We start from the raw sequence: 56018 nt of genomic DNA, 5'->3' as shown, positions 1-56018 counted from the left end.
GGTAGTGGCCGTTGCACTCCGAAGCGAGCCGTTCGGCCTCCGGGTACATGTCCGGCGCGCGGTCGACGTAGTGGCATTCGCCGCCGTAGAACTCGATGAGCGCGATCTTCTCTGGCGAGGTGCTGCGCGGCACCACGGTGATGAACCGCAGCCCGAGCATCCGCGCGAAGTACGCCTCCGAAACCGCCGTCGAGCCGCTGGACGCCTCGACGAGCACGGTGTTCGGTCCGATCTGGCCGTTCACCAGGCCGTACAGGAACAGCGAACGCGCGAGCCGGTGCTTGAGCGAGCCGGTCGGGTGGACGGACTCGTCCTTCAGGTACAGGTCCACGCCCCATTCCGGGGGCAGTGGGAAGACGTGGAGGTGCGTGTCGGCGCTGCGGTTCGCGTCGGCCTCGATGATGCGGACGGCTTCGCGGACCCAGCTGCGGCTCTGCAGGAGGCTCACGCCGCGCCGTCCACTCGGTCGCCGCGCAGCTGCGAGCGCAGTTCGGCGCGGGCGCGAGCGCGATTTTCGTTACGGCGGGCGAGCCCGGCGGTCACGCGCGCGTTCAGCGGGCGGAACAGCAGCAGGCCCAGCGGCAGCCCCACGACCAGGCCGATCAGCAACGCGACCAGCAGCGGGACGTTGACCAGCAGCAAGCCGCCTGCGATGACCCCGACCAGGAGGAACCTCGCCAGCACGTACAGCGTCAGGTCACGGGGCAGGTGATTATCGCTCACACCATGGCAGGCTACCCGCTGCCGTTGCGGCCCTCGTCCAGGCCCGCGTTGTTGGGGCGCCCTTCGAAGCGGGTGGAGAGCACGACGGTGGTGTTCGTGCGGCCGACACCGGGGATCCGCCGCAGCCTGCCGAGGGACCGCTCCAGATCGTCGACGGTCGCCACCCGCACCTTGACGACGAAGGCTTCGTCGCCCGCGACGGCGTAGCAGCTTTCGACCTCGTCCAGAGCCCCGAGCGCCTCAGCGACGTCGTCCTCGGTCGCGGTGTCGGTGGGGTGGATGCCGACCAGCGCCGTCACGCCGAGTCCGACCGTGCTCGGGTCGACCATGGCGTGGTAGCCGGTGATCACGCCGGCGGCCTCGAGTTTGCCGACCCGTTCGTGCACTGACGAAGCCGAGAGCCCGACAGACCGGCCGAGGTCGGCGTAGGTAGCCCGCCCGTTCTCCCGTAATGCCGCGATGATCTTCCGATCCACCTGGTCCACCGCTACACCTTAGGTGCCACGGCCGGATTCGCGTGATCAGGGCGCGTTTTCGTAGTTCCGTGACAAGACCGCGAGGCCGGAGGACGCATGTCGCGGTTGTCGGTTTTGACCTTTAAGGGCTCTTTACTGTTGGACAACCGTTCGAGTACCTGACGGGTGAGATGCAACGATTGCCGTGTTGGCTACCCGGCACGACGGGCACAGGGCCCGCCTCCGGTTTAGCACTGGAACCGTGAAGGAGGCGGAAAATGACCGCGACCATGGGCGGCAGGTTGCTCACCCCCGGCGAAGTGGCGGCTCTGTTCCGGGTCGACCCCAAGACCGTGACCCGCTGGGCGACCGCAGGCCGCATCGGCTCGATCCGCACTCCCGGTGGGCACCGACGGTTCCGCGAGGCCGAGGTGAACGAACTCCTCGCCGAGCTCACCACCGACGCCAGCGAGCCCGCTCGCAAGCTCTGAGCAGGCATTTCCCGCAAAAAGGACTCCAGTGACGAAGGGCTCGTAACCGCCCTTCGTCACATTGGGGTATCCATGAGTCCCCCCGCGCGCGGCAAAGAGGCTAGCCTCGTGGGACTGAGCAACGTCCTCCACGCGGAAAGGGACCGAGCATGATCTATCTGCTCGCGGCCATCGGAGCGCTCACCGTCGCCGTGGTTTTGTGGCGCGCGTTCGGGATCGAGCGCGTCGGGGTGCCCTCGTCGCGACCGACACTGGCCCCGGACGACGACCCCGACTTCCTGCGCAAGCTCGGTGAGCAGCAGCGCAAAGGTAAAGACGAGGACAAAGGCAAGGACTAGCGCGTGTTTCACAAGTCTGTTCGATGGGCTTGATGATCCAGGTGGTTCCTGACGGTGCGGGCGGATTGGCCTCGTACCGGGTCGTACTCGGCCGCGTCCGCCCGTGCCGTCAGGGGCCGCCTGGGCGCGAAGACCGCGAACTTGACTTGTGAAACACGCGCTAGGGCTGGATCTGCTGGTACTGCTGGCCACCGAAGCCGTCGGCGACGGTGGCGGCCAGTTCCAGCAAGGCCAGCCGGGTGTCCGCGTCGAGCCGGTCCAGCTCGATCTCGGCGCCCTCTTCCAGATGCGGGTCGAACGGAATCCGGCACACCGAGCGGACGCGCGCGCCGAAATGCGCGGAAAGCTTGTCCAGATCGACGGAGCCGCCCTTCGGCCGCACCGAGTTGATCACCGCGACGGAACGTTTGACCAGGTCACCGTAGCCGTGCGCTTCCAGCCAGTCGAGCGTGGCCGACGCACTGCGCGCCCCGTCGACGGAGCCTGAAGAGACCACGACCAGCGCGTCCGCGACGTCCAGGACGCCCTTCATCGCCGAGTGCATCAAACCGGTCCCGCAGTCGGTGAGCACGATGTTGTAGAAGTGCTCCAGCAGGTTGACCGTGCGCCGGTAGTCGTCCTCGGAGAACGCCTCCGAAACCGCCGGGTCCTGCTCGCTGGCGAGGATCTCCAGCCTGCTCCCGCCCTGCGAGGTGTACGAACGGACGTCGCTGTACCTGGTGATCTTGTCCGCGTCCCGCAGCAGGTGCCGGACGGTCGCGGTGGTCTCGATCGGGATCTTCTGCGACAGCGTGCCGCGGTCCGGGTTCGCGTCGACGGCGACGACCCGGTCACCGCGCAGCGACGCGAACGTCGAGCCCAGCGTGGTCGTCGTGGTGGTTTTGCCGACGCCGCCCTTGAGGCTCAGCATCGCGATCTTGTAGCACCCGCGCAACGGCTGGTTGATCTGCGCGATCAGTTCGCGCGTACGCGTGTCCTTGGGGCTCTCGCCCGGGTTGACCAGCTTGCCGGTGCCCACGTAAAGGGCCTTGCGCCAGCCTGACTGCGGCTTGCGCTTCTGCGGCTTCACCAGGCTCGCGGTGGCGAGTTCGTCCGGGAGCGCGTGCCTGCCGTGCGGCTGAGGAAGCCCCGGCACCGGCTGCTGCGGCTGCGCGTACTGCTGCTGAGGCGGGTACTGGACGGCCTGCTGCGGCGGGGCCTGCTGGGGCTGCTGAGGGTGCAGCGGCGGCAGGTTCTGGTCGTAGGGCTGCTGGTACTGCCCTTGCGACGGCTGCGGCAGCGGCGGCTGCTGTTGAGGAGCGGGCTGCTGCTGCTGCGGCGGCGGGTACTGGGCCTGCTGCGGCGGGTATTGCGGCTGCACGACCTGGGTCGGCTCGGCCTCGAAACCGGCCGCGGTCGGATGCGGCGCCGAATCCGTCCGGTCCTCGGAGAACAACTCCGAGGGCTGGGCGCTCTCGGTCGGTTCGGGGTGGCCAGGAGCCGATTCTTCGCTGGGTCCGGTCACCGCTGAATTCCTCCTCCGCGCACGTCTACCCCCATTACCTCAGTATTGACGGTAGTCGGGTCGCGCGCAGCGGCGACGGTCAGCCCCCGGCGTAGGAGTGCAGGCCCGACGTGACCAGGTTCACGAAGAACATGTTGAAGATCGTCGCGGAGAACCCGACGATGTTGATGATCGCGGCCCGCTTGCCCCGCCAGCCCGCGGTGGCACGGGAGTGGAGGTACGCCGCGTAGACGACCCACGCCACGAACGCGACGGTCTCCTTGGGGTCCCAGCCCCAGAACCGGCCCCACGCCGCCTCGGCCCACACGGCGCCGCAGAGCACGCCGAAGGTGAAGATCGGGAAGGCGAAGATCGTGGTGCGGTAGGCGATGCGGTCGAGCACGTCCGCGGCGGGCAGCTTCGGGCCGAACTTGGCGAACTTCGCCGGGTTGTCGTCGTGGGCGGCGCGGAAAAGGTAAAGGACACTCGCGACACCCGGCACCAGGAAGACACCCGAGCCGATGATCGCCGCGGAAACGTGGATGATCAGCCAGTACGACTGGAGCGCGGGCTGCACCGGCGCGGCCGTCGTGTACAGCATGGTGCCGTTGACGAACATCAGGATCACGACCGGCAGCAGCAGGAAGCCGGTGAGGTGGCGGACCGGGAACTTCCGCATGATGACGATCCAGGTCACGACCGCGATGAAGGTCGTGGCCATGCCGTATTCGTAGAGGTTGCCCCACGGCGCGCGGTGCACGGCGAGCCCGCGCAGCACGATCGCGGCCAGGTGGAGCAGCGCGGCCAGCACCAGCAGCGCGGCACCCATGCGGCCGATGCGCTCGGGGCGGCCGATCTCGCGCGGGGGCTCGACGGGCGTCCCGTAAGCCGGCGGACCGCCCGCGCCGACCAGTTCGCGGGAGCGCTGCATGCTGCGTTCCGCCGCGAGCCTGCCCTTCGCGCCGAAGCCCTGCTCGATAAGGGCGAACATCAGCGCGAGGACGTAAATCGCCGCCGCGGTGGTGTAGGAGTAGTCGCTGTACTGGGACAGCGTCTCGTTGATCGGCATGACCTCTAGTTGCCTCTCTGCCCCTGGACCAGCTTGTCGCTGATCCGCTGGAACTCTTCGCCGTAGCCCGCCTGATCGGTGCGCGCCAGCCCGGCGACCTCGATCACGGTACCCGGCTCACCTTCGCGCGCCGGGGTCACCCGGACCCATATCCGGCGCCGTTTGACCAGCAACGATCCCGCCAGCCCGATCAGCATCGCGACCGCGCAGACCAGCACCCAGCCCTGCACCGGATCGTGCGAGACCTGGATGGCGACCCATTCCTGGACGCCGTCGAAGCGGACCTTCGTGCCGTCGTCCAGCACGGTCTCCTGGCCCTGGTCCAGGTTCTGCCGCGTGAGCTTCTTGAGCCTGCCGTCCGCGACGAGCGACTGGTCGATCTGGAAGATCGACTGCCCGCGGCCGGCGTCGAGGCCGAGGTCGCCGCGGTAGATGTCGACGGCCACCGCCGGCTTGTTCGCCTCGGGCCGCGACGACGTGAGCACGTTGCCGTGCATGAACGCGGTCGGCGCGAGCAGGCCGGTGATCGCGAGCTGCCGGGTGCGGCGTTCGATCGGGTCCGCGATCCCCGGCTGGTCGAGCTTCGTCGCGCCTTCGGAAAGCTTCGTCGGCTCGTCGGCGGGACGCCACGGAGTGATGTTGGTGCGCACGGTGCCGTCGGGGAAGGTCACGGTGAACTTCGGGGAGTAGCCGAAGTTCAGCAGGTAGACGCGGTCTCCCGCGGTGCGCAGCGGCGAGTTGACCTCGAGCCCGTACGGCTTCCACGCGCCGGTCTTCAGGTCTTCGCCGGACTGGTACTCCATGTTGGAGTGGTAGTAGTTCGCCTGCCCGTTCGCGGTGTAGCGCGCCTCGAAGTCCTTGAGACGGATGCAGAACGCGTTGAGGTCGGTGCCGTCGACGCGCAGCCCGGCGTTGAAGGTGTCGTAACCGAGGATCCCGGAGTTGCACCACGGGCTGCTGTCGGCCTGGACGATGACCTGGCCTTCGTAGCCGAACATCTTGCCCAGCGCGAAGAAGATGATCAGGCCGAGCATGCCGAAGTGGAAGACGAGGTTGCCGGTCTCGCGGAGATACCCGCGTTCGGCGGAGATGCTCCGGCTGCCGTCGGCCTCCTCGCGCTCGACTCGGCGCCAGCCCTTGAGCAGCGTATGCGTGTCCTTCAAGACCGCTTCGGGAGTCCGGTCGGTCGAGTCGGACACGTGGTGCGGCATCCGCGAGAGCTTGCGGGGCGTGAGCACCGGCTTCGCGCGCATCGCCTTCGCGTACTCGAAGCTGCGCGGCGCGAGACAGCCGATGAGCGAGACCATCAGCAGGAGGTAGATCGCCGAGAACCAGACGCTGCCGTAGACCTCGAAGAACTGCAGGCGGTCGAGCAGTTCGCCCCACCAGCCGTGCGCGGCGATGTACTCGTCGGTCTTGGCGACGTTGAGATTCCGCTGCGGCAGCAGCGCGCCGGGCATCGCGGCGAGCGCGAGCAGGAACAGCAGCACCAGCGCGGTGCGCATCGACGTCAGTCCACGCCAGGTGTTGCGCAGGAAACCGAGGACACGCTTCAGCGGTGTCTGGCGATATTCGTTGGTCACAAGGGCAGCCTGATGTCGGTCACGAGGGTGTTCCGGATCCAGCCGGTCAGGTCGCCCCACAGTCCGGTCACCAGCAGGACGCCGACGACCAGCAGCAGGACGCCGCCGAAGACCTGCACCTGACGGCCGTGGCGGCGCAACCAGTCGGTGGCGCGGACGGCCCAGCGGGCGCCGAACGCGATGATGAGGAACGGCAGCCCGAGGCCGAGGCAGTAGACCAGGATCAGCACGTATCCGCGCGCCGCCGCCCCGCCGGTGGCGCTGGCCATCGACATGACCGCGGACAGCGTCGGCCCGATGCACGGTGTCCAGCCGAGCCCGAACACGGCGCCGAGCACCGGCGCGCCCCACAGCCCGCCGCGCGGCACGTGGTGTGACCGGAACTCTCGCTGCAGTCCCGGGATCCAGCCGAGGAAGACCAGCGCCATCGCGATCGTCAGCACGCCGCCGAGGCGCTGGATGAGGTCCATGTTGAGCTGGACGACGTCGGCGATCCACACCAGCGTCCCCAGCGTCACCACGAAGACGACGGTGAACCCGAGCACGAACAACGCCGCCGCGCCGACGACGGCGTAGCGGCCCTTCTTGCGCCCCTCGTCGGGGCTGACCGCCGGGGCGTCCGCGCCGACCAGCGCGGCCAGGTACGCGAGGTACCCGGGCACCAGCGGCACGACGCACGGCGACGCGAAGGAGATCGTCCCGGCCAGCAGCGCTACGCCCGCTGCGAGCAGCAGCGGCCCTGAGAGCGCCAGCTCGGTAACACCGTTCACGCAAAGGAGCGTAGGCAGTGTGGTCGAGGTGAAAGCGCCGGGGCTGGCCCAACGGGACCTACGTCGCACCCGGTCAGGACCTTGGTCCCGTCCCCCTCACCCGCGTTTCGTCCTCTGAATGCGGTAGTTGCACGCGCAAGGAACGCATCCAGAGGACGAAACGCGGGGCTTGGCGACGCCACGTGACCCACGATGTTCGGGCGTCTTCGGTCGCCCGCCAGTACATGCACATGAGGCGTACATGGCGGTCATCGAGGTTGTGAAGGACTCCTTGAGGGACTCTGGGTCCCTCAAGGAGTCCTTCACGGCACAGCAGGTCGGACGTCCCCTTCAGGCGGGTTCGGCGGCCAGGCGTTCGACGACAGGCAGCAGGTCCGAAGCCAGCAGTTCCCGCAGGAACACCGCCGCGACACGGTGCTGTTTGTCCAGCACGATCGTCGACGGGATGATGTTGCGCGGATAGCCCGAAAGCTGCAGCAGCGTCCGGCCCGACGGGTCGTAGATCGACGGGTACGTCAGTTTCCGGTCCCGCATGAAGTCCTGCGGCGGCTTCCGGTCGTTGTCGCGCAGATCGATGCCGATCACCTCGACGCCGGACGCCTTCGTCCGGTCGTAGACCTTCTGCATCTCCGGCGCCTCGACGCGGCACGGCCCGCACCACTGGCCCCACAGGTTCAGCACGATGACCTTGCCGGGGAAGTCCGCGATCGAAAGCTGCTTGCCCTCGTTCATCAGGTCGTCGCCGGACAGCGTCGGCGACGGCTGGCGGTCCGCGACCTCGTAGGCGATGTCGACCTTCCCACCCGGCGAAACGAAGTTGAACGAGCCGCCGGTGACGACGGCGTCCTTGCCGGTGGTGCAGCCGGTGACGACGAGCGCCAGCCCGACGACGGCCGCCACGAGCCGCTTCATGCGCCGGTCACCTTCGGATCGGTCGTGCCGGCGGGCTCGCTGTAGACGATCCGCACGAGTTCCTCGCCCTCGAAGACCAAGCTGGTCAGCGACGCGAGCGAGCACTGCCGGTTGCGCGGGTCGTGCCAGAGCCGCTTCGCCTCCAGGAAACGCCGCACGGTCCAGATCGGCAGCTGGTGCGAGACGCACAGCGCCTCGTGGCCCTCGGCCGCCCGCCGCGCGCGGTGGATCGCGCCGAGCATGCGGTGCGCGATCTCGACGTAGGGCTCGCCCCACGAAGGCCGGAACGGGTTGACCAGCTTCGGCCAGTGCTTCGGCTGGCGAAGGGCGCCATCACCGACGGCGACGCGCTCGCCCTCGAACTGGTTGTCCGCCTCGATGAGCCGGTCGTCGGTGTCGACGTCGAGCCGGTGCGCGGCGGCGATCGGCGCCGCGGTCTCCTGCGCACGCTGAAGCGGCGAAGCGACGACGTGCGTGATGTCGTGCGTCGCGACGGCTTCGGCGACCGTCAACGCCTGGCGCTGTCCGCGGTCCGAGAGCTTGAAGCCGGGCAGGCGGCCGTACAGGACCTTGTCCGGGTTGTGCACCTCGCCGTGGCGGAGCAGGTGCACGATCGTCGTCTCGCTCACGCCTGGACCGCCTCGGCGGCGGCGCGGGCGGCGACACGCAGCGCGGACTCGATGATCTCGAACTCGGCGTCGCCCATGGCCGCGTTGACGAACCACGCCTCGTACGCGCTCGGCGGCGCGTACACGCCGTTGTCCAGCAGCGCGTGGAAGAACGCCGGGAACCGCCAGGTCTCCGATGCCTGCGCGCCCGGGTAGTTCGTCACCGGGTTCTCGCTGAAGAACACGCTGACCAGGTTGCCCGCGTACTGCACGGTGTGCGTGACGCCCGCCTCGGTCAGCGACCGGTCGAACAGGTCGCCGAGCCGCTTCGCGTTGACGTCGAGGGCCGCGTACACGGCGTCGTCGGCCGCGCGCAGCGTCGCGAGCCCGGCGGCGACGGCGACGGGGTTCCCCGACAGCGTCCCCGCTTGGTAGACCGGCCCGCCCGGGGCCAGCTTCGCCATCACGTCGGCGCGTCCGCCGAAGGCCGCCGCGGGCAGGCCACCCGACATCACCTTGCCGAAGGTGTACAGGTCACCGGCGACGCCTTCGAGGCCGAACCAGCCCGCCTTCGAGACGCGGAACCCGGTCATCACCTCGTCCATGATCAGCAGCGCGCCGTGCTCGCGCGCGATCTCCTTGAGCCCGGCGTTGAAGCCGTCGGCCGGGGCGACGGCGCCCATGTTGCCCGCGGCGGCTTCGGTGATGATCGCGGCGATCGCGTCCGGATTGTCCACAAAGGACTTCCGGACCGCGTCGAGGTCGTTGTAGGGCAAGACGATCGTGTCGGCCGCCTGCGCGCCGGTGACCCCGGGTGACGTCGGGAGGCCGAGGGTCGCGACGCCGGAACCCGCTTCGGCGAGCAACGCGTCGACGTGACCGTGGTAGCAGCCCGCGAACTTGATGATCTTCGCGCGGCCGGTGAACCCCCTGGCCAGCCGGATCGCGCTCATCGTCGCTTCGGTGCCGGAGTTGACCAGGCGCACCTGCTCCACCGGCTCGACACGGCCGATGATCTCTTCGGCGAGCTCGACCTCGCCACGCGTCGGGGTGCCGAACGACAGGCCGTCGAGAGCGGCTTCGCGCGCGGCCGAGACGACGTCCGGATGCGCGTGCCCGAGGATCATCGGGCCCCACGAGGAGACCAGATCGACGTAGCGGTTGCCGTCGGCGTCCCAGAGGTACGGACCCTCGCCGCGCACCATGAACCGCGGGGTGCCGCCGACGGAGTTGAAGGCCCGCACCGGGGAGTTCACCCCGCCCGGGACCACGGCCTTCGCTCGTTCGAACCATGCCTTGGACTGATCGACTCCGGTAGTCACGTCCCCAGTCTCGCAAATCACGGATGACACCCGCCGCCGAGTCCTCGCGGTTCCGGGCACGGCGTGACCAGGCCCACTAGGGTGGGAGCAGTCGGCGTCGAAACCCTGGCGGAGGAATCCACGTGTCCACGGTGCCGTCACCACCGACCCACCACCGTCGCCTGCGCTGGCAGGCCTTGGCCGGGTTCATCGCCATGGCGGCGATCGTGGGGATCGTGGCCGGGCTGGCGGTCGCCACCCGCACCGAGACGCACAACGCGCTGGCCCGTCCGTCGTGGGCGCCGCCGGGCTGGCTCTACGGCCCGATGTGGTCGGTCCTGCTGCTCCTGGTCGCCTTCGCGGGCTGGTGCTACTGGCGCACCGACGGCGAAACGCGCGGCTTCGCCTTCTACGGCGTCTGCCTGCTGCTGACCCTGCTGTGGACGCCGCTGTTCTTCGCCGGCGGTGCGCACGTCCTCGCGCTGGCCGACGTCGTCGTGCTGGACTTCGTCGTGCCCGTCACGATGGCGGAATTCGGCCGCCGGTCGAAACTCGCGGCCTGGCTGCTCGTGCCGTACCTGCTGTGGCTGTTGTTCTCGACCGCGGTCAACGCCGCGGTCGTGTGGCTCAACTGAGTTTCGGTTCCTTGGGTTTGCGGCCCTTGGCCCGGACGGCGAGCAGGAACTGGCGGATCGCGTCCACCACCAGGATCGCGGCCAGCACGCCCAGCCCGATGGCGCCGGCGAGCGGGCCTCCGAAGTAGCGCTGCGATTCGAGCGTCGTTTCGCCGTAGGAGATCGCGACCGGGACGACCCCGGCCTTCCAGCACGCGAAGGAACCCCACACCGCGAGCGCGGCGAAGATCAGTTCGACCGCCCCCACCACCGCACGCAGGGGCTTGTGCAGCCGGGCTTCACGCCGGGAGTCCTCCGGTGGCCACAGATCGGCGCCGGTCGGCTGGGGAAGGTCGATCACGGTGAGCAGTTTCTCATGACTCTGTGGTGCGGGCACGCACCAAATCCCCGAGAGCCTCGCGGAGGGCGTCCGGGTCCTTGGCCCAGGCGCGGACGAAGACGCCGTCATCGAGTTTCAACCCGACTTCGCCGTACTTCTTGGGGATCGTCCATCCCCCGCCGAGAACCCGCGAGCCGACCGGGGCCTCGTCTTCGAGCACCTCGGCGATCCGGGCCGCTTCCAGCGTTTCCCGGCCCTGCCGGTAGCCGTCCGCGGTGACTTCGAGCGAGAGGTACCGGCGACGCGCGTACACCCACGGCACGGTGATCGCCACCAGCCCGGCCGCGACCAGGATCCAGGCGAGCCAGTGGACCGGACCGCCCGTCGCCAGCTCCGCGAGCAGCCCGGCGAGGGCGAACAGCGGCGCCCACAGCAAAGCCGTCCAGCCGACGCCGGGTTCGTCGTAGCGGGACGGCTCGGGCGTCATGGCAGCGTGCGCCCGACCTTCGGGAAATGGTCGGAGACGCTGGGCAGGTACATGAGCACCAGCGCGATCGCCACCAGCAGGGTGGACACCAGCAGGAACACGTTGAGCGAACCGCGCAGGATCAGCAGCTCCACCAGGACCAGGAAGACCGCGCCCACGGTGAGGACCGTCCTGGCCGACCGCGTTCCCTCACGGGCCTTGTACGCGAACAGCGCGAACAGGACCGCGAAGGTGAGCGCGCCACCGAACAGCATCCACAGCAGGGTGTTCACGCCGGAAGCGACCTGCGCCGGATCGGCGGGCTGGCCGGGAACCGGGTTCTCCCTGATCTGCTTGAGGATGCCCTCGGTCAGGTCGTCCTTCAGCACCAGCAGGGCGATCTGCCCGGCCACCAGGACGACACCGGCGAGAATCCACAGCCAGAACGAGATCGCGACCGGTTTCGGCACCGTGATCTTCGGCGGCTTCTGGCCGGGCAGGATCGGGTCCGGTGACATCCCCCGCTTGCGGCGCTCGTCGTCCGTTTCTTCGGTTCTGCTGTCGCTCACGCGAGGCAGCCTAGAGGGTGGCTCAGACCGGCGTCGACCGGTCGGGTGAGCTCACACGCGCGCGCTTCGAGAGACAACTGCCTAGTCCAGCCAAGCAGCGGCTTCGGCGGCCCAGTACGTCAGGATCATGTCCGCGCCCGCGCGGCGGATCGACGTCAGCACCTCGAGGATCGTGCGTTCGCGGTCGAGCCAGCCGTTCGCCGCGGCGGCCTCGACCATCGCGTACTCACCGGAGATGTTGTACGCCGCGACGGGAACGGTCGACGTCTCGGCGGCCGCCCTGATGACGTCCAGATAGGACAGCGCGGGCTTGACCATGATCATGTCGGCGCCCTCGGCGATGTCCAGCTCGATCTCGCGCAGCGCCTCACGCACATTGCCCGGATCCTGCTGGTACGTCTTCCGGTCGCCCTTCAGCTGCGAATCAACGGCCTCGCGGAAGGGACCGTAGAACGCGCTGGCGAACTTCGCCGAGTACGCGAGGATGCCGGTGTCGGTCCGCCCTGCGCGGTCGAGCGCGGCGCGGATGACGCCGACCTGGCCGTCCATCATGCCGCTGGGGCCGAGCAGATGCGCCCCCGCTTCCGCCTGCGCCAGACCCATTTCCGCGTACACGCGCAGGGTCGCGTCGTTGTCGACACCGCCGTCGGCGTCGAGGACGCCGCAATGGCCGTGGTCGGTGAACTCGTCGAGACACGTGTCCGCCATCAGGACGGTCGCGTCGCCGAGCTCGGACCTCAGGTCGCGCAGGGCGACGTTGAGGATGCCGTCCGGGTCGATCGCGCCGGAGCCCTCGGCGTCCCGAGTCTTCGGAATGCCGAATAGCATCAGGCCGCCGACCCCGGCGTTGACCGCGTCGACGGCGGCTTTGCGCAGCGTGTCGCGGGTGTGCTGGACGACGCCCGGCATGCTGGAGATCGGGCGGGGCGCGTCGGCGCCCTCGGCCACGAACATCGGGAGGATCAGCTGGCGTGGGCGCAGCGTCGTCTCACCGACCAGCCTGCGCATCGCCGGAGTGGTACGGAGCCTGCGGGGACGATGTTCGGGGAACACCCCTACGACGGTACTCCCGCTCGCTGGAGAGGCGGTGAACGGCCGAACCTTTCCTAAGGAACGGTAAAGAGTCACCTTTGTCCGATTCCTACTCCGTGTGACGTGGGTTACCTTCCCCTGCATGTCGAGCTCAACGGTGACCGACCAACTGGAAGAACCGCCCGTCGGCTGGCGCGCACGGCTGCGCCAGGTCGGGCCAGGGATCATGGCCGCGGCGACCGGCGTCGGCGCGGGCGACCTCGTCGCGACGATGGTGGCCGGATCGCGCTTCGGGTACACGCTGCTGTGGGCGGTACTCGTCGGCACGATCTTCAAACTCGCGCTGGCCGAAGCCGTCGGCCGCTGGCATCTGACCTCGGGCCGGACGATCCTGTCCGGTTGGCGGACGCTGGGGATCTGGGCGCTGATCTACTTCGGGATCTACGCGGTGATCTGGGGCTTCGTCTACGGCGCGACCGCGATGTCCGCGTCGGGCCTGCCGTTGAACGCGCTCTTCCCCGCGCTATCGGTGCGGTACTGGGCGATGATCTGCGGCCTGCTCGGCTTCGCGCTGGTGTGGTTCGGGCGCTACGCGATCATCGAGAAACTGATGACCGTCCTGGTCGGCATCATGTTCGTGACCGTGGTCGGGACCGCGATCCTCGTCGTGCCGAACTTCGCGGAACTGTTCAAGGGCGCCGTCCCGACCCTGCCCGACGGCTCGCTTGTCTACGTCCTCGGCCTGGTCGGCGGCGTCGGCGGCACGATCACCATGGCGGCGTACGGCTACTGGACGCTCGCGAAGGGCTGGCGTTCGTCGAAGTGGCTCCCGATGATGCGCACCGACAACGCCGTCGGGTACGTCATGACCGGCGTCTTCGTGATCGCCATGCTGATCGTCGGCGCGGAACTGCTGATGGGCCAGAAGATCATCTCGGGCGACAAGGGGCTGCTGTTCCTCGGCGACACCCTCGCCGCGGATTACGGGCAATGGGCGCGGATCCCGTTCCTCATCGGCTTCTTCGCCGTCGCGTTCACGTCGGTGATCGGTGTCTGGCACGGCGTGAGCCTGCTCTTCGCCGACTGGTGGCGCATTCTGCGGCTGCCCGCGAACGCCACGGAAAGTGTTGAGACGTATGAGAAGAAGGCCGGTGAGCGCAGTGCCGCGTACCGGGGATACGTGCTGTGGCTGACCTTCCCGCCGATGGCGCTGCTGTTCCTGGACCAGCCGTTCCAGCTCACCGTGATCTACGGCGTGCTGGGCGCGTTGTTCATGCCGTTCCTGGCGGCGACCCTGCTGGTGCTGCTGAACACTTCACGGGTGCCACGGGAAGGGCGTTCGGGGTGGCTGTCGAACGGGCTGCTGGGCGTGTGCCTGGCGATGTTCGCGTACCTGGCGTACACGGAGGTCGTGAAGTTCTTCTCGTGAGCGGTGTCGCCGGCTTGCGGTTCCGTGAAGGCATCCTTGAGGGACTCTAAGTCCCTCAAGGAGGCCTTCACGGACCACTCACGAGGTCATGACAGCGGAATGGACTTGCTGTTGCAGCCCCCGCCCCCGCAGGCGGTGACGGTCAGTCGAGCCGCGCCAGGCGGCAAGGTGAGCACGAGCTGCTTCACCTCGTCGTCGACGATGACCCGCGTACTCACGCCCTGCGGGTACACGGTGAAGTCGGCGGTGAGGGCCGAACCCGGCGAACTGTCGGACACCGTGGCCATCACGCGTCCCTGATCGACGGTGCCCCGGACGCTTTGCGCCGCGCACCCGAGCGGACTGCACACCTCGAAGGAGGTGGCGGCGGCCGCCGTACCCGGGAAACCGAGGGCCAACGCCCCCAGGGCGGCGACGGTGAGAACAACGGATTTCATGATCACTCCCCAGTGATTGTCGGAATCACCGAGACTACGACCCACCGCTGCCCTTGGGGTGAAGTTTCACTTAAAACCGAAATAGCGACCCAAAGTACGTGAAGGCCCCCTTCACTGCGCCTAGCGCAATGAAGGGGGCCTTCACGTACCGATCGTCAGGAGCGGCGGGCCCGCTTCGCCTTGCGAGGCGGCGGGAGCGCGCCTTCGGCACGGAGCCGCGCGGCGTGCTCGGCGAGCGCGTCGACCAGGTGCGGGACGTCGGCCTTCTCGGGCTGGACGTCGACCCGCAACCCGAACTCCACGGCGGTCTCCGCGGTCTTCGGGCCGATGCACGCGACCAGCGTGCGGGTGTGCGGCTTGCCGGCGATGCCGACAAGGTTCCGCACGGTCGAGGACGAGGTGAAGCAGACCGCGTCGAAACCGCCGGTCTTGATCATCTCGCGGGTCTCGGCGGGCGGCGGCGCGGCCCGGACGGTGCGGTACGCGGTCACGTCGTCGATCTCCCAGCCGCGTTCGCGCAGCCCGGCCGAAAGGGTCTCGGTGGCGATGTCCGCCCGCGGCAGCAGCACGCGGTCGACCGGGTCGAGGACGTCATCGTACGGCGGGAACTCGGCGAGGAGGCCCTCCGAGGACTGCTCGCCCTGCGGGATCAGCTCGGGGATGATGCCGAACGAGCGCACCTTCGCGGCGGTCGATTCACCGACGCAGGCGATCTTCACGCCGGAGAAGGCGCGGGCGTCGAGCCCGAACTCCTCGAACTTCTCCCACACCGCGCGGACGGCGTTGGTCGAGGTGAAGACGATCCACTGGTAGCGGCCGTCGACGAGACCCTTGACCGAACGCTCCATCTGCGCGGGGCTGCGCGGCGGCTCGACCGAGATGGTCGGGACCTCGTGCGAGGTGGCGCCGTGGCCGCGAAGCCGCTCCGCCATCTCACCGGCCTGCTCCTTGGTGCGCGGCACCAGGACCTTCCAGCCGTACAGCGCGCGCGACTCCCACCACGACAGCTTCGAGCGCTGGCCGACGGCCTGGCCGATGGTCACGATGAGCGGGCCGACGAGCTCGCCCGCCTCGTTCGCGACGGTGGCCAGCGTGGTGTCCAGGGTGCGCTGGGTGTTTATGGTCCCGTTCGACGTGACGGCGACCGGGGTGGTCGGCGCCAGCCCGTGCTCGGTGAGCGCGGACGCGGCCTCGGCCAGGTGCGCCGACGTCGCGTGCAGCACGATCGGGCCGGGGGTGGCGGCCAGCGCGGCCCAATCGACGTCGCCGCGGACGTCCACCTCGGTGTGCGTGCCACCGAGCGCGACACCGGCGTACGCCGGGACGGCCGCGCCGGGCGAAACACCCGGGATGATGTCGAACACGGCACTGGTCCGGGAAACGGCCTGCACCTCGGCGACGACGGCGGGCTGGGTCAGCGGGTCACCGGCGATCAGCCGGAGCACCAGCCGTCCGGCCTTGGCCTCGTTCACCAGGTCCTTGGCGACCTCGGTGGCCTCGCCGACGGCGGGGCGCACTTCGGCACCTTCGGCGGCGAAGGCCAGGACGCCTGCTGGGACGTCCGGGTCGGTCACCACGACCTCGGCCTTGGCGAGCAGCTCCTGAGCGCGGACGGTCAGGAGACCGGCGTCACCGGGGCCCGAGCCCACGAAGGCGACACGCCCGGTGGTCTTACGCGCGGGGGTCATCTGTGCGTTCTCCTCTTGAGCGGCCGCAGTCGAGCGCGGCCCTACCTTCAACGTTCTGACTCACTGGGCGGGGCCGGACAGCGCGCCGGCCCCCAGGTCGAGCAGTTCGGCGGCCAGTGTCCGGCCGAGTTGTTCGGCTTCGCGGACGTCGGCGAGCGCGGAAGCGCGCACCATGTCGACCGCGTCCCCGTCCTCTTCGACGGCGGCGGTGCCCCGCAGCGAGATCCGCTCGACGACCCGCCCTTCGGCGTCCAGGTCTTCGACGATCTCCGCCAGCGCTCCGACCGGTGCGCTGCACCCGGCTTCCAGCGCCGCGAGCAACGCCCGTTCGGCGGTCGCCACGGCACGGGTGCCTTCATCGTCCACTGTGGACCCGAGCAGGTGCTCGATGTCCACGTCACCGGTCCGGCACTCCACCGCCAGCGCACCCTGTGCGGGCGCGGGCAGCATCTGGATCGGGTCGAGGGTCTCGGTGATCTCCTCCGCCCGGCCGATCCTGGCCAGTCCGGCACGCGCCAGGACGACGGCGTCCAGCTCTCCGTCGGTCACCTTGCGCATGCGGGTGTCGATATTGCCTCGGATCGGCACGATTTCCAAACCGAGACCGAGCGCGCGCAGCTGCGCGGTCCGCCGCGGCGAGCCGGTGCCGACGGTCGAGCCGGGCGGAAGCTCGCCCAGGGTCAGCCCGTCACGGGCGATCAGCGCGTCGCGCGGGTCCTCGCGGGGCGGCACGGCGGCGAGCGTGATGCCCGGCTCCGGCTTCGTCGGCAGGTCCTTGTACGAGTGCACGATGACGTCGACCTCCTCGCGCAGCAAGGCCTCGCGCAGCGCGGAAGTGAAGACGCCGACCCCGATCGTCGGGATCGGCGCGGACGACTTGTCACCGGGCGTCGTCACGGTGACGAGCTCGACCTCGGCCCCGGTGGCGCGCAGGGCGTCGGCGATGGTGCCGGTCTGCGCGAGGGCGAGTTTGCTGCCGCGCGTCCCGATACGGATGACTCTGGTCACTGATGATCACTCGTCCTTTTCGCGGTGCGACGCACTGACCCATTTCCCGAGGGCGGGATCGGGCCGCGCTCACCGTCGGCACCCTTTGGTGCAGTGGGACTCGCCACCGCGGCGGGCGCCTGCGGGTCGAGGCAGAACAGCTCGCGCAGCGCGTTGGCGTAATCGGTGTCGGCCGTCTCGGCGGCCAGCTGCTTGACCCGCACCGTCGGCGCGTGGAGCAGCTTGTCGACCACGCGGCGGACCGTGCGGCCGACCTCCTCGCGAACCCCGGGTTCGAGGTCCGGCAGCCGGTTGTCCAGCCGCAGCAGCTCGGCGTCGACCACCTCGGCCGCCCGGCGCCGCAGCGCCGTCACCGTCGGGGTGACCTCGGCGCTGCGCTGGCCGGCGAGGTACTCGCGCACCTCGTCGAGCACGATGCCGGTGGCCTTCGCGGTCTGCCGTTCGGTGGTCGGCGTGCCCGCTTCCCGCATGCGGCGCTGGATGGTCTCCAGGTCGACCACGGTGACGTCGGCCAGCGCGGCGACGTCATGGTCGACGTCACGCGGGAGGCCGAGGTCGCAGACGACCAGCGGACGTCCGGCGCGGGCCGGGACGTGCGCGGCGGTGAAGACCGCGGCCTGCGCGCCGGTGCAGCAGACGACGACGTCCGCTTCGGCGACCGCGTCCGCGATCCCGCTCATCTGGACGGCCTTGGCGGGCACGCCCTGCTCGACGCTCGCGGCGGCGAGACGGGCGGCCCTCGCCTCGGTGCGGTTGGCGATGGTGATCTCACCGATCCCGGATTTGCGCAGCTGGGACGCGGTCAGCGCGCCCATCGAACCGGCGCCGATGATCAGCGCGTGCTTGCCCGCGATGTCGCCCGCGGCGGCGAGCGCCTCGGACACGACCGACGCGCCGAGCTGGTCCAGCCCGGTTTCGGTGTGGACGCGCTTGCCGACGCGCAGCGTGGTCTGAATCAGCTCGTGCAGCGTGCGGCCGACGGTGCCCGCCTCACGCGCGGTGGCGTAGGACGACCGGATCTGACCGAGGATCTGCGTCTCGCCGACGACCATCGAGTCCAGCCCGGAGGTGACCGAGAACAGGTGCTCGATCGCGGCGCCCGCGTAGTGCACGTACAGCGAGTCGTAGAGGTCCGCGGGCTGCATCCCGGCCTGGCGGGCGAGCACGTCGGAGACGTCGTTCAGGCCGCCGTGGAAGGTCTCGACGACGGCGTAGACCTCGATGCGGTTGCAGGTCGAGACCAGGATCGCCTCGCTGACGTGCTCGGCCTGCTGCAGTTCGTGGAGCACCTTGGTCACGTCGGTCGCGGGGACCGCGACGCGTTCCAGGGTGCTCAGCTCGGCACTGCGGTGCGAGAGCCCGACCGCCAACACGCTCATTTCAGCGCACCACCATTCCGTTGCCGTGGCCGTTCAAGCTGCCATTCTCGGCGCTCCCAGGGCCACCGTCGCCTCCGCCGTTGCCGTTGGCGGCCAGATCCGCGCGGCGAGCGACGTGGAACGACAGGATCTGCAGTTCGACCGCGAGATCGACCTTGCGAACCTCGATATGTGCCGGCACCTGCAGCACCACCGGGGCGAAATTCAGGATGCACTGCACGCCACCTGCGACGAGCCGGTCGCAGACCGACTGCGCGGCGGTGGGCGGAGTGGCGATGACGCCGATGGAGATCTGCCGTTCGGCGCAGACTTTGGGGATCTCGTCGAGATGCGAGACCGGGAGACCGCCGACCGGAACGCCGACCAGGTCGGGGTCGAGGTCGAACAGCGCCTCGACCGGGAACCCGCGGCCGGGGAACCCACCGTAGTTGGCCAGCGCGTGCCCGAGGTTACCGATGCCGACCACGGCGACCTTGTGCTTGCGGGTCAGGCCGAGGATCCGCTCGATCTGGCTGACCAGGACCTGGACGTCGTAGCCGACGCCGCGGGTGCCGTACGAGCCGAGGTAGGACAGGTCCTTGCGCAGTTTCGCGGAGTTGACGCCCGCGGCCTGCGAGAGCTCCTCGCTGGAGATCGTCGTCGCGCCCTGCTCGGCCAGCCCGGAGAGGACACGGAGGTAGACGGCGAGGCGGGCGACCGCGGCCTCGGGGATCGACTTCGCGCGGACCGCTTCCGGCTCGGCGGCGACCTCGACGGCGGGCATCTCCGCGGTGGGCGCGTTGTCGGCGTCCGGTGTCACCCGGGTGCGCCGGCCTCGTTGCGACACCACGCTTGTCCGCTCCCTCTGGTCCCTGCTGACGACATGGATCGCCCGAACCTGGAAATCGGCTCTTGACCCGCGGCGCTGAGTCCGGTTCGATGCCGGGCGCTTTCGGAGGCGACGTATCTACGGTAGCCACTTGTGAACGCAGGCACAAAGTCACTGGTAGGTGCTGTGTCCAAGGTCGCGCAAGACCACCATCGGAACCGGCGGACCGTCCGCTCGGTAGCGCGTCAGCGCGACGAGGGGACTTCACCGGCGCGCGCCTCTCTTGGCCGAAGGCCACGGAAACATTTGGTAGGGCGCCCTCCGCACCTGGGTGACGTGCGGCTCGGCCTCGGCGCCCTGCGAAATGTTTCCGTCAGCGCGCGTTGAAAGACACCGTGTGCCAGCCGGTGGCGCCGTCCGGGACCGTTCCGGCGCGCTCCTGGGTCTGCGTGTAGCCCGACTGGTCCGTCGCCCGGACGGCGATCTCGTGCTGACCAGGGCCGACCCGCACCTCGGTCCACCACATCCGCCAGGTGTCCTTCGACGTCTCGGCGGACAGGACGGCCTCCTGCCACGGCTCTTGATCGACCCGGACCTCCACCTTCGCGACGCCGGTGTGCTGCGCCCACGCGACCCCGGACACCACGACCTTGCCCGCGTGCACCGCCGAGCCGGGTGCGTCGATCCGCGACTGCGTCTTCACCGGCGCTTCCCTGGCCCAGCCTCGGTCGAGCCAGTACGCCTGGCGCTCCGCCCAGGTGGTGATCTCCAGCTCGGTCACCCATTTCGTGGCGGACACGTAGCCGTAGAGGCCGGGGATCACGATCCGCGCGGGGAAGCCGTGCTCGATCGGGAGCGGTTCGCCGTCCATGCCGATGGCGAGCATCGCGCCGCGTCGCGGATCCAGGGCGGCTTCGACGGGAGTGCCGCAGGTCCAGCCGTCGACACTGGTCGCGAACATCTGCTCGGCGCCCGGTTTCACACCCGCTTCGATCAGCAGGTCCCGCAGGTCGACGCCGATCCAGCGGGTGTTGGAGATGTACGGGCCGCCGACCTCGTTGGAGACGCAACACAGGGTGACGTCGCGTTCGATCAGCGGCCGCGAACGCAGATCTTCATACCGGTAGGTGACTTCGCGATCGACCATCCCGCGGATCTGCAGGCTCCAGTCCTCGGCGCGGACCTGCGGGACCACCAGCGCCGTGTCGATCCGGTAGAAATCCTTCGAAGGAGTGATGTACGGCGGGGTGCCGAGCTTCGCGAAGTCCGCGTCGGGCGGGATCGGCGGCGCGGTCCTGGCCGCGACGAGCCTGCCGACGGCGGCACGCGACTCCTCGGCGCTCTTCCTGGTCCCGACGATCTGGCCGGTCAGCGCGGCGATACCGGCCCCGGCCGCGACGGAGGCCCCGGTGATCAGCACCTTCCGCCGGCCAGGACCCTCGCCTTCACGGTCGTCGAAGAACACCTTCGGGCGGAAGAACGAGTGCAGCCGGGTGAACACGACGAGCGCGACGACGGTGGCGATCACCGGCGCCAGCAGCGCGATCTGCCCGAGGTCGGTGCGGACGAAGACGGCGGCGACACCCGCCGCGCCGAGGACGCCGACGATCACCTGGCCCGGCAGCGGGTTCCGGCGCGAGAGCTGCCCGGCGAGCAGCGCGAACAGCACCAGCACCACGGCGAGACCGATCTTGAGGACGAACTTGTCCCAGGTCTCCAGCGTCTGCTCGGCCCAGGCGACCACCGCGTGCGGGCTGTGGTCGATGACGAAGTTCGCGACGGCGACGAACGGCGAGGCCGTGTACCCGACGAAGCCCGCGACGAGGTGCCCAACGCCGAGCGCGGCCACCAGTGACAGGAGCCCGGTCAGCGCGGCTTGGGAAGAGGTGAGCCTGCGTTCGTCGTCCACGTCTCCATCTTCGGAGCGAACGGGCCTTCAGGTCGGCCGATCGCCCCTTACGAGTGTGTTACGCCAGCGCCTTCCGGAGCCTGTCCTCTTCGACGCGCCAGTAGCCGTGCTCGGCGTCGTCGATCAGGATCACCGGCACGCGGTCGCCGTATTCGGCACGCCATTCGGGGTCGCTGTCGACGTCCTCCGCCGACCAGGCGACGCCCAGTTCGCCGCAGATCCGCTCGATATCCTGTTCCGCGACCTCGCACAGGTGGCAACCCGTGCGGGTCATGACGGTCACGTGGTGCGCCATGGCCCCAATCCTTACCTAGTCCGAGACACTCTTTCCCGCCGAGGTCTCATCAGCGCAGTCGCATTCTGCGCAGCTTCCCGGTGGCGGAATGCGGCAACGACTTCGCGAACTCGACGGTATGCGGCACCTTGTACCCGGCCAGGTGCTCCGCGCAGTGCTCGACGACCTGTTGCTCCGAAAGCGAAGCGCCGGGCGCGGGAACGACGACGGCCTTCACCGCTTCGCCGGTTCGCTCGTCGACGACGCCGACGACGCCCGCCTCGAAGACCTCGTCCAGCATCGAGATCACGTTCTCGACCTCGTGCGGGAAGACGTTGAAGCCGTTGACGATGATCAGGTCGTTGGCCCGGTCCACCAGGTGCAGGTCGCCGTCCGTGTCGAGGTAGCCGACGTCGCCGGTGCGGAACCAGCCGTCCTCGTCGGGACCGTGGGAACCGTCGGGCCAGTAGCCGGAGAACAGGTTCGCGCCGCGGATCGACACCAGGCCGGTGCCGCCGTCCTCGTCGAAGGCGTCGCCGAGGTCGTCCGGGTCCAGCGGGACCGGCTCCGCGTCACCGTCGCTGTCGACCAGCCGGAGCTCGACGCCGGGCAGCGGCCGCCCGACCGAACCCGGCTTCGGGTAGCCGGTGACCAGCGTCGTGGTGACCACGGGCGCGCATTCGGTGAGGCCGTAGCCCTCGTAGACGTCGAGGCCGGTGGCGCCGCGGAGCGCGGTGAGGACCTTGGGGTGCAGCGGCGCCGCGCCTGAGGTCATCCGCCGGACGGTGGACAGGCCCCGCCCGAGCTCCTCGGGGTCCATCGCGGCGAATTCGGCGTACATCGCGGGCACGCCGGCGATCGACGTCACCCGGTATTCGGCGCAGTCGGCCAGCGTGCGCTCGGCGAGGAACCGTTCGGACAGGATCGCCGTCGCGCCGACCGCCGTGGTCTGCAGCAGGCCGGGGCCGAGGCCGTAGACGTGGAACAACGGGATGGTGATGAGCACACGGTCGCCGTGCACGAGCGGCGTGGGGACGATCCGGCTCAGCTGGTCGAGGTTCGCCAGCAACGCCCGGTGCGACAGCATCACGCCACGCGGCGGGCCGGTCGTGCCGGAGGTGTACGAGATGACCGCTATGTCCTCGCCGGCGCCGGACTCGTCGACCGGTTCGGCTGCTCCATCCGAGGTAACTGGCGGTGAGAGGCTTGTCACTCCGCCGGGGAGTTCCTCGGTGACTTCACGTTCGAGGACGAGCCGTGCGCCGCTGTGCTCCAGCAACCCGTTCAGCTCCGCCGCGGGGGCCTGCGGCGAGATCGGGACGACCACCGCGCCCGCACGGAGCACCCCGAACAGCGAGACGGCGAACGCGGCCGAAGTCGGCAGCCGCAACGCCACCCTGTCGCCGCGCTCGATTCCCGCGTCGAGCAGGGAACGGGCCAGCGCGTGGGCGGCGGCGTCGAGTCCAGACCAGGTCAGTGCGACCCCTCCGCCGGTCTCCTGGACGGCCGCCTTGCCGGGCCACTGGCGGGCGGCCTCGACGAGCAAGGTGGGCACGCTTCCTTCGGCAACCTGCTCCGCGCTCAACTGCGAACCTCTTCCCTCGGTGAACGGCGTTGCCAGTTTGTCATCCCGGCCATCGTCATGGGGGTCACTCGCATTCGTCGCAGTTCCGTAACCCCGGCACCGCTACCTACTTCGCGGTAACTACACGTATGCTGCTGGCGTCGTCGAGTGGTGTTGATCACTCGGTGGTGAGAAAGGGAGTCCGGACGTGCAGATCTTGCAGGCCCACGCGGCGGTGGGACATGCGGGCCGGTACTCCCTGTCCGGAACGGGAGGTGCGCCATGACTCTTCCCGCGCCGAATCCCGTCTCCATGGTGGCGGGCCACATCCTCCGCCGGAGCGGTTTCCCCGCGTCGTCGCCCCGGCCCAAGGTCGAGGAAAACGACGCCGCCGCCGAAGCCGCGAAGGCCGAAGCCTGGGAGCTGGTCAGCGCCGCGCAGGGCGGAGACACCTCCGCGTTCGGGCGGCTCTACGACCGCTACGTCGACGTCGTCTACCGCTACGTGCTGTTCCGCCTCGGCGACCGAGACCTCGCCGAGGACGTCACCAGCGAGACGTTCCTCCGCGCGCTGCGCCGGATCACGTCGGTGAGCTACCAGGGGCGTGACGTCGGCGCCTGGTTCGTCACCATCGCGCGCAACATCATCCTCGACCACGTGAAGTCGAGCCGGTTCCGCCTCGAAGTGGTCACCGACGAGGTGGCCGAGCCCAACGGGGCGCCGATCGGGAACGTCGGCGTGCAGGCGGTCGCGGGGCCCGAACAGCAGGCCATCAGCCGCGCCACCCGAGCCGAACTGCTGCGCTGCGTCGCCGAACTCGGCGAGGATCAGCGCGAGTGCATCGTGCTGCGGTTCATGCAGGGGCTCTCGGTCGCCGAGACCGCGGCGATCATGAAGCGCAACGAGGGCGCCATCAAGGCCCTTCAGCACCGCGCGGTACGCCGTTTGGCACAACTTCTGCCCACCGGATTGCGTTAAAGTCCCATATTTGTCCCTCACCGGGCCTTGCCGTAACCCTTGGGCGTCCCCGCTCGTTTTCACAGCCAGACCGGTGTCAGGACCGGGCTGAGCAGATGGAGACTTCGCCGTGGGCGTGCCGGGATGGTTCGCGCGGGAGCGGGCGGACGGTGACCGCTTCGCCGACCTTGTCGACGGCACCGCGTCCCCCGAGGACCACGAGTTCGCGCGCGAACTCGCCCTTGTCGGCGGCTTGCGCGAACTGGGCGCCGGCGGCGCTCCCGACGCGGAGACCCGGCAGCGGATCCGTGACGAGATCGCCGGGCGGCTCGCCGAGGCCGAAGCCGCGCCCAAGCGTCGGGGTCACGTCGTCGCCAACCTCGCCGCGGCCGCTGTCGCGCTCGTGCTGGTACTAGGCGGGATCACCCTGCTGCTGTCCAAGGACGCGTTGCCGGGCGATCCGCTGTACGGCATCAAACGAGCGGGTGAATCGACCGCGCTCGGGCTCACCTTCGACGAACAGGACAAGGCGAAGAAGCATCTGGAGTTCGCCGCGAACCGCGTCGGCGAGCTCGACGAACTGACGCGGCAGGGCGCGCACACCAACGCCTACTTCACCGGCCTCGCCGATTTCGAGACCGATCTGCGCGCCGGTGTCTCGCGGCTGACCGCGCTCGTCACCGATCAGGGTGGCCAGACCCGGCTCGCCGACCTCCGCACTTGGGCGCGGCAGCAGTCCGACCGGCTCGGTCTGCAGGTCGACCACGCCCCCGCCCAGGCGCGCGACAAGTTCGCCGCGGCCCGTGTCCTGCTCGACAAGGTCCAGGAGCGCACGACGGATCTCGGTTCGCGCCTGGTCTGCTACACGATCACCACGGGCTCTTCCGACGAACTCGGCGCGGTCCCGGCCGCCGGCGATTGCGTCCGCGACCCCGATTCCCCGCACGCGGTCCTGCCTCCGGTGACGACTCCCCCGCCGTCGTCGGCACCGACCGGGTCACCGGCGCCGACCTCGGCGCCGTCGTCGTCCCCCGTGGACACCGCGGCCCCGACCGGACCGATCGCGCCGCCGACCGGAGGCACGCCGCCGCCCGTGGTCCCCGGCCCCGGCCCCACGAATCTGCCGCCGCTGCCGACGACCAGCACCACGCCGAAGCCGCCGCTGATTTCGATTCCGCCGCTCATCCCGGGATTACCGCCGATAACCATCGGCTGACTCACCGTCGTGTGAACCCGCTGGGTCGATCGCGGACGCGGGTTCACCAAGGGGCACTGAGGGAGGCACCACACCCGGGGCAGTGTGGTCGGCCGCTCGCTACGCTGTGCACAGGCACCTGGGATTCCGGAGGCGGTGTGCGTGTCAGTTTGGCGGGGCAGGGACAAGAGTCAAGAGCTCGAACGGCTGGCCGAGCTCGCGGGCGAGGCGTCGGCCGAGGCCGCCATGGCGACCGCGTCCGCCGAAGCCCTCGAACCGCCCGCGCCGCCCGCACCGCCGGACCTGACAGCGGCCGCGTTCTTCGACGTCGACAACACCATGATGATGGGCGCGTCGATCTTCTACTTCGCCCGCGGCCTGGCCGCGCGTAAGTTCTTCACCTCCGCCGATCTGGCCGGATTCGTCTGGCAGCAGGTGAAATTCCGGCTCGGCGGCCGGGAGAACAAAGAGGACATCAAAACCCACCGCGAGCGCGCACTGTCCTTTGTGGCCGGCCGCACCGTGCAGGAACTGACCGACATCAGCGAAGAGATCTACGACGAGCTGATGGCGGACAAGATCTGGTCCGGCACCCGGGCGCTCGCGCAGATGCACCTCGACGCCGGACAGCGCGTCTGGCTCGTCACCGCGACCCCGATCGAGCTCGCGGCCATCATCTCGCGGCGCCTCGGCCTCACCGGCGCGCTGGGCACCGTCGCGGAGACCAAGGACGGTGTCTACACCGGCCGTCTCGTCGGCGACCTGCTGCACGGCCGGGCGAAAGCCCACGCCGTCCGGGCGCTCGCGTCACGCGAAGGGCTGAATCTCAAGCGCTGCACGGCGTATTCGGACTCGCAGAACGACGTCCCGATGCTGTCCGTCGTCGGGACCGCGGTCGCGGTGAACCCGGACGGCGGCCTTCGCGACGTCGCGCGGGCGCGCGGCTGGGAGATCCGCGACTTCCGGACCGGGCGCAAGGCCGCGAAGATCGGCGTGCCTTCGGTGCTCGGCGTCGGTGCCGTGGCCGGTGCCGTCGCGGCGGGCATGGCGTACCGGAAGCGCTGACCGCGTTTCGTCCTCTGAATGCGGACCCTTTCGCGACCCCTTCGCGACCCACGCCGCCGGACGTTGCGAAAGCCACTTTCGCAACGTTGAAGGTTGCGAAAGTGGCTTTCGCAACGCCCCCCCGAGGCGCACCGCCCCCACAAGCCTCAGCGACGGCGGCGGACCGTGCCCCCTACCGCGGCTCCCCCGAGCACCACGGTCGCGGCGAGCAGGATGCCCGTCTCGGTCCACTGGAACCGCCAGAACCGGCTGGTGGGCTGGTAGACGGTGAAGTCCTGATATCCCGCCGCCTGAGCGCACGCGCTCTTCCCCAGCCCCACCGGGCAGCCGGGCACTTCGTCCAGCGAGCTCGTCTCACGGCCGTCCGGCGTGACCCTGCCCAGGTTGACGATCAGCGCCCCGTGCGTGGCCGGATCCGGGCCGATCGTGCGTACCGGCTCGGCGTAATGCGGCCTCAGCAGCAGCAAGGCGATCGAAGCCGCGAGGTACACCGCGACCGTGATCGCGATGGCGGGCAAGGTCTTGCGCACGAGCGCCCCGGCCGCCGTACCGAGGCTGAAGGCGAACAACCACCAGGCCGCCGGCGCGATTCCGAGCGCGCCGAAGTAGGACGTCTCGGCGAAGCTCTCCGACTTGCCGGGGAACATTTCCAGCCACGCGCCGAACATCTGCCCCGAAGCGAGCCCGGCCAGCATCGCGCACCCGGCGAGAACGCCGAACTTGACGGCCAGCCAGTGCCCGCGGCCGATCGACTGCGTCCACGCGAGCCGGTGGGTGTTGCGCTCGTACTCCCTGGCGAGCAGCGGCGCGCCCCAGAAGACGCCTGCCAGCAAGGGAACGAAGGGCACCAGCACGAGCAGCGGGTAGACCTTCTGATAGAGATCCTCCAGTCCCGTGTCGTACTCACGGCACGGGACGCCGCCGCCGTGACAGTACAAGGAGGTCTTGCCGTTCGCGGCGCCGACGGCGAGCTGTCCCGACAGGAGCAGGATCCCACCGAGCACGGCGAGGAATCCGAGGGTGACGAGCAGCTGGGTGCGGTGCTGCCGCCAGGTGAGCCAGAGCAAGAGACAGTGCCTTTCTAGGAGCGGCGGCGGATGGCGAAGGTCGCGGCGACGGCGAGCAGGAGCGTGACGCCGGTCAGGATCGCGGCTTCGGTCCACTGGAAACGCCAGTACCAGTCCGCGGGCAGGATTTTGAGCGCGGTGATCTCGCCGGCGGCGTCCCTGACCATCTCGACCACCCTGCCCACGGGTTCGGTGCCCAGCGCGACGAGTCGCGGTTCGGCGTAGGAATCCCGGAAGTTGCTCACGCCGATCATCAGGCCGACGGTCACCGCGATGGTGACGGCGATCGCGGGGAGGGTCTTGCGGATGAACGCTCCCGCCGCGGTGCCGAGCACGAACCCGAAGAGCCACCACGCGCCGGGCGCGACGCCGGTCATCGCGAACAGGACCGGGTTGTCGAACCGGCTGGTGAAGGCGGTGTCGCCGCGATCGGTGGGGAAGACCTCGATCCAGCGCTGCATCATCGCGCCGAACGCGAGCCCGCCGAGGGTGGCGAGTACGGCGAGGAACCCCAGTTTCACGCCCAGCCAGCGGGATCGCGAGATCGACTGGGTCCAGGCGAGTTTCGTGGTACCGCGTTCGAATTCGGCCGCGACCAGCGGGGCGCCCCAGAAGACACCGATCGCCACCGGGACGACCTGAAGCCAGGATAGGTACTGGTAGAGATCCGCGAACAGCTTCGCCGGGTTCGGGCTGTCCGCCGCGGCGTTCCCGTTGACCAGCAGGACGATCCCGACCGCGACGAGCAGACCGGCGGTGATCAGCAGCTGCATCCGGTGCTGACGGTAGGTGAGCCAGAACATCGTTCCCCCTTACGCCGAAGCCAGTGTCGGGCGAGGCAGGCTCGCGGATTCGGGCCGCCGCAGGTAGGCGAGCACCAGCTCCTCCAGGTTCGCCGGCCGCTCGGTCCACTGTGGACCCAGCGGAACCGGTTCGGTGCGGGCGAAAACGGTCGCCTGCCTGCCCGCCCTGGCCTCGTCCACGATCGCGACCCGCCTGCCCAGCGCGTCGGCCTCCTCCACGGGGCCGACGAAGGTCCGGTGCCCGGCGACGAGTTCGTCGATGTCGCCGCTGACCTGGACGCGGCCGCCGTTGAGGACGATCAGCCAGTCGCAGGTGCTCTCCAGGTCGGAGACGACGTGGGACGAGAGCAGGACGGTCATCCCGGTCTCGGCGACGGCCTCCATCAGGCCGCGCATGACCTCGTGGCGGGCCAGCGGGTCGAGGTTCGCGAGTGGCTCGTCGAGCACCAGGAGGTCCGGGCGTTTCGCGAGGGCGAGGGTGAGCGCGACCTGCGCCCGCTGTCCGCCGGACAGCTTGCCGACCTTGTGTTTCAAGGGAAGCCCGAGCGTGTCGATGCGTTTGAGCGCGAACTCGTCGTCCCATCCGGGGTTCAGGCGTCTGCCGAACTTGAGCATTTCCGCGATGCTGAAGCCCGCGTACAACGGCTTGTCCTGCGCGAGGAAGGCGGCGGTGCCCCGGATCGCGACCGAGCCGAGGGTCGCGTCGAGCAGTCCGACGGCCAGGTGCAGGAAGGTCGTCTTGCCCGCGCCGTTGGGTCCGACCAGCGCGACGACGCGCCCTTTCGGGACGGCGAGGGAACAGTCGCGCAGCGCCCACTTGCGGCGGTAGCGCTTGCCGAGTCCGGTCGCCTCGATGACGGATTCATCGGTCATGCCGTCCGCTCCCCTCGAAAGCCATCGACCACCACCGAGGTGAACAGCGCCTCGACGTCTTCCTGATCCAGCCCCGACTCGCGCGCGTCGCGGACCCACGCTCCGAGGCTTTTCCGCAAGCGGGTGTGCTCCGCGAACGAAGCGCCTCCGAGCGTCTTCTGAACGAAGGTGCCGAGGCCCGGCTTTCCCTCGACAAGCCCTTCGCGCTCCAGCTCGCGATAGGCCTTGAGGACGGTGTTGGGATTGATCGCCAGCTCGGCGACCACTTCCTTCGCCGTCGGCAGCCGGTCCCCCGGCTCCAGCAAACCCAGGCGCAGGGCGTTCTTGACCTGCTGGACGAGCTGGACGTACGTCGCGACGCCCGAGCCCTTGTCCAGGTGGAAGGTGATCACTGGCAACACCCTTTCACTAATTAAGTAGTGAAAGAGTGCGGGCAAGCTGCCGCCGGTGTCAAGTGATCACGCGAAAAAGCCGTGAAGGCCTCCTTGAGGGACTCTGAGTCCCTCAAGGAGGCCTTCACGGAAAACCCCAGCCCCAGTCAAAGAAGAAGCGCCAGTTCGACGACACGGGGGGAAGACGTCGAGCTGGCACTACCCCCAACCCCCACCGCCCTCAGATGGCGGTGCCTGTGCAAGTGAAGGTGTCCACCGTCGTACCGGAACCGAATGGGGGGTCCTGCCCGTCTGGTTGGTTGGGCACGGTTCCGGCGACGGGTCCTCGGTGGACACCCGGCAAGGATCACGCCGTCCGGATGCAGGGCGCTTGCACTACGCTTGCAGGCTCCGACGAGGGTGAGCGGAGGTGGCCGCGTGGAGTTCCGCGTCCTCGGCGCCGTCGAGGCGTGGGCCGATGGCGTTCCGGCCGATCTCGGCTCGCCCAAACAGCGGCTCGTGCTGGCGGTTCTGCTGCTGGAGGCGGGCAAACCGGTGCCGCGCGACCGGATCATCGACCTGCTCTGGCCCGAAGAACCCCCGGCCAGTGCCCGCAACACCGTTCAAGCGCTGGTGTCCAGGCTGCGTGCGGTGTTCCGCGGCGCGGGCGGGCCGGAGATCGTCTCCGAGGGGACCCGTTACCTGCTCAAGGTAGACCCGCGTCAGGTCGACCTGCATCGCTTCACCGAGCTGACCACGCGAGCCCGCAACGCCGACGACGAGACCGCCGTGGAGCTTTTGGACGAGGCGCTCGGGTTGTGGCGCGGCGAGGCGTTGTCCGACGTGGTGAGCGGCGAGGTCGCCCAACGGCTCCGCGGCGGTATGAACGAGGCACGCTGGACGGCGCTCGAGGATCGCGCCGAAGCGCAGCTGCGGCTCGGCCGTGGCAGGCAGGTTCTCGCGGAGCTGACCGAGCTGGTCGCCGCGCATCCCTTGCGCCAGCGGTTCGTCGGGCAGCTCATGCTCGCGCTGCACCGCGAAGGCCGCACCGACGACGCCCTCGAGGCGTTCCGCGCCCTGCGGGGCCGGCTCGGTACCGAACTGGGCCTCGATCCCTCCCCCGAGCTGCGACGGCTGGAAGCCGCCATCCTCACCGCCGATCCCGCGCTCGAACCCGCGACCACCAGGCCCGAGCCGGTCCGCCCGGCCCAGCTGCCGCACGACGTCCGGGGATTCGCCGGACGCGCGGCCGAACTGGAGCGGCTCGACGAGGCGACCCGGCACCCGGGCGAGGGCACCGACATCTGGGTCATCAGCGGGACCGCCGGGGTCGGCAAGACCGCGCTCGCGGTCCGCTGGGCCCACCGCGTCCGCGACGCGTTCCCCGACGGCCAGCTCTATCTGGACCTGCGTGGCTTCGACCCCGACCACGAACCGCTCACCCCGGCCGTCGCGCTCACCCAGCTCCTGCAGGCACTCGGCACCGCGCCCAAGGCGATCCCGCCGGACACCGACACGCGGGCCGCGTTGCTCCGGTCCCTGCTCGCCGACAGCAGGGTGCTGCTGGTGCTCGACAACGTGCGCGACAGCGGCCAGGTGCTGCCACTGCTGCCGCCTTCGGGCACCGTGCTGGTCACCAGCCGCCAGCGACTCGGCGACCTCATCGCCCGCACCGGCGCCCGCGCGCTTCCGCTGTCGGTGCTGCCCGCCGAAGACGCACGGCATCTGCTGGAAGCCGTGCTCGGCAGTGAAACCGTCGCCGCCGAGGCCGTCGCGGCCGCGGAACTGGCGCGGCTCTGCGGGCATCTCCCGCTCGCCCTCCGGATCGCGGCCGCCAATCTCGGTGCCAGCGGCGAGCCGGAGATCGCCGAACTCGCCCGCGAGCTGGCCGGTGGTGACCCGCTGGCGGAGCTGACCGTCGACGGAGCCGAGGAAAGTGCGGTGACCACGGCGTTCGGCGTCTCCTACCGCGCGCTTCCCGCGGAGCACCGGGAGCTGTTCCGCCGTCTCGCGCTGGTTCCCGGCCAGACGTTCACCGCTCCCGCCGCGCAGGCGCTGACCGGCGTTCCGCATTCGAAGGCGAACCAGCAGCTCAAGGCGCTCGCGGCGGCGCATCTCGTGGAGCGCTACACCCCCGGGCGCTACCGGTTTCACGATCTTCTCCGCAGTTTCGCGGCGGGCCGTACCTTGTCCGAGGACTCGAAGGCCGAACGTGACGCAGCGGGGAGGCGGCTCTTCGAGAGCTACCTGAGCACCGCCGACGCCGCGGGACGCGCCCTCATCCCGCACTTCCTGCGTCTTCCGCGCGAAGAACCGGCGGACAAACCCTTCGCCGACAACGAAGAGGCGCTGGCCTGGCTGGACGCCGAATGGCCGAACCTCGCCGCCGCCGTCGAGCACAGCGCGGAACACGGCCCGCCCGAGTTCTCGTGGCATCTCGCCGACGCGCTCCGCGCCTTCTTCCACCAGCGCGGGCATCACGCGGAATGGATCGACACGGCCTCGACCGCGCTCAAGGCCGCCCGCCGCAGCGGCGCGGGGCAAGCGCAGGCCGCGATGCATCTGAGCATCGCGCTGGCCTGCGTCAACAGCGGCCGCTACGACGAAGCGCGCGAGCACCTCACCAGCGCTCTGCGCGGTGATCTCCTCGAGGGCTGGGACGCCGGCCGCGCGGCGGTGCTCAACAACCTGAGCGCGGTGCACCAGCGTCTCGGTGACCCGCAGGAGGCGATCCGCTGTGGGCTGGAATCCCTGCGGCTGTGCGAAGAACTGAACATGCCCGCCGTCTCGATGGCGCTGGCGAACCTCGGTTTCCCATACTGGCAGACGGGTCAGCTCGACGAGGCGCTCACCAACTTCACCCGCGCGCTCGCGGTCTCCGAACGGGACGGCGCCCGGTTCAGCGTCGCAGTGCTGCTGGTCGACCTCGGCAACGTGCACCGCGACCTCGGCCTCCTCGACGACGCCTACGACTTCTACACCCGAGCGCTCGCGGCCAACCGCGAGCTGGGCTACACCTACGGCGAGGCGACGGCGCTGTCCGGCAGGGCCGTACTCGAAAGCAGGCGCGACCCGAGCGAACAGAACCGCGCGGACGCGCTCGAAGCCGTCGAACTCACCCGCAAGATCGGCGACCGGGGCACCGAGGCCTGGACGCTCGTCGGGCTCGGCGAGGTCTGCCTGCGACTCGGCCTGCCCGAGGAGGCGGCCGAGCACTATCGGCTCGCGTTGTCCATCGCACGGACCACCAGCTTCTTCTGGTGCGAGGCCGCCGCACGGACCGGGCTCGCGGAAACCCTGCGGAAACTGGGAAAGCACGCGGAAGCCCGGACACACGGCGAACTGGCACAGGAACTCGCCGCACGCTCCGGCTACCGGCTCGTCGAGGAACGCGCGAAACTGATCCTGGACGAGCTCTAGTTCTTCCCGCCGTAGGATTTCACGCTACCGGCGGTCGCCGCCGCGATCGCCGTCAGAACGGCGAGGATGATCGTCAGCGCCATGGCGGTGCTGTCGCCGTCGTCGAAGCTGAAGAGCCACTTGACCTGAGCGCCGAAGGACGTGCCCCATACCAGGGGCGTCCCCACGAAGACCGCGACCACGTAGAACACACAAAGCCCGAACAGCGTCCACACGCCGGGAATCCGGCGGGCGAACGTGAACGCCGCCGCGATCACCAGGACCACGGCGGAAATGGTGCCGCTGGCCATGTTCTGCACCGTGATGCCCGACGGGCGACCGTCCGCCTCGGTGGCGACGATGACGTTGTAGAGCGCGAACCAGACGAGCATGGCGGCGGCGAGCAGCGCCAGGACGCCGGCGATCATCGCCGCCGCGGCGTTGGCCCTCGGCTTGGGCGGCTTCGGGTCGCCCCACGGCGCGGGTCCGCTCGCCGTCGGCTGACCGTGCTGCGGAAAGCCCGGCTGCGGTGGATTCGGCTGCGGTGGATTCGGCTGCATCCGCACTCCTCGCGCGTTCGGCGGCACGAACCGGCCGCCTTTCGTGGTTCGTGGTCACCGTAGCGAATGGTCTTTACTGGTGTCCGGTCTTTGGCAGCAAGCTGCCTTCACGGACTCGCGTTTGTGTCTAGGTATGGCTGTGGCGGTTTCGCGTGATCAGATGGACGACACACGTGTCTGGAGGGACGACTCGCGGGGCCGATGGGGCGTGAGCGGATTCCGGCTCCGGTCGATCTCCGGCCCGGTCCGTGAAGGCCTCCTTGAGGGACGCTGGGTCCCTCAAGGAGGCCTTCACGGACTCGGTGATCGCCACACGCGCCGCACCTGCAGCAGCAGCCACAGCGGCAGCGTGTGAAGGGCCCCAGTACATGAAGGCCCCCTTCCTGTACCTAGAAGTCGCGTCAGATGCGGACCTCGTCCACGCGGACCGGGCGGCGTTCGCGGCGTGAGACCTCGCACGCCTCGGCGATGTAGAACGCCTCCAGCGCGTCCGCCGCGCCGCACGGACTCGGCGCGCGACCGGCGGCGACGTCGAGGAACGCCTTCAGCTCGCTGATGTACGCGGGGCGGAAGCGTTCCATGAACCCGGGATAGGCCGGGCCGGGCAACGGCTGGACGCCGGGTTCCACCGAAGTCAGTGGCGCGCGGTCGTCCAGGCCCACCACGACGTTGCCCGCCGAGCCGAGGACTTCCAGCCGGACGTCGTAGCCCGCGCCGTTGTAGCGAGTCAGCGAAACCGCCGCCAGCGTCCCGTCGTCTAGCGTCAGGGTCGCGGCCGCGGTGTCGACGTCGCCGGCGTCGACGAAGAACCGCTCGCCCTTGTTGGCGCCGACCGCGTAGACCTCGACGACCTCGCGGCCGCTCACGAACCGGACGACGTCGAAGTCGTGCACGCCGCAGTCTCGGAACAGGCCGCCGGAGTGCGCGACGTACTCGGCGGGAGGCGGTGCCGGGTCGAGCGTGGTCGCCCGCAAGGTGTGCAGCCAGCCGAGTTCGCCCGAAGCCACCGCCGCCCGGGCCGCGGCGTAGCCCGTGTCGAACCTGCGCTGGAAACCGATCTGCACCGGCACGTCCGCACCGGTGATCTTGTCGATCACCGCGAGCGTTCCCGGGATGTCGGCCGCGACCGGCTTCTCGCAGAACACCGGGATACCCGCGTCGACGGCCTTGAGGATCAGTTCCGGATGGGCGTCCGTCGCCGCGGCGATCACCAGACCGTCCAAAGAGGACGCGAACAGCGAGGGGATGTCCGCCGCCGCTTCGACGCCGAGTTTCGCGGCGGCGGCCTGGGCACGGGCGGCGTCGACGTCGGCGACGACCACGGAGAAAACCTCGTCGAAGCTCTTCAAGGTCTCGGCGTGCGAAGTGCCGATCCGGCCGGTGCCGGCGAGTCCCAACCTCATGTGGTTACCTTTCTGGAGCGGCGGTGGTCGAACGGACCACCAGCGACGGGTGCAGCAGATGACGGACCGGTTCGGCGCGTTCGCCCCGGATCCGTTCGAGCAGTGCTTCGACGGCCAGCCTGCCCATTTCCGTGCGCGGCTGGTCCACAGTGGTCAGTGAGAGATGGCGCAGCGCGGCGAGCGAGGTGTTGTCGTAGCCGACCACGGAAACGTCCTCCGGCACGCGCAGGCCCACCTCTTCGAGCGCGGAGATCGCGCCGACGGCGTTGAAGTCGTTGCCCGCCACCAGCGCCGTCGGCATTCCGCCCATCGGCGGGTCGCCGAGCAGTTCGTGTACGGCCTTCTCCCCGGCGGTGTCCGTATGCTCGCTGTGCACGATGATGGGGTGCAGCCGATGCCGCCGCATGGCCTGCTGGTAACCCCGTCGCCGGGCGGCGGCACCGGCCGCGAGCCCGCCGTCCAGATGCGCGATCCTCCGATGCCCCAACGAAACCAGGTGATCGACGGCGAGCGCGGAGCCGGCCTCGCCGTCGTCGTTCACCGTGTCCACACCCGCGGCGCGCGACGTGCGCGACACCAGGACGACGGGACCCTGCGCGGCCGCTTCCTCGATCGCCGAGGCGGGGACCACCGGCGACAACAGGATCACCCCGGCGGGCCGGAAGGACAGCAGGCTCTTCAGGGCGGCACGTTCACGCGCGGGACTGCGGCCACCGGTGTTGAGGATCAGGTGGAAACCGGCCGCTTCGGCCGCCGCGTCCAGCCCTTCGACGACATCGGCGAAGAACGCGTTGCGGAGGTCGGAGACCATCACGCCGAGGACGGTCGACGTCCGGCTCGCCAGCGACCTGGCCATCGCGTGCGGCTGGTAGCCCAGTTCGTGCGCCGCGCACAGCACGCGCGTGCGCCGTTCGTCGGAGACGTTCGGCGCGTTCCGCATCACCAGCGACACGAGCGCACGGGAAACCCCTGCCTTCGCGGCGACGTCCTCCATCGTCGGTCGCGCCATTTCCCTTGTCCCCTTGCTCTTACGCCCTGCCCTTGACTTTACTGTGACGGACGCTACATGATTAGAGCGCTCTAATCAATAGAGCGCTCTAACCCGATCACCCGGAGGCCGCCCGATGACAGCCACGACACCCCGGATCCGCATCGCCGCCGCCCCGATCTCCTGGGGCGTCTGCGAAGTCCCCGGCTGGGGCCGCGTGCTCGACGCGGGCACCGTGCTGGGCGAAATGGCGGAGCTGGGGGTGCGCGCCACCGAACTCGGTCCGCCCGGATACCTGCCGCGCGACCCGGCCGCGCTGCGCGAACTGCTCGGCGGGTACGAGCTCGAACTCGTCGGCGGTTTCCTCGCCGTGGTACTGCACGAGAACCCCGAAGCCGCGCTGGCCGAGGCCGAGGAGTCCGGCGCGTTGTTCGCGGCCTGCGGTGGCGACGTGCTCGTACTCGCCGCCGCCACCGGTCTCGACGGCTACGACGACCGGCCGAAACTGAGCGACACCGAATGGGCGACCCTCGTCGAAACCTCCGGCGAGATCAGGGAAATCGCCGCGCGTCACGGCCTGCGCACCGTGCTGCACCCGCACGTCGGGACGCACGCGGAGACCGAGGATGAGGTCGAGCGCTTCCTCGCCGATTCCGCTCTCCCGCTGTGCCTGGACACCGGGCATCTCCTGATCGGCGGGACCGATCCGGTCGCGCTGGCGAAGCGGTACCCCGAACGGGTCGGGCATCTGCATCTCAAGGACGTGCGCGGCGAGCTCGCCGAAGACGTCCGCGCCGGCAGGCTTCCCTATACCGAGGCCGTGGGCAAAGGTCTGTATGTCCCTCTCGGTGACGGGGACGTCGACATCGAAACGATGGTCCGATCCGTCCACGAGGCGGGCTACGACGGGTGGTACGTGCTCGAACAGGACACCGCGCTGAGCGAGGGGAGCCCGGAGGATCTGCCGAAGCGGGACGTGGCCAGGAGCCTGGCGCATCTCGACGGAATCGTCAGCCGGCTCCCGGCTGCCAGGTAACGGAAGAAGCGAGGAGAGACGACGATGTCCCATCGCTTGAAAAAGGCCTTGGTGGTCGTGGCGGGGCTGCTGCTCCTGTCCGCGTGCACCGGGCCGAAGGCCGAGGTGAAGCCCGTCGCGGGCGCGGGCCCCGAGACGGAACAGCCCAGCGGGCCGTTGCGTGTCGCGGTCATCTCACACGGCACGGCGGGTGACGCGTTCTGGAACGTGGTCAAGAACGGCGCCGAGGAGGCGGGCAGGCAGCTCGACGTCCAGGTCGAGTACAACTCCGACGGAGACCCCGGCAACCAGGCCAAGCTGATCGACAACGCGGTCGCCCAGCGGGTCGGCGGGCTCGTGGTGTCGATGGCGAACCCGGAGGCGCTCAAGACCTCGATCGAGAACGCGGTCCGCGCCGGGATCCCGGTCATCACCATCAACTCCGGCGAGGACAAGAGCGCGGGCTACGGCGCGCTCACCCATGTCGGGCAGAACGAGACCATCGCCGGCGAGGAAGCCGGGAAGAAGTTCCGCGAACTGGGCAAGAAGAAGCTGCTCTGCGTGGTCCATGAAGCGGGCAACGTCGGGCAGGCGCAGCGGTGTGACGGCGCCAAAACCGGCTTCGCGGGCGACGTGCAGACCCTGCAGGTCGACATCAGCAACCCCACCGACGCCGAATCCCGGATCAGGGGCGCGGTGCAGACCGACTCCTCCCTCGACGCCGTCCTCACGTTGAACTCCCAGGTCGCGGCCCGGGCGGTGAGCGCGATCAAGGCCGTCGGCTCGCAGGCCCAGGTCGGCACGTTCGACCTCAACACCGACGTCGTGGGTGCGATCAAGGCGGGCGACGTGGTCTTCGCGGTCGACCAGCAGCAGTACGAGCAGGGCTATCTCCCGGTGCAGTTCCTCAAGCTCTACCGGGACAACGCGAACGTCGTCGGCGGCGGGAAACCGGTCCTCACCGGACCGGACCTGGTCGACAAATCCACTGTGGACACCGTCGGCAAGTACGTGCAAAGGGGCACGCGATGACCACCACCATGCTCGACGAACGGATCGCGAAACCCCGGCTGCTCGACCGGCTGGTCGTCCGCCCCGAGATCGGCGCGCTGCTCGGCGCCGTCGTCGTCTTCCTGTTCTTCACCCTCGTCACCGACCAGTTCTTCAGCGGCAGCGGCGTGGCGACCTGGCTGGACGACGCCTCGACGCTCGGCATCATGGCGGTCGCGGTGTCCCTGCTGATGATCGGCGGCGAGTTCGACCTCTCGGCGGGGGTGATGACGGCGTCCACGGCGCTCGTCACCGCGACACTGGCGACGCAGGCGGGCTGGAACGTCTGGCTCGCACTGTTCGCGTCGCTGGTCTTCGCCCTCGCGGTCGGCGCGTTCAACGGCTGGCTGGTGATGCGCACCGGGTTGCCCAGTTTCATCGTCACCCTGGGCACCTTCCTGGCGCTGCAGGGGCTCAACCTCGGCGTGACCCGCCTGGTCACCGGCACCGTCCAGGTGTCCGGGATGCGCTCGGCCGACGGCTACGAGTCCGCCGGTTTCGTCTTCGCGTCCACAGTGGACATAGGCGGGACGGCGTTCCAGATCTCCATCGTCTGGTGGATCGGCTTCGCCGTGCTGGCGGCCTGGCTGCTCGTGCGGACCCGGTTCGGCAACTGGATCTTCGCCGTCGGCGGGTCCGCGCAGAGTTCACGCGCGGTCGGGGTCCCGGTGGTGCGCACCAAGATCCTGCTGTTCATGACCACCGCGCTCGCCGCGTGGCTGGTCGGTTCGATCAACATCCTGCGATTCGCGAGCGTCCAGGCGAACCAGGGCATCGGGCTGGAGTTCCAGTACATCATCGCGGCCGTGATCGGCGGCTGCCTGCTGACCGGCGGGTTCGGTTCGGCGATCGGCGCCGCGATCGGCGCGCTGATCTTCGGGATGGCGCGGCAGGGCATCGTGTTCGCCCGCTGGGACAGCGACTGGTTCATGCTGTTCCTCGGCGTCATGCTGCTGTCCGCGGTCCTGGTCAACAACGCCTTCCGGCGGCGCGCGGAAAGGGTGCGGCGATGAGTCGTCTTCTCGAGGTCAAGGACGTCGGCAAGACCTACGGCAGCGTGATCGCGCTGCGCGACGTCTCCACGGTGGTCGAAGCGGGCGAGGTCACCTGCGTGCTCGGCGACAACGGCGCCGGCAAATCCACCCTGATCAAGATCCTCGCCGGGGTCCATCAGCACGACCGGGGCGAGTTCCTGGTCGAGGGCGAGCCGGTCAAGTTCGCTTCGCCGCGTGAGGCGCTCGATCGCGGAATCGCGACGGTGTACCAGGATCTGGCGGTCGTCCCGCTGATGAGCGTCTGGCGGAACTTCTTCCTCGGTTCCGAACCGACGGTCGGTTTCGGTCCGTTCCGCGCGCTCGACCGGAAGAAGGGCCGCGAGACGACCAAGAAGGCGTTGTCCGACATGGGCATCGACCTGCGTGACGTCGAGCAGCCGGTCGGCACGCTGTCCGGTGGCGAGCGGCAGTGCGTCGCCATCGCACGCGCGGTGCACTTCGGGGCGAAGGTGCTGATCCTCGACGAGCCGACGGCCGCACTGGGTGTCAAACAGGCGGGTGTCGTGCTCAAGTACGTCGCGCAGGCCCGCGACCGCGGGCTCGGCGTCGTGCTGATCACGCACAACCCGCATCACGCGTATCCGGTGGCCGATCGCTTCCTCCTGCTCAAACGCGGCGCGTCGCTCGGCGCGTACGAGAAATCCGAGATCGATCTGGCCGAGCTGACCCGGCAGATGGCGGGCGGCGCGGAACTGGAAGCCCTCGAACACGAATTGCGAGCCGCGGAGTCCCCTTCATGACCGCTCTCGAAGCACTGACCGTCGGCCGGGTCGGGGTGGACCTCTACCCCGAACAGAGCGGCGTGCCGCTGGCCGGGGTCAGCACCTTCGCCAAATCGCTCGGCGGCACCGCGACCAACGTCGCGGTCGCCGCCGCGCGGCTCGGCCGCTCGACGTCGGTGCTGACAAAGGTCGGCCCGGACGGCTTCGGTGAGTACGTGCGGCAGGCGTTGCGGGAGTTCGGCGTGTCCCCCGAGCACGTCGGGACATCGGCCGGATTGCAGACGCCGGTGGTGTTCTGCGCGCTCGACCCGCCCGCGGATCCGCCACTGCTGTTCTACCGGTCCCCCATCGCCCCGGACCTGACCATCACCGAGAACGACGTGCCGTGGGACATCGTGGAATCCGTTCCGCTGCTGTGGGTCACCGGCACCGGCGTCTCCGTCGAACCGGCACGCGGCACCCAGCGCAAGATGCTCGAACGGCGCGGCCGCCGGTCGCATACCGTGCTGGACCTCGACTTCCGGCCGATGTTCTGGCCCGACACGGAGACGGCGCAGGAGGAGATCGGCTGGATGCTCGACCACGTCACGGTCGCCGTCGGCAACCGCACCGAGGCGGAGGTCGCCGTCGGCACGGCGGACCCCGACGAAGCCGCGTCCCGGATGCTGGCCAGGGGTGTCGAACTGGCGGTGATCAAGAAAGGCGCGGACGGGGTGCTGGTGGCCACCGCCGAAGGCCGCTGGACCGTACCGCCCCAGCGGGTCGAGGTCGTCTGCGGGCTCGGCGCCGGGGACGGTTTCGGTGGCGCGCTGATCCACGGTCTGTTGTCCGGCTGGGATCCGGTGCGAATCGCCACCTACGCCAACGCGGCGGGCGCGCTCGTCGCTTCCCGGCTCGCCTGCGCCGACGCCATGCCCACCGCCGACGAGATCGAGGAGTTGCTGTGAGCAAGCTGCACCGTCCACTCGGGACGCTTTCGGAGGAGCGGGACCCGGTCCGGCTCACCCCGGATTCGGCGGGCTGGAACTACAGCGGCCTGCGGGTACTTTCGTTGGCCGCCGGGGAGTCCAGGGTGGTGCGGACGGGCGAGTACGAAGCGTTCGTCCTGCCCTTGTCCGGTGCGTGCACCGTCCGGGTCGACGGAGAGGTCTTCGCCCTCGCCGGGCGGGATTCCGTGTTCACCCGTGTCACGGATTTCGCCTACGTACCACGGGACGCCGAAGTCGAGTTGTCGACAGTCGCGGGGATCGAGGTCGCGCTGCCGATGGCCCGCTGCACCCGCCGTCTCGAACCCCGCTACGGGCCGGCCGAAAACGTGCCGGTGGAGGTGCGCGGCGCGGGGCAGGCGACCAGGCAGGTCACCAACTTCGGCGTGCCGGGCGTCTGGGACCACGCGGACAAGCTGAACGCCTGCGAGCTGATCACCCCCGGCGGGAACTGGTCGTCGTACCCGCCGCACAAACACGACGAGGCGTCCGAATGCGAGGTCGTCAACGAGGAGATCTACTACTTCCGCGTCGCGGGCCGCGACGGCGTGACCCCTTCGCGCGAAGGGTTCGGCCTGCACCGGACGTACACCGCCGACGGTGATCTGGACGAGGACGTGGCGGTCCGGGACGGCGACGTCTTCCTGATCCCGCGCGGCTACCACGGTCCCTGCGTCGCCGCGCCCGGCTATCCGATGTACTACCTGAACGTCCTGGCCGGGCCCGCCGACGAGCGGTCGATGGCCTTCTGCGACGACCCCGCGCACGGCTGGGTCCGCGAGACGTGGAACGACCAGGAGCTCGATCCGCGTTGCCCGGTCACAAGCCATGAAGGGCGGGTCTCATGAAGCTGACCACGGCACAGGCTCTCGTACACTGGCTGCTGGCGCAGCGGTCGGAAACCCTGGACGGGCGGGAAGTCCCGTTGTTCCCCGGGGTGTTCGCGATCTTCGGGCACGGCAACGTCCTCGGTCTCGGCACCGCGCTGGAAGAACACCGCGACGCTGTGTGGCATGACACCTCCACGGGAAAAAGTATGTCGGCGTTGCCCGTGTGGCGAGGGCAGACCGAGCAGGGCATGGCGCTCGCGGCGGTCGGCTACGCCAAGGCCACGCACCGGCGGCAGGTCGGTGTGGTGACGTCGTCGATCGGTCCCGGCGCGCTGAACATGGTCACCGCGGCCGGGGTCGCGCACGCGAACCGCCTGCCGGTACTGCTGCTCCCCGGTGACACCTTCATCAGCCGCGCCCCGGATCCGGTGTTGCAGCAGGTGGAGCATTTCGGCGATCCGACGGCCACGGTCAACGACGCCTTCCGCGCGGTGAGCCGGTATTTCGACCGGATCGTCCGGCCGGAGCAGCTGCTTTCGACGCTGCCGCAGGTCGCCAGGGTGCTGACCGATCCGGCGGACGCGGGTCCGGTGACGCTGGCGCTCCCCCAGGATGTCCAGGCGGAGACCTACGACTTCCCGGACGCGCTCTTCGCGCCGGTGACCCATCGTCCGCAGCGTCCGCGGCCCGATCGCCGGGCGCTCACCGAAGCGGCCGGTCTGCTCCGGGCGGCACGGAAACCGTTGCTGGTGCTCGGCGGCGGCGTCCGGTACTCCGGCGCGGGTGGGCGCGCGCTCGCCTTCGCCGAACGACATGGCATCCCGGTCACCGAAACCACGGCGGGGCGCACCCTGGTCCCGCATGGTCATCCGCTGCACGCGGGCCCGCTCGGGGTCACCGGCTCGACTTCGGCGAACGTGCTGGCCGCGGAGGCCGACGTCGTGCTGGCTGTCGGTACTCGGTTGCAGGACTTCACCACGGCGTCCTGGACGGTGTTCTCCCCGGACGTCCGGCTGATCACCCTGAACGCCGCCCGGTTCGACGCGGTCAAGCACGGTGCGCTGGCCGTCGTGGGCGACGCCGACGCGGGTCTGGTGGATCTCGCGGGTCAGCTGGAGAACTGGCAGGCGGATCCACTGTGGACAGAGCGCGCCTCGGCGGAGCGCGGTCGCTGGGACGCGCAAATCGACACCCTGCGCGCCGCTTCCGGCGAGGTGCCGACGTACGCCCAGGTCGTCGGCGTGGTCAACGATCTCTCCGAGCCGCGCGACTATGTGATGACCGCGTCCGGCGGGATGCCCGGCGAACTGATCGGCGGTTGGCGCGGATCGGGCTCGATCGGCATGGACGTCGAGTACGGGTTCTCGTGCATGGGCTACGAACTCGCGGGCGCCTGGGGTGCGGCGATGGCGCATACCGAGGGCCTGGTCACCACGATGCTCGGCGACGGTTCGTACCTGATGCTGAACTCCGAGCTGTTCTCGGCCGCCTTCGCCGGACATCCCTTCGTGGCGGTGGTCTGCGACAACGACGGTTACGCGGTCATCGCCCGGCTCCAGGAGGGGCAGGGCGGCAAGCCGTTCAACAACTTCCTCGGTGACTGCCGGAGCGCGCATGCCACTCCCCCTCGGGTCGACTTCGCGCGGCACGCGGAATCACTGGGGTGCGCGGTCTTCACGGCGTCCACTGTGGACGACGTGCGAGCGGCGTACGCGAAGGCGAGGGAAGCCGCGGTGGCCGAGCACCGGCCGGCGGTGGTCGTGGTGCGCACCCAGCCGGACTCGTGGACCGAAGCCGGCGCCTGGTGGGAGGTCGGCGTCCCGGAACACCTCGCGGGAAGGGAGGGGATCGAGCGCGGGAAAGCGGCGCAGGTGCGGTACCTGAACGGCCGCGTTCAGAGGACTAAACGCGACCGGTGAAGCCGGCGAAGTACCCGGCCGCCATGTCTTCGGCACCGTGTCCGGCCTCGGACGCGCGGGCGAAACGGGCTCGCCCGGCCTCGACGGCGTCCAGCCGGACACCCTTTCGGGCCGCGGCTTCCAGCACCAGCCGGAGTCCTTCTCGGCGTTGTCGACCGAAAGGCGGTGGTGTAGTCGTACTTGAGTGATCGTACGGCCGAGTGCTGGCCGTCCGCGCGGTTCCAGGACTGGGACTATCGCGCCGACAAGGACGGCGGCCGGCCGAACTGGCGGGGATCCTCGACGACCTCAGCGTCCGAGCAGGCGCCGGATCTCGGTGACGGCCGCGCGGCCGGCCCGGTTCGCGCCGACGGTGCTGGCGGACGGGCCGTAGCCGACCAGGTGCAGCCGCGGTTCGGCGACGACGCGGGTGCCGTCCATCCGGATCCCGCCTCCGGACGCGCGCAGGTGCAGCGGCGCGAGATGGTCGATAGCGGCGCGGAACCCGGTGGCCCACAGGATGACGTCGGCGGGCTCGAAGGTGCCGTCCGCCCATTCCACGCCGTCCGGCGTGATCCGCTGGAAAATCGGGTGACGGTCGAGGATCCCCGCGTCGAGGCCGGCGCGAACCTCGGGCGTCACCGCCAGATCGGTCACGCTGACGACGCTCTTCGGTGGCAGGCCCTCGCGGACTCGCCGATCGACCTTCGCGACGACCTCACGGCCCCAGTCCTCGCTGAACGGCTCGTCGCGCCACACCGGCGGGCGCCGGGTCACCCAGCGTGTCGAGCGCGCGAAGGGCGCGATCTCCAGCAACAGCTGGACGGCCGACGAACCACCGCCCACCACGACGACGCGTTTGCCGCGGAGGTCCTCGGCGCCGGTGTAGTCGGCGGTGTGCAGCTGACGGCCGCGGAAGGTCTCCTGCCCCGGGTAGTACGGCCAGAACGGCCGGTCCCAGGTGCCGGTCGCGCTGATCACCGCACGCGCGGACCAGGTTTCCGCCGCGCTCGCTACCACCAGCCGATCGTCCTCGGCGCTCACCGACAGGACGTCGACGGGCCGATGGACCGGGAGGTCGTAGGTGCTTTCGAAGCGGCCGAAGTAGTCGGAAACGACGTCGGCAGCGGGCAGTTTCGGATCCGGGGTGCCGAAGGCCATCCCGGGGAGGTCGTGGATGCCGTGGACCTTTCCCACGATCAGCGAAGGCCAGCGGTACTGCCACGCGCCACCGGGCCGTTTGCCGTGGTCGAGCACGACGAAACCCGCCTCGTTGGAGAATCCGGCGCGGCGCAGGTGATACGCCGCCGACAGACCCGCCTGGCCCGCCCCGATCACCGCCACGTCGACTTCGTGATCCGCCTTCATACCGGGTTCAACGGTTGACAGAAGCCGCTATTTCCTCCGAGGTCGCTGTGTCCGCTGCGTCACAGCCCGCACGATCGCGACGACCAGGAGTACCCCGGCGAGCACCACCAGCACCGGCGCCGCCCGTTTCACCACGGATCCGCCCGCGTACTCCATCAGGTCGATGGCTTCGCCCTCCGTCACCGGCTTGACCGCCTGCAGCGCCGGGCGTGCCTGGGGTTTCGCGGGCTCGGGCGCGGTGGCGAGTTTGCCGGACAGGCAGTCCGCGAACGAGTCGAGGATCTTGCCGCCGACCTCGGAGATCATGCCGCGCCCGAACTGCGCGGGCTTCCCGGTGACCGCCAGCTCCGTGGCGACGGCGCCATGGGTGACGCCGTCCTTCTCGGTCAGGGTGAGCGTCACCGTGGCCGACGCGGTGCCCGCTCCCCGCGCGTCCTTGCCCGCGGCCTTGATCACGACCTTCTTGGCGTCGGCGTCCTTCTCGACGAAGTGGCCGGTTCCCTTGTAGAGCAGGGAGATCGGCCCGAGCTTGACCTTCACCGTGCCCTTGAAGGCGTCCCCGTCGACTTCGGTGACGGTGGCGCCAGGCATGCACGGCGCCACTCGTTCCGGGTCGACTACGGCCTTCCAGACCTCGCCGACCGGGGCGGGAACGGTGAATTCGTGGTCGAGCCGCACGGGCCGACCTCCCTTCTGTGTCTTTATCGACGAACCCGGCCGCGATCGACGTCGGCACGACGCAGCCGGTCAAACCGCTCGCCTTCGCGGGCAAGGCGCCCTGCCACCGCGATAGCGGGGCCTTCGGCCAGCGGGTTCACGCTTCCTCTCCCTTTCCGGGTTCGTCTTCGGCTCTGCCCACGGTCGCCTGTCAGGAACCCGCCGCGGCGAGGACCGCCCGGCCGGTCAGCACCCGCGCGAGGTGCTGCCGGTATTCGACGTCGGAGTTGCCGTCGGCCGTGGGGTTCGTGCCCTCGGCCGCGCGTTCGGCCGCGCCGCGGATCGCCTCGGCGGTGGCCGCGCAGCCGACCAGCGCCTCCTCGACCCCGGCCGCTCGCACCGGGGTCGAGCCCATGTTGGTCAGCGCGACCCGAGCCTCCTCGATGGTGCCCGCCTCGATGCGGACACAGGCCGCGACCGCGACCATCGACCACGCCTGCGCGACCCGGTTGAACTTCTCGTAGTGGGCGTGCCAGCCGGTGTGCTTCGGCACCCGGACCTCGACCAGGAGTTCGTCCGCGGCGAGCGCGGTGGTGAACATGTCCTGGAAGAAGTCTGCCGCGGCCACCGTCCGCCGCCCGCCCGGCCCGGCGACGACGAGTTCGCAGCCCAGCGCGAGGACGGGAGCCAGCAGGTCACCGGCGGGATCGGCGTGCGCGATGGCACCGCCGAACGTGCCGCGGTGGCGGATCTGCGGATCGGCCACCGTGTCGGTGGCGGCCTTGAGCAACGCGGCGTGCTCGGCGACCAGCGCGTCCCGCTGGACGTCGTAATGCGTGGTCATCGAGCCGATCACCAGCGCGTCGCCGTCCTCACGGACGCCGCGCAGCTCGGCGACCTTCCCGAGGTCCACCAGCGTGGTCGGCGTGGCGAGCCGCATCCTCAGCACCGGCAGCAGGCTTTGCCCGCCCGCCAGCACCTTGGCGTCCTCGCCCGCCTCCGCGAGCGCGCTGATCGCTTCGTCCACTGTGGACGGTGCGGCGTACTCGAACGGGGCCGGGATCACTGGGCACCTCCGGTGGCGTCGATCGAACCGAGACCGCCACCGGCTTCGGAGCCGAGCCCGCCCGCGGCGGTCGTCCCGTGCTGGATGGCGTGCCAGACCCGCATCGGGGTCAGCGGCATTTCGATGTCGTTCACCCCGAAGTGCCGGACGGCGTCGACCACGGCGTTGACCACCGCCGGGGTCGAGGCGATCGTGCCCGCCTCCCCGACTCCCTTGGCGCCCAACGGGTTCGTCGTCGACGGTGTCTCGGTGCGGTCGGTGGTGAAGCTGGGCAGGTCCGCCGCCGACGGAAGCAGGTAGTCGGCGAAGGTCCCGGTGGTCAGCGTGCCGCCTTCGTCGTGGACGGCCTCCTCGAACAACGCCTGCGCGATGCCCTGCGCGAGCCCCCCATGCACCTGGCCTTCGACGATCAGCGGGTTGACGGCCACGCCGACGTCGTCGACGCAGACGTAGGAGCGCAACCGTACGCGCCCGGTCTCGGTGTCGACCTCGGCCGCGCACAGATGCGTGCCGTGCGGGAACGAGAAGTTCTCCGGATCGAACGTGTCGGACGAATCCAGCGACGGTTCGACCCCGTCCGGCAGGTTGTGCGCCGAGAACACGGCCCACGCGATGTCCTGGATGGACGTCGAGGAATCCGTGCCCTTGACCGAGAACTTGCCGGCCGAGAATTCGAGGTCGTCCTCGGAACACTCCATCAGATGCGCCGCGATCGGCTTGGCCTTGGCGAGCACCTTGTCCGCCGCCTTGACCACCGCGATCCCGCCGACCACCAGCGACCGCGAACCGTAGGTGTCCATGCCCTTGTGCGAGGACTGGGTGTCGCCGTGGATGACCTCGATGTCCTCGAACGGCACACCGAGTTTGTCGGCGACGATCTGGCTCCACGCCGTCTCGTGCCCCTGGCCGTGCGCGGAGGCGCCGGTGATCACCTCGATCTTGCCGGTGGGTAGCACCCGGATGTCCGCGTGTTCCCAGCCGCCCGCCGCGTAGTCGAGCGAGCCGAGCACCCGCGACGGCGCGAGGCCGCACATTTCGGTGAACGTCGAGATGCCGATGCCGAGCTGGACCGAGTCGCCCGATTCCCGCCGTTCCTTCTGCTCGCGGCGGAGCCCGTCGTAGTCGAAGAGCTCCTTGGCCTTGGCGGTCGCGGCTTCGTAGTTGCCCGAGTCGTAGGTCAGCCCGGCCACCGTGGTGAACGGGAACTCCTCGTGCTTGATCCAGTTCTTCTCGCGGATCTCCATCGGGTCCATGCCCAGTTCGACGGCGAGTTCGTCCATCATCCGCTCGATCCCGAACGTGGCCTCCGGCCGCCCGGCGCCGCGATACGCGTCGGTGAGCGTGGTGTTGGTGAACACGTTGGTGCAGGCGAAGTGGTACGCCGGGAACTTGTAGATCGCGTTGAACATGAACGCGCCGAGGATCGGCACGCCGGGGCCGACGAGGCCGAGGTACGCGCCCATGTCGGCGAGCAGTTCGACCTTGAGGCCGGTCACCGTGCCGTCGCGGTTCGCGGTGATGGTGAGGTCCTGGATCTGGTCGCGGCCGTGGTGTGCGGCGACCATCGTCTCCGAACGGGTCTCGTTCCACTTCACGGGTTTGCCGAGCCGTTTGGCGATGAGCGTCGCCATCATCTCTTCGGGCAGTACGGCGATCTTCCCGCCGAACCCGCCGCCGACGTCCGGCGCGATCACCCGCACCTTGTGCTCGGGAAGACCGAGCGTTGCCGCGGTCATCGTCTTGAGGATGTGCGGGACCTGGGTGGCCGACCACATGATCAGCTGATTGCCCGTCGGGTCGACGACGCACGCCCGCGGTTCCATGAACGCCGGCACCAGGCGCTGCTGACGGAAGCGCCGCTTGAGCACGACCTCGGAACTCGAAATCGCGTCCTCGACGCTGGATCCGGTGCCCGCGTCGGCGGAGTCGAAGACCCAGACCGCGTTCTGGTTGGTGCCGAGGTCCTCGTGCACCAGCGGCGCGCCCTCGGCGAGCGCGTTCTCGAGGCCGAGCACGACCGGGAGTTCGTCGTAGTCGACGTCGATCATTTCGAGGGCGTCGTGCGCTTCGGCCGAGGTGCGGGCGACGACCACCGCGACCCCCTCACCGGCGAAGTTCACCGTGTCCGAGGCGAGGATCGGCCGCCTCGGCGATTTCATGTCCGGGGTGATCGGCCACGCGCACGGCATGCCGATGGCGCTCTCGGGGTCGAGATCCTTCCCGGTGAAGACCGCGACCACACCGGACGCGGATTTCGCCTCCGTGACGTCGATCGAGACGATCTTGGCGTGCGCGAACGGGCTGCGGAGCACCGCGAGGTGCAGCATGCCGGGCAGGGTCAGGTTGTCGGTCCAGCGGGTCCTGCCGGTGATGAGGCGCTCGTCCTCCTTGCGGAGACGGGACTTGCCTACCTCCGGTTCGATCGTGGAGGTCATCACTCACCACCCGCGCCGACACGGGAAGCGGTGTCCGAAGCGAGCCGCTCGGCTTCGGGACCGGCGCCGGGCCGCATCTCGTGGGCGGCGTCGCGCACCGCGCGGACGATGTTCTGGTAGCCCGTGCAGCGGCACAGGTTGCCTTCGAGTCCTTCGCGGACCGCCTTCTCGTCCGGATCGGGATTGTCGGCGAGCAGGTCGATCGACTGCATGATCATGCCGGGAGTGCAGAAACCGCACTGGAGCGCGTGGTTCTCGTGGAAGGCCTTCTGCACCGGATGCAGTTCGCCGTCGCGGGCGAGTCCCTCGATCGTGGTGACCTCGCAGCCGTCGGCCTGGACCGCGAGTACCGAACAGGATTTCACGCTGTGCCCGTCGAGGTGGACGGTGCAGGCACCGCAGTTGCTGGTGTCGCAACCGACCACGGTGCCTACCTTCCCGAGCCGTTCGCGCAGATGGTGCACGAGGAGGGTGCGGGGCTCGACGTCGTCTGTGTAGCTGGTGCCGTCGACGGTGACGGTGATGCGCATCAGGCCTCCAAAAGCAAGAGAAACCCCGCGCTGGTCCGGGGTCGTTCGGGAGCGGCCGGTCATTCGGTTGTCACGGACCGACCCCGGAGCGACCGTGATCGGACTCACAGTCGAGCGTGCTACTTGGGCCCTGCAAGGGCAACCCCCACCAGGGGGTGACTCGCGAACGGCTCCGCATGTGCGGTCGCGCAGAAGGAAAATCGGTGCAGATGCGGGGAAAGTGCGAGTGTCCTTTAGGTACAGACTCCCTTGCCCGTGCCTGCAGTGCGACCGACGCCTTTGGCTCTAACCGTCCTTACCACTCACGAGGCCAGACGGCGTTCGCCCCGGTGACCACGGTGGCGACTCGGTCGCCCGGGATGGTGTCGTGCACGGTCAGCGCGGCCAGGCCAGCGGCCCCGGCGGGTTCCGGCAGGACGCCGAGGGTTTCCGCGCCCAGCCGCATGGCCGCACGCAGATCGTCGTCCTCGACCAGTACGAAGTCGTCCACGAGTGACCGCAGGCGCCGGATGGATTCGGGTTCCGGGGTGCGGATCGAGATGCCACCGGCGAACGAGTTCACCCGGTCGACGGTGATCGGCTCACCGGCCCGCCAACTCGTCGCCATCGCCCGCGCCGACGTGGTCCCCACGCCGACGACCTGGACGTCCGGCGTGTGCGCCTTGAGCCAGAGCGCGACGCCGGCGATCAGCGCGCCGTCGCCGACCGGCAGCACGACCGTGTCGATCGTGCCCGCCCCCGCCAGTTCCAGCCCGATTGTGCCCGCCCCTTCGGAGATCGCGGGCTCACGGCCGTCGACCACGAAGACACGGTCCGGCGCTTCGGCGGCGAAGGCGGCCGCGGCCTCCTTCGCCTCGCCCTCGACCCGGCGCACCCGCGCCCCCAAGGCCTTCATCCGCCGCAGTTTGACCGGGGAGACGTCCGCCGGGACGAACACCTCGGCCCTCAGACCGCGTTTTCTCGCGGCGAACGCGACGGCCTGCCCGAAGTTGCCGCTGGTCCCGCACACCATCGTCGTACCCGGCTCCAGCCCGGCCGCGAAATAGTCCGCGCCCCGGCCTTTGAAGCTGCGCAACGGATTCAGCGTCTCGATCTTCACCAGCACGTTCCGGCCGAGCTGTTCGTTGAGCTGTTCGTCGCTGTATTGCGGGGAGCTCAGAAAAACGGGATCGATCACCTTCGCCGCTTCGGCGATGTTGTCCAGCTTCAGGTCCATGTCGGTCATGACGCCCAAGCTAAGCCGGGAGCCGATCATGGCGATTGTAAATTTTCCCGCCGATGTGCAAAAATATTGCGTGCCTCTCGACGAGATCGACCATCGGCTGCTCGACCTCGTCCAGGCCGACGCCGCCCGCCCCCTGCACGAGCTGGGCGACGCCATCGGCCTCTCCCCGAGCGCGGTCCAGCGGCGGCTGACCCGGCTGCGCGCCGCGGGCGTGATCCGCGCCGAGGTCGCCGTGCTCGATCCGGAGACGCTCGGCGCGGGGATGACGTCGATCATCCTGGTCGCGCTGACCGACGACGACGAAAAGCGCCACACGGCCTTCCGCGACCGGATGCTGGCCGAGCCCCGCGTCCAGCACTGCTACAGCATCGTCGGGCAGTGGGACTACGTCGTCGTCCTGCTCACGCCGGATCTCAAAGCGAGCCGGTACCTGTCGAGGAAACTGTTCGACGTGCACGTCAAACGATTCGAAACCCTGCCCGCCTTCGAGGTGGTCAAGTCGAGCCAGGCGGTGCCGGTGCCCGGCGTCAGCCGTGGATCCGGCCGCTGAGTTCGGCGAGCCGCGATCCCGAACCGCTCCACCGCAGCGCGATGATCTCCGCCGCGATCGACACCGCGGTCTCCTCGGGGGTCCGCGCACCGAGGTCGAGGCCGATCGGCGAGGACAGCCGTTCGAGTTCCGCCTCGGTGACCCCGGCTTCACGCAGCCGCGCGAACCGGTCGTCGTGGGTCTTGCGCGAGCCCATCGCCCCTACGTAGCCGACGTCGAGCCGCAACGCGACCTCCAGCAACGGCACGTCGAACTTCGGGTCGTGGGTGAGCACGGCGATCGCGGTCCGGCCGTCGATCCGGCCCGCTTCGGCCTCGGCCTCGAGGTAGCGATGCGGCCAGTCGACGACGACCTCGTGCGCGTCGGGGAACCGGCTCTTCGTCGCGAACACGGGCCGCGCGTCGCAGACCGTGACCTGGTAGCCGAGGTACGCGCCCATCTTCGCCATCGCGGCGGCGAAGTCGATCGCGCCGAAGACCAGCAGGCGCGCGGGCGGCTCGAAGGAGTTGACGAAGACCGTCATCCCCTCGCCGCGACGCTGCCCGTCCGGGCCGTAGTGCAGGGTGCCCGTGCGGCCGCCGGCGAGCATGCCGCGCGCGTCGTCGACGACGGCGTCGTCCATCCGCGACGAGCCGAGCGAACCCGCGACCCGGTCCGGCCAGACGATCAGATGCTCGCCGACCAGGCCGTCCCGTTCGTGCTCGATCACCGTGACCACGGCGACCGGCTGTCCACTGTGGACCGATTCGACGACCTCGCCGAGCTCCGGCATCGAGTCGCGGTCGATGTGCTGGACGTAGATGTCGATGATCCCGCCGCAGGTCAGCCCGACGGCGAACGCGTCGTCGTCACTGACGCCGTAGCGCTGCAGCACCGGGGCGCGTTCGGCGACCACCTGCTGTGCGAGTTCGTAGACGGCGCCCTCGACGCAGCCGCCGGAGACACTGCCGGTGACCGTGCCGTCCGGGGCGACGAGCATCGCCGCGCCAGGGCTCCGCGGCGCCGACGAGAACGTCGCCACCACGGTGCCGACCCCCACCGTCTCGCCTGCCGCCCAGCGACGGTGCAGTTCGTCCAGTACGTCACGCATCGGCGATCTCCACCAGCAGTCGTTCCAATGTGGCCAAGCTGTGCCCGGCGAGCAGCCGATCGAGGTGCGGGAGCGCCGCCACGATGCCGGACTGCACGGGAGCGTAATCCGCCCGCCCCGCGTGCGGATTCACCCAGAATACGACGTGCGCGAGCCGTCGCAGCCTGGCGAGCTGCTCGCCGAGGAGGCCGGGGTCGCCCCGTTCCCAGCCGTCGGAGAACACGGTGACCACGGATCGCCTGGCCACACCGCGTTGTCCCCACCGGTCGAGGAACGCCCGCAGGGTCTCGCCGAGCCTCGTCCCGCCCGCGAAATCGGGGACCGCGGCGGCCGCGGCGAGCATCGCGTGCTCGGGATCGCGCAGCCGGAGCTGGCGGGAGACCCTGGTGAGCCGGGTGCCCAGGGTGAAGACCTCGACCCGGCCCGGAGCGCGCCGCGCCACGACGTGCGCGAACCGCAACAAGGAGTCGGCGTACGGCCCCATCGAGCCGGAGACGTCGATCAGGAGGACGACGCGGCGCGGTTTGACCCCCTTCCACCGATACGCCAGGCGCACGGGCTCGCCGCCCCCGGCCAGCATCGCGCGGAGCGTGCGCGACGGATCGAGCGTGCCCCGGCGGGCCGGACGGCGGCGCGGAGACGACCGCGACGGAAGCGCCGGGCACAGTTTCGCGAGCAACTCCCGCAGGTGCGCGCGTTCGGCGACACTCAGCTCCGCGAGATCACGGTGCCGCAGGATCTCTTCCTCGCTCGCCGCGACGCGGAGTTCGTCGGGTTCCGCGCCGGACTCGCCTTGGCCCGCCTGCGCGAGCGTGGCGATCCTGGCGCGCTTCGGGGCCGCCTCCCGGCCGCGCCGCCGCGACCCGGTTTCCTTCTCGGTGAACCAGCCGTCGAACGCGGCGTCGTAGCGCGGAAGGTCGTCGGGGTCGGAGCACAGCGTCAGCCGTCCGGCCCAGTACAGCTGGTCCGGATCGGCGAGATCGAGCTCGCCGACGGCTTCGAGGTACGCCCGCACTCGGTGCGCGTCACACGGCAAACCGGCTTCGCGCAATGCCTCCGCGAAGCCGACGAAGCCTGCCAGTGGATCGCTCACTCCTCCATTGTGCGCGCGTTTCGCCCTCTGGATGCGGTACTTGCGCGCAAGTACCGCATCCAGAGGACGAAACGCGGGTCAGCGGCGGGCGAAAGCCGGGGTCTTCTCGCGAAGGGGACCGATGCCGCCCAGGAACGCGCCCACCGCCGTGAGCATCGGGAACCGGTCCGAGATCCTGAGCAGCAGCGGGATGGTTCGCTCGTTCAGCGTGCCGTCCAAAGCGGGCTCGATGAGCATCTTGTGCTCCCCCAGTTGCTGCATCTGGATCAGGGTGACGGCGAAATTCCGGCGGCGCCGCACCCGGCCGAGGTCCCGCGCGGTCAGAGTCCCGCGCAGCAGCGGCTTGGCGAGGAGCCGCGCGGCCGCCACGGCGTCCTGTATCGCGACGTTGACGCCCATTCCACCGGCAGGCGACATCGCGTGCGCGGCGTCACCGATGCAGAGCACCCGTTCGGAGTACCAGTGCGGAAGCTTGGACATCCGGACCTTCAACAGCTTGACGTCATCCCAATCGCGGATCGCGGCGAGCTCCTCCTCGCCCCAGCCGAACAGGCCGCCGATCCGTTCGCGGAACTTCTCGATGCCCTCGGCACGCAGCGCCTCGTCCTGGCCCTTCTTGATCAGGTACGACGTCTGGTAGTAGTCGCCACGGTCCATCGTCATGCCGGCGAGGCCGTTCGCGAAACAACCGAACACCTCCGCCGCCTCACCCGTCTCCTCGAGTTTGGGCACGCGGACCCACCAGACGTCCATCGGCACCTCGTACTCCTTCGGCACCAGTCCCGCTTCCGCCCGGATCAGGGAATCGCGGCCGTCGCAGCCGACCACCAGGGTCGCGGCCAGCTCCCGCTCGACGCCGTCGGGATCGCGGTAACGCACGCCGCCGCCCTCGCGCAGACCGGTCACCTCGGCGCCCATCCGCAAAGTGAACGTCGGTTCGTCGGCGGCCGCTTCGGCGAGCAGGTTCAGGAAGTCCCATTGCGGGACCATCTCGATGTACTTGTGCGGCCCGGGAACCCGGCTGAAATCGGCGGCGACGATCGTCACGTCGCCGAACACCATCCGCATCTTCTCCAGCCGTTTCGACGGGAGATCCGCGAACCGGTCACCGAGGCCGAGTTCGTCGAGCAGCATCAACGTGGGCGGATGGACCGTGTCACCGCGGAAATCGCGGAAAAAGTCCTGGTGTTTCTCGAGAACGGTGACCTCGACCCCGGCTCGCGCCAACAGGAGTCCGAGCACCATCCCCGCCGGACCGCCCCCCACCACACAACACTGTGTACGTTCCATGTTCGAGTTGTAGCGCGGCCGGTGAGCGGTCGCCACGTATTCGGCTCCGAAGAGGACCTAGGTCCCGAGGCCCGCGACGAGGACGCCGACCATTTTGCGCGCGTCGTAGCGCGGATCGCTTTCGGCGCCGATACAGAGGTTCCCGACGCCGCGCATGACTTCGAGCGCCTGGAGATCGGAGCGGATCTCGCCCGCCTCCGCCGCCGCGTCGAGCAACCGGGCGCACACCGGCAGGAGGGTGTCGAGGAAGTAGGTGTGCAGCGTCTCGAATCCGGCGTTGTCGGACTGCAGCACCGCCGCCAGACCGTGTTTGGTGACCAGGAAATCGACGAAGAGGTCGATCCAGCGCCGCAACGCCGCATAGGGGGAATCGCTCGACGCCAGCAGTTCCGGCCCGGCTTCGGCGCACGCGTCGACCTGATGGCGATAGACGGCGATGATGAGGTCGGCCCTGGTCGGGAAGTGCCGGTAGATCGTGCCCATCCCGACGCCCGCCTTGGCCGCGATGTCGCGGACCGGCGCCTCGACGCCCGAGCTGACGAAGACCGCGGCGGCGGCGTCGAGCAAGGTCTTTTCGTTGCGGCGGGCGTCCGCGCGTTTGACCTTGGTGCCCTCTTCACTCATCACGCCACTCCTCCGCCACCGGCTTGCCAAACGGAACACTGCTCCGTATCGTTAGCGGAGCAACGTTCCGCTTGCTCATTTTGCCATGGAGGACATCGTCATGCAGTACCGCACCTTGGGCAGGACCGGCGTGCAGGTCAGCACCCTCGCGCTCGGCGCGATGAACTTCGGTGCGATCGGCCGCACCACCCAGGACGAGGCCACCGCCATCGTCGACGCCGCGCTGGCCGGCGGGATCAACCTCATCGACACCGCGGACATGTACAGCGCCGGGCAGTCGGAGGAGATGGTCGGCAACGCCATCGCGGGCCGCCGTGACGACATCGTGCTGGCCACGAAGGCGAGCATGCCGATGGGCGACGAGCGCAACCATCAGGGCGCGTCACGTCGCTGGCTGGTCACCGAACTGGACAACAGCCTGCGCCGCCTCGGGGTCGACCACGTCGATCTCTACCAGGTCCACCGCTGGGACCCGAAGACCAGCGACGAAGAAACCCTTTCCGCGCTGACGGATCTGCGACAGGCGGGGAAGATCCGCTACTTCGGTTCGTCGACGTTCCCCGCGTATCGCATCGTGCAGGCCCAGTGGGCCGCCCGCGAACT

At 69.5% G+C, this 56018-nt stretch carries 57 protein-coding genes (2 of these 57 only partly in view); 17 read left to right on the top strand and 40 right to left on the bottom strand.

The window, feature by feature from the left end; all coding sequences use genetic code 11:
• The 3 genes in view from ACLJQ7_RS21630 to ACLJQ7_RS21620 are tightly spaced (at most 11 nt apart) and all read right to left on the bottom strand, a layout consistent with a single transcriptional unit that may run on beyond the window.
• On the bottom strand, positions 1-448 hold the 5' end (the start) of the coding sequence (locus tag ACLJQ7_RS21630; RefSeq protein WP_410650014.1) for a PLP-dependent cysteine synthase family protein. Its footprint begins 635 nt before the window's first position; the window shows 448 of its 1083 coding nt (coding positions 1-448); it begins with the start codon at positions 446-448; the stop codon falls past the left edge of the window.
• The gene (locus ACLJQ7_RS21625) at positions 445-723 is read right to left on the bottom strand and encodes a DUF4229 domain-containing protein (protein ID WP_410650013.1); all 279 of its coding nucleotides are present in this window, start codon (positions 721-723) and stop codon (positions 445-447) included. The genes ACLJQ7_RS21630 and ACLJQ7_RS21625 overlap by 4 nt, the downstream gene beginning before the upstream one ends.
• 11 nt (positions 724-734) lie before the next feature.
• The gene (locus tag ACLJQ7_RS21620) at positions 735-1208 is read right to left on the bottom strand and encodes an Lrp/AsnC family transcriptional regulator (protein ID WP_410650012.1); all 474 of its coding nucleotides are present in this window, start codon (positions 1206-1208) and stop codon (positions 735-737) included.
• Between the two features lie 248 nt (positions 1209-1456).
• On the opposite strand from ACLJQ7_RS21620, the gene ACLJQ7_RS21615 reads away from it, so the two are divergent.
• Positions 1457-1669 carry a BldC family transcriptional regulator gene (locus ACLJQ7_RS21615; protein WP_340684881.1) on the top strand — a complete coding sequence of 71 codons (213 nt, stop codon included), beginning with the start codon at positions 1457-1459 and terminating at the stop codon, positions 1667-1669.
• Between the two features lie 149 nt (positions 1670-1818).
• Positions 1819-2007 (top strand): hypothetical protein, encoded by a 189-nt coding sequence (locus ACLJQ7_RS21610; protein WP_125788692.1) that lies wholly within the window; start codon positions 1819-1821, stop codon positions 2005-2007.
• A gap of 160 nt (positions 2008-2167) precedes the next feature.
• Here ACLJQ7_RS21610 and ACLJQ7_RS21605 read toward each other — a convergent pair whose 3' ends face one another.
• The 7 genes from ACLJQ7_RS21605 to hemL all read right to left on the bottom strand — a co-directional run bounded on the left by ACLJQ7_RS21605 (position 2168) and on the right by hemL (position 9754).
• On the bottom strand, positions 2168-3511 hold the full coding sequence (locus ACLJQ7_RS21605) for a MinD/ParA family protein (protein ID WP_410650011.1): 1344 nt from the start codon (positions 3509-3511) through the stop codon (positions 2168-2170).
• 79 nt (positions 3512-3590) lie between these two features.
• Complete coding sequence (gene ccsB, locus ACLJQ7_RS21600; RefSeq protein WP_410650010.1) at positions 3591-4559, bottom strand: c-type cytochrome biogenesis protein CcsB; 969 nt, start codon at positions 4557-4559, stop codon at positions 3591-3593.
• A 5-nt stretch (positions 4560-4564) separates the two neighbouring features.
• A complete protein-coding gene (locus tag ACLJQ7_RS21595; protein WP_410650290.1) occupies positions 4565-6064 on the bottom strand; it encodes a cytochrome c biogenesis protein ResB in 1500 nt (499 codons plus the stop codon).
• Positions 6065-6138: 74 nt separating this feature from the next.
• Positions 6139-6912, bottom strand: a complete 774-nt coding sequence (locus ACLJQ7_RS21590; RefSeq protein WP_410650009.1) for a cytochrome c biogenesis CcdA family protein — start codon at positions 6910-6912, stop codon at positions 6139-6141.
• Positions 6913-7242: 330 nt separating this feature from the next.
• Positions 7243-7824 (bottom strand): TlpA family protein disulfide reductase, encoded by a 582-nt coding sequence (locus ACLJQ7_RS21585; protein WP_410650008.1) that lies wholly within the window; start codon positions 7822-7824, stop codon positions 7243-7245.
• Entirely contained in the window at positions 7821-8453 is a 633-nt protein-coding gene (locus tag ACLJQ7_RS21580) for a histidine phosphatase family protein (RefSeq protein WP_410650007.1), read from the bottom strand. The genes ACLJQ7_RS21585 and ACLJQ7_RS21580 overlap by 4 nt, the downstream gene beginning before the upstream one ends.
• Entirely contained in the window at positions 8450-9754 is a 1305-nt protein-coding gene (gene hemL, locus ACLJQ7_RS21575) for a glutamate-1-semialdehyde 2,1-aminomutase (protein WP_410650006.1), read from the bottom strand. Before hemL ends, ACLJQ7_RS21580 begins: the two co-directional genes overlap by 4 nt.
• 122 nt (positions 9755-9876) lie before the next feature.
• Between hemL and ACLJQ7_RS21570 the strand changes: the two genes are divergently transcribed.
• Complete coding sequence (locus ACLJQ7_RS21570) at positions 9877-10368, top strand: TspO/MBR family protein (RefSeq protein ID WP_410650005.1); 492 nt, start codon at positions 9877-9879, stop codon at positions 10366-10368.
• Here the strand turns inward: ACLJQ7_RS21570 and ACLJQ7_RS21565 are convergent.
• From ACLJQ7_RS21565 to hemB, 4 genes are all read right to left on the bottom strand, one after another.
• Positions 10361-10744 (bottom strand): hypothetical protein, encoded by a 384-nt coding sequence (locus ACLJQ7_RS21565; protein WP_410650004.1) that lies wholly within the window; start codon positions 10742-10744, stop codon positions 10361-10363. The two genes, ACLJQ7_RS21570 and ACLJQ7_RS21565, sit on opposite strands and share 8 nt — an antisense overlap.
• Positions 10722-11174, bottom strand: coding sequence for a hypothetical protein (locus ACLJQ7_RS21560; RefSeq protein ID WP_410650003.1), 453 nt, complete (start codon positions 11172-11174; stop codon positions 10722-10724). The genes ACLJQ7_RS21565 and ACLJQ7_RS21560 overlap by 23 nt, the downstream gene beginning before the upstream one ends.
• The gene (locus ACLJQ7_RS21555; RefSeq protein ID WP_410650002.1) at positions 11171-11722 is read right to left on the bottom strand and encodes a hypothetical protein; all 552 of its coding nucleotides are present in this window, start codon (positions 11720-11722) and stop codon (positions 11171-11173) included. Before ACLJQ7_RS21555 ends, ACLJQ7_RS21560 begins: the two co-directional genes overlap by 4 nt.
• An 81-nt stretch (positions 11723-11803) precedes the next feature.
• Entirely contained in the window at positions 11804-12775 is a 972-nt protein-coding gene (gene hemB, locus ACLJQ7_RS21550) for a porphobilinogen synthase (RefSeq protein WP_410650001.1), read from the bottom strand.
• 121 nt (positions 12776-12896) lie between these two features.
• Between hemB and ACLJQ7_RS21545 the strand changes: the two genes are divergently transcribed.
• Positions 12897-14183: an Nramp family divalent metal transporter gene (locus ACLJQ7_RS21545; RefSeq protein WP_410650000.1), complete on the top strand. Its 1287-nt coding sequence runs from the start codon at positions 12897-12899 to the stop codon at positions 14181-14183.
• 86 nt (positions 14184-14269) lie between these two features.
• Here the strand turns inward: ACLJQ7_RS21545 and ACLJQ7_RS21540 are convergent, their stop codons facing one another.
• From ACLJQ7_RS21540 to ACLJQ7_RS21505, 8 genes are all read right to left on the bottom strand, one after another.
• The gene (locus tag ACLJQ7_RS21540; RefSeq protein WP_410649999.1) at positions 14270-14620 is read right to left on the bottom strand and encodes a hypothetical protein; all 351 of its coding nucleotides are present in this window, start codon (positions 14618-14620) and stop codon (positions 14270-14272) included.
• A gap of 155 nt (positions 14621-14775) precedes the next feature.
• The gene (locus ACLJQ7_RS21535) at positions 14776-16308 is read right to left on the bottom strand and encodes a uroporphyrinogen-III synthase (protein ID WP_410649998.1); all 1533 of its coding nucleotides are present in this window, start codon (positions 16306-16308) and stop codon (positions 14776-14778) included.
• A gap of 60 nt (positions 16309-16368) precedes the next feature.
• Positions 16369-17316 (bottom strand): hydroxymethylbilane synthase, encoded by a 948-nt coding sequence (hemC, locus tag ACLJQ7_RS21530; RefSeq protein WP_410649997.1) that lies wholly within the window; start codon positions 17314-17316, stop codon positions 16369-16371.
• The gene (locus tag ACLJQ7_RS21525; protein ID WP_410649996.1) at positions 17313-18695 is read right to left on the bottom strand and encodes a glutamyl-tRNA reductase; all 1383 of its coding nucleotides are present in this window, start codon (positions 18693-18695) and stop codon (positions 17313-17315) included. Before ACLJQ7_RS21525 ends, hemC begins: the two co-directional genes overlap by 4 nt.
• Before the next feature lies 1 nt (position 18696).
• On the bottom strand, positions 18697-19524 hold the full coding sequence (locus tag ACLJQ7_RS21520; RefSeq protein ID WP_410649995.1) for a redox-sensing transcriptional repressor Rex: 828 nt from the start codon (positions 19522-19524) through the stop codon (positions 18697-18699).
• 352 nt (positions 19525-19876) lie between these two features.
• Positions 19877-21412 carry a molybdopterin-dependent oxidoreductase gene (locus ACLJQ7_RS21515; RefSeq protein WP_410649994.1) on the bottom strand — a complete coding sequence of 512 codons (1536 nt, stop codon included), beginning with the start codon at positions 21410-21412 and terminating at the stop codon, positions 19877-19879.
• Between the two features lie 58 nt (positions 21413-21470).
• The gene (locus tag ACLJQ7_RS21510; RefSeq protein ID WP_400948413.1) at positions 21471-21707 is read right to left on the bottom strand and encodes a glutaredoxin family protein; all 237 of its coding nucleotides are present in this window, start codon (positions 21705-21707) and stop codon (positions 21471-21473) included.
• A 49-nt stretch (positions 21708-21756) separates the two neighbouring features.
• Positions 21757-23241 (bottom strand): AMP-binding protein, encoded by a 1485-nt coding sequence (locus ACLJQ7_RS21505; protein WP_410649993.1) that lies wholly within the window; start codon positions 23239-23241, stop codon positions 21757-21759.
• Between the two features lie 291 nt (positions 23242-23532).
• On the opposite strand from ACLJQ7_RS21505, the gene ACLJQ7_RS21500 reads away from it, so the two are divergent.
• The 3 genes from ACLJQ7_RS21500 (at position 23533) to ACLJQ7_RS21490 (ending at position 26467) form a co-directional block, all read left to right on the top strand.
• Positions 23533-24228, top strand: a complete 696-nt coding sequence (locus ACLJQ7_RS21500; RefSeq protein WP_410649992.1) for a sigma-70 family RNA polymerase sigma factor — start codon at positions 23533-23535, stop codon at positions 24226-24228.
• Positions 24229-24337: 109 nt separating this feature from the next.
• A complete protein-coding gene (locus ACLJQ7_RS21495) occupies positions 24338-25423 on the top strand; it encodes a DUF5667 domain-containing protein (RefSeq protein ID WP_410649991.1) in 1086 nt (361 codons plus the stop codon).
• 141 nt (positions 25424-25564) lie between these two features.
• Positions 25565-26467 (top strand): HAD family hydrolase, encoded by a 903-nt coding sequence (locus tag ACLJQ7_RS21490; protein ID WP_016330921.1) that lies wholly within the window; start codon positions 25565-25567, stop codon positions 26465-26467.
• 146 nt (positions 26468-26613) lie between these two features.
• On the opposite strand, the gene ACLJQ7_RS21485 is transcribed toward ACLJQ7_RS21490, so the two are convergent.
• From ACLJQ7_RS21485 to ACLJQ7_RS21470, 4 genes are read right to left on the bottom strand one after another with little or no spacing between them, the layout of a single operon-like run.
• Positions 26614-27534, bottom strand: coding sequence for an ABC transporter permease (locus ACLJQ7_RS21485; RefSeq protein WP_410649990.1), 921 nt, complete (start codon positions 27532-27534; stop codon positions 26614-26616).
• 14 nt (positions 27535-27548) lie between these two features.
• Positions 27549-28337 (bottom strand): ABC transporter permease, encoded by a 789-nt coding sequence (locus ACLJQ7_RS21480; protein ID WP_410649989.1) that lies wholly within the window; start codon positions 28335-28337, stop codon positions 27549-27551.
• Positions 28338-28346: 9 nt separating this feature from the next.
• On the bottom strand, positions 28347-29210 hold the full coding sequence (locus ACLJQ7_RS21475; protein WP_410649988.1) for an ABC transporter ATP-binding protein: 864 nt from the start codon (positions 29208-29210) through the stop codon (positions 28347-28349).
• The gene (locus ACLJQ7_RS21470) at positions 29207-29602 is read right to left on the bottom strand and encodes a GntR family transcriptional regulator (protein ID WP_410649987.1); all 396 of its coding nucleotides are present in this window, start codon (positions 29600-29602) and stop codon (positions 29207-29209) included. Before ACLJQ7_RS21470 ends, ACLJQ7_RS21475 begins: the two co-directional genes overlap by 4 nt.
• Before the next feature lie 417 nt (positions 29603-30019).
• On the opposite strand from ACLJQ7_RS21470, the gene ACLJQ7_RS21465 reads away from it, so the two are divergent.
• A complete protein-coding gene (locus ACLJQ7_RS21465; RefSeq protein WP_410649986.1) occupies positions 30020-33001 on the top strand; it encodes a BTAD domain-containing putative transcriptional regulator in 2982 nt (993 codons plus the stop codon).
• Here the strand turns inward: ACLJQ7_RS21465 and ACLJQ7_RS21460 are convergent.
• From ACLJQ7_RS21460 to ACLJQ7_RS21450, 3 genes are all read right to left on the bottom strand, one after another.
• A complete protein-coding gene (locus ACLJQ7_RS21460; protein WP_410649985.1) occupies positions 32998-33540 on the bottom strand; it encodes a hypothetical protein in 543 nt (180 codons plus the stop codon). The two genes, ACLJQ7_RS21465 and ACLJQ7_RS21460, sit on opposite strands and share 4 nt — an antisense overlap.
• Before the next feature lie 401 nt (positions 33541-33941).
• Entirely contained in the window at positions 33942-34943 is a 1002-nt protein-coding gene (locus ACLJQ7_RS21455) for a Gfo/Idh/MocA family oxidoreductase (RefSeq protein WP_410649984.1), read from the bottom strand.
• A gap of 4 nt (positions 34944-34947) precedes the next feature.
• On the bottom strand, positions 34948-35952 hold the full coding sequence (locus tag ACLJQ7_RS21450) for a LacI family DNA-binding transcriptional regulator (RefSeq protein WP_410649983.1): 1005 nt from the start codon (positions 35950-35952) through the stop codon (positions 34948-34950).
• Between the two features lie 115 nt (positions 35953-36067).
• Between ACLJQ7_RS21450 and ACLJQ7_RS21445 the strand changes: the two genes are divergently transcribed.
• The 7 genes from ACLJQ7_RS21445 to iolD are packed head-to-tail and all read left to right on the top strand — an operon-like array spanning position 36068 to position 43508.
• Positions 36068-36967, top strand: a complete 900-nt coding sequence (locus ACLJQ7_RS21445) for a sugar phosphate isomerase/epimerase family protein (protein ID WP_410649982.1) — start codon at positions 36068-36070, stop codon at positions 36965-36967.
• 24 nt (positions 36968-36991) lie between these two features.
• Positions 36992-37978 carry a sugar ABC transporter substrate-binding protein gene (locus ACLJQ7_RS21440; protein ID WP_410649981.1) on the top strand — a complete coding sequence of 329 codons (987 nt, stop codon included), beginning with the start codon at positions 36992-36994 and terminating at the stop codon, positions 37976-37978.
• Positions 37975-39009 carry an ABC transporter permease gene (locus ACLJQ7_RS21435; RefSeq protein WP_410649980.1) on the top strand — a complete coding sequence of 345 codons (1035 nt, stop codon included), beginning with the start codon at positions 37975-37977 and terminating at the stop codon, positions 39007-39009. Before ACLJQ7_RS21440 ends, ACLJQ7_RS21435 begins: the two co-directional genes overlap by 4 nt.
• Positions 39006-39791: an ATP-binding cassette domain-containing protein gene (locus tag ACLJQ7_RS21430; protein ID WP_410649979.1), complete on the top strand. Its 786-nt coding sequence runs from the start codon at positions 39006-39008 to the stop codon at positions 39789-39791. The genes ACLJQ7_RS21435 and ACLJQ7_RS21430 overlap by 4 nt, the downstream gene beginning before the upstream one ends.
• Positions 39788-40720, top strand: a complete 933-nt coding sequence (gene iolC / locus ACLJQ7_RS21425) for a 5-dehydro-2-deoxygluconokinase (protein WP_410649978.1) — start codon at positions 39788-39790, stop codon at positions 40718-40720. The genes ACLJQ7_RS21430 and iolC overlap by 4 nt, the downstream gene beginning before the upstream one ends.
• The gene (gene iolB, locus ACLJQ7_RS21420) at positions 40717-41607 is read left to right on the top strand and encodes a 5-deoxy-glucuronate isomerase (RefSeq protein WP_410649977.1); all 891 of its coding nucleotides are present in this window, start codon (positions 40717-40719) and stop codon (positions 41605-41607) included. Before iolC ends, iolB begins: the two co-directional genes overlap by 4 nt.
• Complete coding sequence (iolD, locus tag ACLJQ7_RS21415) at positions 41604-43508, top strand: 3D-(3,5/4)-trihydroxycyclohexane-1,2-dione acylhydrolase (decyclizing) (protein ID WP_410649976.1); 1905 nt, start codon at positions 41604-41606, stop codon at positions 43506-43508. Before iolB ends, iolD begins: the two co-directional genes overlap by 4 nt.
• Here the strand turns inward: iolD and ACLJQ7_RS21410 are convergent.
• The 7 genes from ACLJQ7_RS21410 to ACLJQ7_RS21380 form a co-directional block, all read right to left on the bottom strand.
• Entirely contained in the window at positions 43492-43635 is a 144-nt protein-coding gene (locus ACLJQ7_RS21410) for a hypothetical protein (protein WP_410649975.1), read from the bottom strand. The two genes, iolD and ACLJQ7_RS21410, sit on opposite strands and share 17 nt — an antisense overlap.
• A gap of 161 nt (positions 43636-43796) precedes the next feature.
• Positions 43797-44855 carry an NAD(P)-binding domain-containing protein gene (locus tag ACLJQ7_RS21405; RefSeq protein ID WP_410649974.1) on the bottom strand — a complete coding sequence of 353 codons (1059 nt, stop codon included), beginning with the start codon at positions 44853-44855 and terminating at the stop codon, positions 43797-43799.
• A 27-nt stretch (positions 44856-44882) separates the two neighbouring features.
• Entirely contained in the window at positions 44883-45533 is a 651-nt protein-coding gene (locus tag ACLJQ7_RS21400) for an SRPBCC family protein (protein WP_410649973.1), read from the bottom strand.
• Positions 45534-45723: 190 nt separating this feature from the next.
• A complete protein-coding gene (locus ACLJQ7_RS21395; RefSeq protein ID WP_410649972.1) occupies positions 45724-46578 on the bottom strand; it encodes an FAD binding domain-containing protein in 855 nt (284 codons plus the stop codon).
• Complete coding sequence (locus ACLJQ7_RS21390; protein WP_410649971.1) at positions 46575-49013, bottom strand: xanthine dehydrogenase family protein molybdopterin-binding subunit; 2439 nt, start codon at positions 49011-49013, stop codon at positions 46575-46577. The genes ACLJQ7_RS21395 and ACLJQ7_RS21390 overlap by 4 nt, the downstream gene beginning before the upstream one ends.
• On the bottom strand, positions 49013-49543 hold the full coding sequence (locus ACLJQ7_RS21385; protein WP_016336316.1) for a (2Fe-2S)-binding protein: 531 nt from the start codon (positions 49541-49543) through the stop codon (positions 49013-49015). The genes ACLJQ7_RS21390 and ACLJQ7_RS21385 overlap by 1 nt, the downstream gene beginning before the upstream one ends.
• A gap of 295 nt (positions 49544-49838) precedes the next feature.
• Positions 49839-50759, bottom strand: a complete 921-nt coding sequence (locus tag ACLJQ7_RS21380) for a threonine/serine dehydratase (RefSeq protein ID WP_410650289.1) — start codon at positions 50757-50759, stop codon at positions 49839-49841.
• A gap of 79 nt (positions 50760-50838) precedes the next feature.
• Here ACLJQ7_RS21380 and ACLJQ7_RS21375 point away from each other — a divergent pair, with 79 nt between their 5' ends.
• Positions 50839-51318, top strand: coding sequence for an Lrp/AsnC family transcriptional regulator (locus ACLJQ7_RS21375; RefSeq protein WP_410649970.1), 480 nt, complete (start codon positions 50839-50841; stop codon positions 51316-51318).
• Here ACLJQ7_RS21375 and ACLJQ7_RS21370 read toward each other — a convergent pair.
• From ACLJQ7_RS21370 to ACLJQ7_RS21355, 4 genes are all read right to left on the bottom strand, one after another.
• Complete coding sequence (locus tag ACLJQ7_RS21370) at positions 51296-52408, bottom strand: XdhC family protein (RefSeq protein ID WP_410649969.1); 1113 nt, start codon at positions 52406-52408, stop codon at positions 51296-51298. The two genes, ACLJQ7_RS21375 and ACLJQ7_RS21370, sit on opposite strands and share 23 nt — an antisense overlap.
• Complete coding sequence (locus ACLJQ7_RS21365; protein WP_410649968.1) at positions 52401-53501, bottom strand: vWA domain-containing protein; 1101 nt, start codon at positions 53499-53501, stop codon at positions 52401-52403. The genes ACLJQ7_RS21370 and ACLJQ7_RS21365 overlap by 8 nt, the downstream gene beginning before the upstream one ends.
• Positions 53502-53579: 78 nt before the next feature.
• Positions 53580-54791 (bottom strand): FAD-dependent oxidoreductase, encoded by a 1212-nt coding sequence (locus tag ACLJQ7_RS21360; protein WP_410649967.1) that lies wholly within the window; start codon positions 54789-54791, stop codon positions 53580-53582.
• Positions 54792-54848: 57 nt separating this feature from the next.
• Positions 54849-55415 carry a TetR/AcrR family transcriptional regulator gene (locus ACLJQ7_RS21355; RefSeq protein WP_410649966.1) on the bottom strand — a complete coding sequence of 189 codons (567 nt, stop codon included), beginning with the start codon at positions 55413-55415 and terminating at the stop codon, positions 54849-54851.
• A 100-nt stretch (positions 55416-55515) separates the two neighbouring features.
• Between ACLJQ7_RS21355 and ACLJQ7_RS21350 the strand changes: the two genes are divergently transcribed.
• On the top strand, positions 55516-56018 hold the beginning of the coding sequence (locus tag ACLJQ7_RS21350; protein ID WP_410650288.1) for an aldo/keto reductase. The gene runs 517 nt beyond the window's last position; 503 of the gene's 1020 nt are visible here — the first part of the coding sequence; it begins with the start codon at positions 55516-55518; its stop codon lies beyond the right edge, outside the window.

Origin of the sequence: Amycolatopsis sp. cmx-4-54 (assembly GCF_046548895.1) — a bacterium.
Classification (GTDB): Bacteria; Actinomycetota; Actinomycetes; order Mycobacteriales; family Pseudonocardiaceae; genus Amycolatopsis.
The sequence above is the reverse complement of the archived record's forward strand: the minus strand, read 5'-3'. Positions and strand labels throughout refer to the sequence as shown.

What these genes read in the sequence shown, in the direction of transcription:
- ACLJQ7_RS21615 (WP_340684881.1), top strand. Translation starts at nt 1,457, where the DNA reads ATGACCGCGACCATGGGCGGCAGGTTGCTCACCCCCGGCGAAGTGGCG.
- ACLJQ7_RS21610 (WP_125788692.1), top strand. Translation starts at nt 1,819, where the DNA reads ATGATCTATCTGCTCGCGGCCATCGGAGCGCTCACCGTCGCCGTGGTT.
- ccsB (WP_410650010.1), bottom strand. Translation starts at nt 4,559, where the DNA reads ATGCCGATCAACGAGACGCTGTCCCAGTACAGCGACTACTCCTACACC.
- ACLJQ7_RS21595 (WP_410650290.1), bottom strand. Translation starts at nt 6,064, where the DNA reads ATGCGCACCGCGCTGGTGCTGCTGTTCCTGCTCGCGCTCGCCGCGATG.
- ACLJQ7_RS21585 (WP_410650008.1), bottom strand. Translation starts at nt 7,824, where the DNA reads ATGAAGCGGCTCGTGGCGGCCGTCGTCGGGCTGGCGCTCGTCGTCACC.
- ACLJQ7_RS21560 (WP_410650003.1), bottom strand. Translation starts at nt 11,174, where the DNA reads ATGACGCCCGAGCCGTCCCGCTACGACGAACCCGGCGTCGGCTGGACG.
- ACLJQ7_RS21545 (WP_410650000.1), top strand. Translation starts at nt 12,897, where the DNA reads ATGTCGAGCTCAACGGTGACCGACCAACTGGAAGAACCGCCCGTCGGC.
- ACLJQ7_RS21540 (WP_410649999.1), bottom strand. Translation starts at nt 14,620, where the DNA reads ATGAAATCCGTTGTTCTCACCGTCGCCGCCCTGGGGGCGTTGGCCCTC.
- ACLJQ7_RS21535 (WP_410649998.1), bottom strand. Translation starts at nt 16,308, where the DNA reads ATGACCCCCGCGCGTAAGACCACCGGGCGTGTCGCCTTCGTGGGCTCG.
- ACLJQ7_RS21525 (WP_410649996.1), bottom strand. Translation starts at nt 18,695, where the DNA reads ATGAGCGTGTTGGCGGTCGGGCTCTCGCACCGCAGTGCCGAGCTGAGC.
- ACLJQ7_RS21510 (WP_400948413.1), bottom strand. Translation starts at nt 21,707, where the DNA reads ATGGCGCACCACGTGACCGTCATGACCCGCACGGGTTGCCACCTGTGC.
- ACLJQ7_RS21500 (WP_410649992.1), top strand. Translation starts at nt 23,533, where the DNA reads ATGACTCTTCCCGCGCCGAATCCCGTCTCCATGGTGGCGGGCCACATC.
- ACLJQ7_RS21480 (WP_410649989.1), bottom strand. Translation starts at nt 28,337, where the DNA reads ATGTTCTGGCTCACCTACCGTCAGCACCGGATGCAGCTGCTGATCACC.
- ACLJQ7_RS21475 (WP_410649988.1), bottom strand. Translation starts at nt 29,210, where the DNA reads ATGACCGATGAATCCGTCATCGAGGCGACCGGACTCGGCAAGCGCTAC.
- ACLJQ7_RS21460 (WP_410649985.1), bottom strand. Translation starts at nt 33,540, where the DNA reads ATGCAGCCGAATCCACCGCAGCCGAATCCACCGCAGCCGGGCTTTCCG.
- ACLJQ7_RS21455 (WP_410649984.1), bottom strand. Translation starts at nt 34,943, where the DNA reads ATGAGGTTGGGACTCGCCGGCACCGGCCGGATCGGCACTTCGCACGCC.
- ACLJQ7_RS21450 (WP_410649983.1), bottom strand. Translation starts at nt 35,952, where the DNA reads ATGGCGCGACCGACGATGGAGGACGTCGCCGCGAAGGCAGGGGTTTCC.
- ACLJQ7_RS21445 (WP_410649982.1), top strand. Translation starts at nt 36,068, where the DNA reads ATGACAGCCACGACACCCCGGATCCGCATCGCCGCCGCCCCGATCTCC.
- ACLJQ7_RS21440 (WP_410649981.1), top strand. Translation starts at nt 36,992, where the DNA reads ATGTCCCATCGCTTGAAAAAGGCCTTGGTGGTCGTGGCGGGGCTGCTG.
- ACLJQ7_RS21435 (WP_410649980.1), top strand. Translation starts at nt 37,975, where the DNA reads ATGACCACCACCATGCTCGACGAACGGATCGCGAAACCCCGGCTGCTC.
- ACLJQ7_RS21430 (WP_410649979.1), top strand. Translation starts at nt 39,006, where the DNA reads ATGAGTCGTCTTCTCGAGGTCAAGGACGTCGGCAAGACCTACGGCAGC.
- iolC (WP_410649978.1), top strand. Translation starts at nt 39,788, where the DNA reads ATGACCGCTCTCGAAGCACTGACCGTCGGCCGGGTCGGGGTGGACCTC.
- iolD (WP_410649976.1), top strand. Translation starts at nt 41,604, where the DNA reads ATGAAGCTGACCACGGCACAGGCTCTCGTACACTGGCTGCTGGCGCAG.
- ACLJQ7_RS21405 (WP_410649974.1), bottom strand. Translation starts at nt 44,855, where the DNA reads ATGAAGGCGGATCACGAAGTCGACGTGGCGGTGATCGGGGCGGGCCAG.
- ACLJQ7_RS21390 (WP_410649971.1), bottom strand. Translation starts at nt 49,013, where the DNA reads ATGACCTCCACGATCGAACCGGAGGTAGGCAAGTCCCGTCTCCGCAAG.
- ACLJQ7_RS21385 (WP_016336316.1), bottom strand. Translation starts at nt 49,543, where the DNA reads ATGCGCATCACCGTCACCGTCGACGGCACCAGCTACACAGACGACGTC.
- ACLJQ7_RS21380 (WP_410650289.1), bottom strand. Translation starts at nt 50,759, where the DNA reads ATGGACCTGAAGCTGGACAACATCGCCGAAGCGGCGAAGGTGATCGAT.
- ACLJQ7_RS21370 (WP_410649969.1), bottom strand. Translation starts at nt 52,408, where the DNA reads ATGCGTGACGTACTGGACGAACTGCACCGTCGCTGGGCGGCAGGCGAG.
- ACLJQ7_RS21360 (WP_410649967.1), bottom strand. Translation starts at nt 54,791, where the DNA reads ATGGAACGTACACAGTGTTGTGTGGTGGGGGGCGGTCCGGCGGGGATG.
- ACLJQ7_RS21355 (WP_410649966.1), bottom strand. Translation starts at nt 55,415, where the DNA reads ATGAGTGAAGAGGGCACCAAGGTCAAACGCGCGGACGCCCGCCGCAAC.